General features: G+C 36.9%; 51 protein-coding genes, 1 rRNA gene, 1 pseudogene and 3 riboswitches (1 of these 56 running past the window's edge). Of the genes and pseudogenes, 39 read left to right on the top strand and 14 right to left on the bottom strand.

The annotated features are described in order from the left end of the window. The first annotated feature begins 114 nt into the window (after positions 1-114). Positions 115-230, top strand: a 5S ribosomal RNA gene (gene rrf, locus SB773_RS10435). Positions 231-273: 43 nt separating this feature from the next. On the opposite strand, the pseudogene SB773_RS10440 reads toward rrf, so the two are convergent. Then, a pseudogene (locus SB773_RS10440) lies at positions 274-527 on the bottom strand (hypothetical protein). A gap of 298 nt (positions 528-825) precedes the next feature. Further along, positions 826-927: riboswitch (purine riboswitch) on the top strand. A gap of 110 nt (positions 928-1,037) precedes the next feature. On the opposite strand from SB773_RS10440, the gene purE reads away from it, so the two are divergent. The 12 genes from purE to purD all read left to right on the top strand — a co-directional run bounded on the left by purE (position 1,038) and on the right by purD (position 14,248). Beyond that, positions 1,038-1,523: a 5-(carboxyamino)imidazole ribonucleotide mutase gene (purE, locus tag SB773_RS10445; RefSeq protein ID WP_410589800.1), complete on the top strand. Its 486-nt coding sequence runs from the start codon at positions 1,038-1,040 to the stop codon at positions 1,521-1,523. Continuing rightward, complete coding sequence (purK, locus tag SB773_RS10450) at positions 1,520-2,671, top strand: 5-(carboxyamino)imidazole ribonucleotide synthase (protein WP_410589802.1); 1,152 nt, start codon at positions 1,520-1,522, stop codon at positions 2,669-2,671. Before purE ends, purK begins: the two co-directional genes overlap by 4 nt. Beyond that, on the top strand, positions 2,668-3,975 hold the full coding sequence (gene purB / locus SB773_RS10455; RefSeq protein WP_002139387.1) for an adenylosuccinate lyase: 1,308 nt from the start codon (positions 2,668-2,670) through the stop codon (positions 3,973-3,975). The genes purK and purB overlap by 4 nt, the downstream gene beginning before the upstream one ends. A gap of 88 nt (positions 3,976-4,063) precedes the next feature. Next, on the top strand, positions 4,064-4,783 hold the full coding sequence (gene purC, locus SB773_RS10460; protein ID WP_002029482.1) for a phosphoribosylaminoimidazolesuccinocarboxamide synthase: 720 nt from the start codon (positions 4,064-4,066) through the stop codon (positions 4,781-4,783). Continuing rightward, positions 4,776-5,030 (top strand): phosphoribosylformylglycinamidine synthase subunit PurS, encoded by a 255-nt coding sequence (gene purS / locus SB773_RS10465; RefSeq protein WP_000278823.1) that lies wholly within the window; start codon positions 4,776-4,778, stop codon positions 5,028-5,030. Before purC ends, purS begins: the two co-directional genes overlap by 8 nt. Then, on the top strand, positions 5,027-5,710 hold the full coding sequence (purQ, locus tag SB773_RS10470) for a phosphoribosylformylglycinamidine synthase subunit PurQ (RefSeq protein WP_002140189.1): 684 nt from the start codon (positions 5,027-5,029) through the stop codon (positions 5,708-5,710). Before purS ends, purQ begins: the two co-directional genes overlap by 4 nt. Next, positions 5,694-7,913, top strand: a complete 2,220-nt coding sequence (purL, locus tag SB773_RS10475; RefSeq protein WP_410589807.1) for a phosphoribosylformylglycinamidine synthase II — start codon at positions 5,694-5,696, stop codon at positions 7,911-7,913. The genes purQ and purL overlap by 17 nt, the downstream gene beginning before the upstream one ends. After that, on the top strand, positions 7,898-9,313 hold the full coding sequence (gene purF, locus SB773_RS10480; RefSeq protein WP_070140642.1) for an amidophosphoribosyltransferase: 1,416 nt from the start codon (positions 7,898-7,900) through the stop codon (positions 9,311-9,313). Before purL ends, purF begins: the two co-directional genes overlap by 16 nt. 100 nt (positions 9,314-9,413) lie before the next feature. Continuing rightward, on the top strand, positions 9,414-10,454 hold the full coding sequence (gene purM, locus SB773_RS10485) for a phosphoribosylformylglycinamidine cyclo-ligase (protein WP_410589810.1): 1,041 nt from the start codon (positions 9,414-9,416) through the stop codon (positions 10,452-10,454). Beyond that, entirely contained in the window at positions 10,451-11,038 is a 588-nt protein-coding gene (gene purN / locus SB773_RS10490) for a phosphoribosylglycinamide formyltransferase (RefSeq protein ID WP_410589812.1), read from the top strand. Before purM ends, purN begins: the two co-directional genes overlap by 4 nt. A 24-nt stretch (positions 11,039-11,062) precedes the next feature. Continuing rightward, positions 11,063-12,598: a bifunctional phosphoribosylaminoimidazolecarboxamide formyltransferase/IMP cyclohydrolase gene (purH, locus tag SB773_RS10495; protein WP_410589814.1), complete on the top strand. Its 1,536-nt coding sequence runs from the start codon at positions 11,063-11,065 to the stop codon at positions 12,596-12,598. A gap of 378 nt (positions 12,599-12,976) precedes the next feature. Beyond that, on the top strand, positions 12,977-14,248 hold the full coding sequence (gene purD / locus SB773_RS10500) for a phosphoribosylamine--glycine ligase (RefSeq protein ID WP_044444269.1): 1,272 nt from the start codon (positions 12,977-12,979) through the stop codon (positions 14,246-14,248). 36 nt (positions 14,249-14,284) lie between these two features. On the opposite strand, the gene SB773_RS10505 is transcribed toward purD, so the two are convergent. From SB773_RS10505 to SB773_RS10515, 3 genes are all read right to left on the bottom strand, one after another. Then, positions 14,285-14,449 (bottom strand): type II toxin-antitoxin system antitoxin, encoded by a 165-nt coding sequence (locus tag SB773_RS10505; RefSeq protein WP_001085171.1) that lies wholly within the window; start codon positions 14,447-14,449, stop codon positions 14,285-14,287. A gap of 15 nt (positions 14,450-14,464) precedes the next feature. Next, a complete protein-coding gene (locus tag SB773_RS10510) occupies positions 14,465-15,310 on the bottom strand; it encodes an SPFH domain-containing protein (protein WP_060748964.1) in 846 nt (281 codons plus the stop codon). 220 nt (positions 15,311-15,530) lie between these two features. Continuing rightward, positions 15,531-15,914, bottom strand: a complete 384-nt coding sequence (locus SB773_RS10515; protein ID WP_002124877.1) for a YgaP family membrane protein — start codon at positions 15,912-15,914, stop codon at positions 15,531-15,533. A gap of 439 nt (positions 15,915-16,353) precedes the next feature. Between SB773_RS10515 and pcrB the strand changes: the two genes are divergently transcribed. The 6 genes from pcrB to pruA all read left to right on the top strand — a co-directional run bounded on the left by pcrB (position 16,354) and on the right by pruA (position 25,090). Beyond that, on the top strand, positions 16,354-17,043 hold the full coding sequence (gene pcrB / locus SB773_RS10520) for a heptaprenylglyceryl phosphate synthase (protein ID WP_002124878.1): 690 nt from the start codon (positions 16,354-16,356) through the stop codon (positions 17,041-17,043). A gap of 12 nt (positions 17,044-17,055) precedes the next feature. Next, positions 17,056-19,287: a DNA helicase PcrA gene (gene pcrA, locus SB773_RS10525; protein WP_002010031.1), complete on the top strand. Its 2,232-nt coding sequence runs from the start codon at positions 17,056-17,058 to the stop codon at positions 19,285-19,287. Positions 19,288-19,302: 15 nt separating this feature from the next. Beyond that, on the top strand, positions 19,303-21,312 hold the full coding sequence (ligA, locus tag SB773_RS10530; RefSeq protein ID WP_410589818.1) for an NAD-dependent DNA ligase LigA: 2,010 nt from the start codon (positions 19,303-19,305) through the stop codon (positions 21,310-21,312). Between the two features lie 16 nt (positions 21,313-21,328). Then, positions 21,329-22,525 (top strand): CamS family sex pheromone protein, encoded by a 1,197-nt coding sequence (locus SB773_RS10535; RefSeq protein WP_410589820.1) that lies wholly within the window; start codon positions 21,329-21,331, stop codon positions 22,523-22,525. Between the two features lie 94 nt (positions 22,526-22,619). After that, a complete protein-coding gene (locus SB773_RS10540; RefSeq protein WP_410589822.1) occupies positions 22,620-23,390 on the top strand; it encodes a TSUP family transporter in 771 nt (256 codons plus the stop codon). Between the two features lie 152 nt (positions 23,391-23,542). Continuing rightward, positions 23,543-25,090, top strand: a complete 1,548-nt coding sequence (gene pruA / locus SB773_RS10545; protein WP_002124887.1) for an L-glutamate gamma-semialdehyde dehydrogenase — start codon at positions 23,543-23,545, stop codon at positions 25,088-25,090. Between the two features lie 311 nt (positions 25,091-25,401). On the opposite strand, the gene SB773_RS10550 is transcribed toward pruA, so the two are convergent. Then, positions 25,402-25,947, bottom strand: a complete 546-nt coding sequence (locus SB773_RS10550; protein ID WP_002091344.1) for a cysteine hydrolase family protein — start codon at positions 25,945-25,947, stop codon at positions 25,402-25,404. A gap of 242 nt (positions 25,948-26,189) precedes the next feature. Continuing rightward, positions 26,190-26,294: riboswitch (SAM riboswitch) on the top strand. A gap of 126 nt (positions 26,295-26,420) precedes the next feature. Between SB773_RS10550 and SB773_RS10555 the strand changes: the two genes are divergently transcribed. Genes SB773_RS10555 through SB773_RS10565 form a run of 3 tightly spaced genes read left to right on the top strand, consistent with a single transcriptional unit; the run spans position 26,421 to position 28,971 of the window. Continuing rightward, positions 26,421-27,440, top strand: coding sequence for a methionine ABC transporter ATP-binding protein (locus SB773_RS10555; protein ID WP_002029486.1), 1,020 nt, complete (start codon positions 26,421-26,423; stop codon positions 27,438-27,440). Beyond that, positions 27,430-28,095, top strand: a complete 666-nt coding sequence (locus SB773_RS10560) for a methionine ABC transporter permease (protein ID WP_002091343.1) — start codon at positions 27,430-27,432, stop codon at positions 28,093-28,095. The genes SB773_RS10555 and SB773_RS10560 overlap by 11 nt, the downstream gene beginning before the upstream one ends. Before the next feature lie 21 nt (positions 28,096-28,116). Continuing rightward, positions 28,117-28,971, top strand: coding sequence for a MetQ/NlpA family ABC transporter substrate-binding protein (locus tag SB773_RS10565; protein WP_002029488.1), 855 nt, complete (start codon positions 28,117-28,119; stop codon positions 28,969-28,971). 167 nt (positions 28,972-29,138) lie between these two features. On the opposite strand, the gene SB773_RS10570 is transcribed toward SB773_RS10565, so the two are convergent. The 4 genes from SB773_RS10570 to SB773_RS10585 all read right to left on the bottom strand — a co-directional run bounded on the left by SB773_RS10570 (position 29,139) and on the right by SB773_RS10585 (position 31,760). Continuing rightward, on the bottom strand, positions 29,139-29,621 hold the full coding sequence (locus SB773_RS10570) for an HXXEE domain-containing protein (RefSeq protein WP_098636050.1): 483 nt from the start codon (positions 29,619-29,621) through the stop codon (positions 29,139-29,141). Between the two features lie 63 nt (positions 29,622-29,684). After that, positions 29,685-29,876 carry a DUF3926 domain-containing protein gene (locus SB773_RS10575; protein WP_002091335.1) on the bottom strand — a complete coding sequence of 64 codons (192 nt, stop codon included), beginning with the start codon at positions 29,874-29,876 and terminating at the stop codon, positions 29,685-29,687. Continuing rightward, a complete protein-coding gene (locus tag SB773_RS10580; protein WP_002124897.1) occupies positions 29,869-31,050 on the bottom strand; it encodes an ArsA family ATPase in 1,182 nt (393 codons plus the stop codon). The genes SB773_RS10575 and SB773_RS10580 overlap by 8 nt, the downstream gene beginning before the upstream one ends. 227 nt (positions 31,051-31,277) lie before the next feature. After that, complete coding sequence (locus SB773_RS10585; RefSeq protein WP_016103207.1) at positions 31,278-31,760, bottom strand: MarR family winged helix-turn-helix transcriptional regulator; 483 nt, start codon at positions 31,758-31,760, stop codon at positions 31,278-31,280. A 230-nt stretch (positions 31,761-31,990) separates the two neighbouring features. Between SB773_RS10585 and SB773_RS10590 the strand changes: the two genes are divergently transcribed. From SB773_RS10590 to SB773_RS10640, 11 genes are all read left to right on the top strand, one after another. Then, positions 31,991-32,227 (top strand): YiaA/YiaB family inner membrane protein, encoded by a 237-nt coding sequence (locus SB773_RS10590; protein WP_002029490.1) that lies wholly within the window; start codon positions 31,991-31,993, stop codon positions 32,225-32,227. 141 nt (positions 32,228-32,368) lie between these two features. After that, entirely contained in the window at positions 32,369-32,659 is a 291-nt protein-coding gene (gene gatC, locus SB773_RS10595; protein WP_000086999.1) for an Asp-tRNA(Asn)/Glu-tRNA(Gln) amidotransferase subunit GatC, read from the top strand. A 14-nt stretch (positions 32,660-32,673) separates the two neighbouring features. Beyond that, entirely contained in the window at positions 32,674-34,131 is a 1,458-nt protein-coding gene (gatA, locus tag SB773_RS10600) for an Asp-tRNA(Asn)/Glu-tRNA(Gln) amidotransferase subunit GatA (protein ID WP_002010048.1), read from the top strand. A gap of 14 nt (positions 34,132-34,145) precedes the next feature. After that, positions 34,146-35,573, top strand: a complete 1,428-nt coding sequence (gatB, locus tag SB773_RS10605) for an Asp-tRNA(Asn)/Glu-tRNA(Gln) amidotransferase subunit GatB (RefSeq protein WP_002010050.1) — start codon at positions 34,146-34,148, stop codon at positions 35,571-35,573. A gap of 521 nt (positions 35,574-36,094) precedes the next feature. Continuing rightward, on the top strand, positions 36,095-37,000 hold the full coding sequence (locus tag SB773_RS10610; protein ID WP_002010051.1) for a diacylglycerol kinase: 906 nt from the start codon (positions 36,095-36,097) through the stop codon (positions 36,998-37,000). A gap of 808 nt (positions 37,001-37,808) precedes the next feature. Further along, positions 37,809-38,939: an RNA-guided endonuclease InsQ/TnpB family protein gene (locus SB773_RS10615; protein WP_410589829.1), complete on the top strand. Its 1,131-nt coding sequence runs from the start codon at positions 37,809-37,811 to the stop codon at positions 38,937-38,939. Positions 38,940-39,086: 147 nt separating this feature from the next. Next, positions 39,087-39,833 (top strand): HAD family hydrolase, encoded by a 747-nt coding sequence (locus SB773_RS10620; protein ID WP_002091328.1) that lies wholly within the window; start codon positions 39,087-39,089, stop codon positions 39,831-39,833. A 155-nt stretch (positions 39,834-39,988) separates the two neighbouring features. Next, positions 39,989-41,353 carry a 4-aminobutyrate--2-oxoglutarate transaminase gene (gene gabT / locus SB773_RS10625; protein ID WP_328007649.1) on the top strand — a complete coding sequence of 455 codons (1,365 nt, stop codon included), beginning with the start codon at positions 39,989-39,991 and terminating at the stop codon, positions 41,351-41,353. A 307-nt stretch (positions 41,354-41,660) separates the two neighbouring features. After that, a complete protein-coding gene (locus SB773_RS10630; RefSeq protein ID WP_002029493.1) occupies positions 41,661-43,028 on the top strand; it encodes a sigma-54 interaction domain-containing protein in 1,368 nt (455 codons plus the stop codon). Beyond that, on the top strand, positions 43,021-44,472 hold the full coding sequence (gene gabD / locus SB773_RS10635; RefSeq protein ID WP_002139416.1) for an NADP-dependent succinate-semialdehyde dehydrogenase: 1,452 nt from the start codon (positions 43,021-43,023) through the stop codon (positions 44,470-44,472). The genes SB773_RS10630 and gabD overlap by 8 nt, the downstream gene beginning before the upstream one ends. A gap of 47 nt (positions 44,473-44,519) precedes the next feature. Next, a complete protein-coding gene (locus SB773_RS10640) occupies positions 44,520-44,843 on the top strand; it encodes a DMT family transporter (protein WP_000263259.1) in 324 nt (107 codons plus the stop codon). Positions 44,844-44,883: 40 nt separating this feature from the next. Here the strand turns inward: SB773_RS10640 and SB773_RS10645 are convergent, their stop codons facing one another. Next, positions 44,884-46,113: an aminopeptidase gene (locus SB773_RS10645; protein WP_002010058.1), complete on the bottom strand. Its 1,230-nt coding sequence runs from the start codon at positions 46,111-46,113 to the stop codon at positions 44,884-44,886. A 116-nt stretch (positions 46,114-46,229) separates the two neighbouring features. Then, positions 46,230-47,312: a polysaccharide deacetylase family protein gene (locus SB773_RS10650; protein ID WP_410589833.1), complete on the bottom strand. Its 1,083-nt coding sequence runs from the start codon at positions 47,310-47,312 to the stop codon at positions 46,230-46,232. Between the two features lie 505 nt (positions 47,313-47,817). On the opposite strand from SB773_RS10650, the gene SB773_RS10655 reads away from it, so the two are divergent. Then, complete coding sequence (locus tag SB773_RS10655) at positions 47,818-48,525, top strand: hypothetical protein (RefSeq protein ID WP_131246564.1); 708 nt, start codon at positions 47,818-47,820, stop codon at positions 48,523-48,525. 46 nt (positions 48,526-48,571) lie between these two features. Here SB773_RS10655 and SB773_RS10660 read toward each other — a convergent pair whose 3' ends face one another. After that, positions 48,572-49,768 (bottom strand): NupC/NupG family nucleoside CNT transporter, encoded by a 1,197-nt coding sequence (locus SB773_RS10660; protein WP_002010061.1) that lies wholly within the window; start codon positions 49,766-49,768, stop codon positions 48,572-48,574. Positions 49,769-49,964: 196 nt separating this feature from the next. Then, positions 49,965-50,066, bottom strand: a riboswitch (purine riboswitch). Positions 50,067-50,187: 121 nt separating this feature from the next. On the opposite strand from SB773_RS10660, the gene rlmD reads away from it, so the two are divergent. The 5 genes from rlmD (at position 50,188) to SB773_RS10685 (ending at position 56,685) form a co-directional block, all read left to right on the top strand. Continuing rightward, positions 50,188-51,564: a 23S rRNA (uracil(1939)-C(5))-methyltransferase RlmD gene (gene rlmD / locus SB773_RS10665; RefSeq protein ID WP_410589836.1), complete on the top strand. Its 1,377-nt coding sequence runs from the start codon at positions 50,188-50,190 to the stop codon at positions 51,562-51,564. A gap of 201 nt (positions 51,565-51,765) precedes the next feature. Then, positions 51,766-52,755, top strand: coding sequence for a tRNA dihydrouridine synthase (locus SB773_RS10670; RefSeq protein WP_002124914.1), 990 nt, complete (start codon positions 51,766-51,768; stop codon positions 52,753-52,755). A gap of 214 nt (positions 52,756-52,969) precedes the next feature. Next, positions 52,970-54,988 carry a GAF domain-containing sensor histidine kinase gene (locus SB773_RS10675; protein ID WP_410589839.1) on the top strand — a complete coding sequence of 673 codons (2,019 nt, stop codon included), beginning with the start codon at positions 52,970-52,972 and terminating at the stop codon, positions 54,986-54,988. A gap of 376 nt (positions 54,989-55,364) precedes the next feature. Further along, positions 55,365-55,883: a YehS family protein gene (locus tag SB773_RS10680; RefSeq protein ID WP_410589841.1), complete on the top strand. Its 519-nt coding sequence runs from the start codon at positions 55,365-55,367 to the stop codon at positions 55,881-55,883. A gap of 94 nt (positions 55,884-55,977) precedes the next feature. Continuing rightward, positions 55,978-56,685, top strand: coding sequence for a M48 family metallopeptidase (locus SB773_RS10685; protein WP_113735446.1), 708 nt, complete (start codon positions 55,978-55,980; stop codon positions 56,683-56,685). A 69-nt stretch (positions 56,686-56,754) separates the two neighbouring features. Here SB773_RS10685 and SB773_RS10690 read toward each other — a convergent pair whose 3' ends face one another. Together SB773_RS10690 and SB773_RS10695 are read right to left on the bottom strand one after the other, a co-directional pair. After that, entirely contained in the window at positions 56,755-57,450 is a 696-nt protein-coding gene (locus SB773_RS10690; RefSeq protein ID WP_410589843.1) for a GNAT family N-acetyltransferase, read from the bottom strand. Positions 57,451-57,464: 14 nt separating this feature from the next. Further along, positions 57,465-57,671, bottom strand: the end of a protein-coding gene (locus SB773_RS10695; protein WP_410589845.1) for a mandelate racemase/muconate lactonizing enzyme family protein. 903 nt of this gene lie beyond the right edge of the window; only the last 207 of its 1,110 coding nucleotides appear in the window; its start codon lies beyond the right edge, outside the window; its stop codon occupies positions 57,465-57,467.

The raw sequence follows: 57,671 nt of genomic DNA on the forward strand, positions 1-57,671 counted from the left end.
GTTCGAGGTGGAAGCATGGTGACATGTGGAGCTGACGAATACTAATAGATCGAGGACTTAACCATATAATATGAAGCAAATGTTATCTAGTTTTGAAGGAATATACCTTCATAGTTTGGTGATGATGGCAGAGAGGTCACACCCGTTCCCATACCGAACACGGAAGTTAAGCTCTCTAGCGCCGATGGTAGTTGGGACCTTGTCCCTGTGAGAGTAGGACGTCGCCAAGCAAAAACCTAAGTCGTTTCGACTTAGGTTTTTTTGTGTTTATTTTTATTTACCGAAGGTTAAAATCCATAAATTTAATAACCCTAAAGACGAAAAAATAATGAAATAGAGGCAGTTTAAAATAATGGTAATGATTTTTTGTGCTCCGGATTTTTCGAAAGCTCTTAAAATAATCCCTAAGAATAGGAAAGATTATTTCTATCATAATAATGAGAGTAGAAAAAATGGGATGATATAAATAACCATTCAATAATTACAGCAATTACTGCGATAGAGAAAAATAAATAGGATAATAGCACAGTTATTTTTTTTTACGGTTATTCCTCCTTTGAAATTAAATCGTTATAATATAGGTTCTATCGATGTATAGAACACAAGAGAGTATATATATTGATTAAAACATACTGAAGTATTATATAAATAGTTATACGTAAAATAGATCTCTAGAAATATATATTCTAATTCCCTTTCCTTCTTGCATATAGTTGCAATTCTTCTTTTGAATATAACTAAAACACGAACGTTATCGATGACTAATAAAAAAACATTCGATTATTTATTGACATTGTTTATGAAATATTGTTAATATAGCCATAGAAACAATAATATATAAGACCTCATATAATCGCGGGGATATGGCCTGCAAGTCTCTACCTAACGACCGTTATTCGTTAGACTATGAGGGAAAGTCACTCGGTATTTTTCTATTCACAAGGGATACGTATGCCTGAGTAGAGCACTTTCTCTCATAGTAAAAGAGAAACTGTTCTATTTCAGGCTTTTTTTATTTGAATCGGGGGGATTCTAATATGAAATCACTAGTTGGAGTCATAATGGGAAGCACGTCAGACTGGGAAACAATGAAATATGCTTGTGACATTTTAGATGAATTAAATATACCGTATGAGAAAAAAGTTGTATCCGCTCATCGGACTCCGGATTATATGTTTGAATATGCAGAAACAGCTCGTGAACGTGGAATAAAAGTTATTATTGCTGGAGCTGGTGGAGCAGCGCATTTACCAGGAATGGTTGCAGCGAAGACAAATCTTCCTGTAATTGGTGTTCCAGTTCAATCAAAGGCGTTAAACGGCCTAGATTCGTTATTATCCATTGTCCAAATGCCAGGAGGGGTTCCAGTTGCAACTGTTGCAATTGGTAAGGCTGGTTCAACGAATGCTGGATTACTTGCTGCACAAATACTTGGATCATTTCATGATGATATACATGATGCATTAGAGTTGAGACGAGAAGCTATTGAGAAAACTGTGCGTGAAGGTAGTGAGCTAGTATGACGAGAATCATTTTACCTGGAAAAACAATTGGCATTATTGGAGGCGGCCAGCTTGGAAGAATGATGGCGTTGGCAGCTAAGGAAATGGGTTATAAAATTGCTGTTTTAGATCCTACAAAGCATTCACCATGTGCACAAGTTGCTGATGTTGAAGTCGTTGCACCATATGACGATTTAAAAGCAATTCAGCATTTAGCAGAGATAAGCGACGTTGTCACATATGAATTTGAGAATATTGATTATAGATGTTTACAATGGCTTGAAAAACATGCTTACTTACCACAAGGTAGTCAGTTGTTAAATAAAACGCAAAATCGTTTTACAGAAAAGAATGCAATTGAAAAAGCTGGGTTACCAGTAGCATCGTATAGATTGGTTCAAAATCAAGATCAACTTACAGAAGCAATTAAAGAGTTATCTTTCCCTTCTGTCTTAAAAACAACGACAGGTGGATACGATGGTAAAGGGCAAGTGGTTTTAAAGAGTGAAGCTGATGTTGTGAGAGCAAAAGAACTTACTAATAAAGCAGAGTGCATTCTAGAAAAATGGGTGCCTTTTGAAAAAGAAGTATCAGTTATTGTAATTCGTAGTGTAAGTGGTGAAACGAAAGTATTTCCGGTAGCGGAAAATATTCATGTAAATAACATTTTGCATGAATCTATCGTTCCAGCCCGCATTACAGAAGAACTTTCTCAAAAAGCAATTGCTTACGCAAAGGTACTTGCGGATGAACTAGAACTTGTGGGAACACTAGCGGTAGAGATGTTTGCTACAGTTGACGGTGAGATTTACATTAATGAATTAGCACCAAGACCTCACAATTCAGGACACTATACACAGGATGCATGTGAAACGAGTCAATTTGGTCAACATATTCGAGCGATCTGTAATTTACCTCTTGGAGAAACAAATTTGTTAAAACCAGTTGTCATGGTTAACATTTTAGGCGAACATATAGAAGGGGTCCTAGGACAAGTGAATAGACTAACCGGGTGCTATTTACACTTGTATGGAAAAGAAGAAGCAAAAGCACAGCGAAAAATGGGGCATGTTAATATTTTAAATGATAATATTGAAGTCGCTCTAGAAAAAGCGAAGAGTTTGCATATTTGGGACCATCAAGAACAACTGTTGGAGGGAAAAAGATGATTAATCGTTATACACGCCCTGAAATGGGTGCGATTTGGACGGAAGAGAACAAATTTAAAGCGTGGTTAGAAGTTGAGATTTTAGCGTGTGAAGCATGGGCTGAGCTTGGCGATATTCCAAAAGAAGATGTGAAAAAAATTCGTGAACATGCATCATTTGATATTGATCGTATTTATGAAATTGAAAAAGAAACACGTCATGACGTAGTTGCTTTCACTCGTGCTGTATCAGAAACACCAACATTAGGCGAGGAACGTAAATGGGTTCATTACGGTTTAACATCTACAGACGTAGTAGATACAGCGTTATCTTATATCTTAAAACAAGCAAATGAAATCTTGTTAAAAGACTTAGAAAACTTTGTTAGTATTTTAGCTAATAAAGCGAAAGAGCATAAATACACGATCATGATGGGAAGAACACACGGTGTACATGCAGAGCCAACAACATTTGGTTTAAAACTTGGTCTTTGGTATGAAGAAATGAAACGTAACGTAGAGCGTTTCAAACAAGCTGCTGATACAGTTCGCGTTGGTAAATTATCTGGTGCGGTTGGTACATATGCAAATATTGATCCATTCGTAGAAAAGTATGTTTGTGAAAACTTAGGATTAGAAGCAGCACCAATTTCAACACAAACATTGCAACGTGATCGTCATGCACATTACATGTCAACACTTGCACTAATCGCAACATCTGTTGAAAAGATGGCAGTTGAGATTCGTGGTTTACAAAAGAGTGAAACACGTGAAGTTGAAGAGGCTTTCGCAAAAGGTCAAAAAGGTTCTTCTGCAATGCCGCATAAACGTAATCCAATTGGATCTGAAAATATGACTGGTTTAGCTCGTGTTATCCGCGGTTATATGATGACAGCTTACGAGAATGTTCCGTTATGGCATGAGCGTGATATCTCTCACTCTTCTGCAGAACGCGTAATTTTACCAGATGCTACAATCGCGTTAAATTACATGTTAAATCGCTTTGGTAATATCGTTAAAAACTTAACTGTATTCCCAGAGAATATGAAACGCAATATGACAAGAACATACGGCTTAATTTACTCTCAGCGCGTAATGCTTACACTAATTGACAAAGGTCTGGTACGTGAAGAAGCTTATGATATCGTACAGCCTAAAGCAATGGAAGCTTGGGAAACACAAGTACAATTTAAAGAGCTTGTAGAATCTGACGAGCGTATTACAAGTAAGTTAACGCAAGAAGAAATTAACGAGTGTTTCAATTATGAACATCATATGCAACACGTTGATACAATCTTTGAACGCCTTGGATTAAACGAAGCGTAAAATTTCATATGGCACAGAATAGAGTCATTCTGTGCCATTCTTTATAAAAATATTATTCACATTTTTCAAACTACAGGGGGCTTGCGAAATGCAAAAGCTAGAATTGCTGTATGAAGGTAAGGCAAAAAGAATTTATCGTACAGAAGCAGCAGATATGGTTTGGGTAGAGTACAAAGATAGTGCGACTGCTTTCAATGGGGAGAAAAAAGCGACAATTACAGGAAAAGGTCGTTTGAACAATGAGATTACAACTTTATTGTTCAGAAAGTTACAAGAAGTTGGAATTAAAACACACTTTGTGGAGAAGTTATCTGATACAGAACAACTTGTCAAAAAGGTGAGTATTATTCCATTAGAAGTTGTCACAAGAAACGTAATTGCAGGTAGTCTTTCAAAAAGACTAGGAATGGAAGAAGGAACTGCTCTTACAACACCAATCGTAGAATTTTACTACAAAGATGATGATTTAGGAGATCCACTTGTAACGGAAGATCATATTCGTTTGTTAAATGTTGCAACACCAGAGCAAGTAAGCGTATTACGAGATGCAGCTCTACAAATCAATCAAGTGATGATTGAGCATTTCGCAAGCTGTCGTGTAAGATTAGTAGATTTTAAATTAGAGTTTGGCGTAACAGAAGAAGGGGAAATCATATTAGCAGATGAAATTTCACCAGATACTTGCCGTTTATGGGATGAAACGAGCAATGAAAAATTTGATAAAGATGTATTCCGTCGTGATCTTGGGAATTTAACAGAAGCATATGAAGAAATTTTAAAACGTTTAGGGGGAGCTTCACATGTATAAAGTTAAGGTATATGTAACGTTAAGAGAAAGTGTATTAGATCCACAAGGAACTGCGGTAAAGGGAGCACTTCATAGTCTTTCATTTACAGAAGTACAAGACGTTCGAATCGGAAAATATATGGAATTAACAATTGATAAATCAGTATCTGATCTGGATAGCAAGGTAAAAGAAATGTGTGAAAAATTATTAGCAAACGTTGTAATGGAAGACTTCCGTTATGAAGTTGAGGAGGTTGTCGCACAGTGAAATTTGCAGTCATAGTATTCCCAGGTTCGAACTGTGATGTCGATATGTTCCATGCAATTAAAGATGAGCTTGGTGAAGAAGTAGATTACGTTTGGCACGATAGAGAGAATTTAGATGAATATGATGCAATTTTACTACCAGGTGGATTCTCTTACGGTGACTATTTACGTTGTGGTGCTATTTCTCGCTTTGCTAACGCAATGAAAGCAGTGCAAAAAGCTGCTGAGCAAGGAAAGCCAATTTTAGGAGTGTGTAATGGATTCCAGATTCTTGTTGAATCAGGATTACTACCAGGAGCATTAATGAGAAACGAAAACTTAAAGTTTATGTGCCGTACGGTTCAGTTACGTGTTGAAAATAATGAAACTATGTTTACATCACAATATGAAAAAAATGAAGTAATCAATATTCCAATTGCACATGGTGAGGGGAATTACTATTGTGATGAAGCAACTCTTAAACAATTGGAAGAGAATAATCAAATCGCATTCCGTTACGTAGAAAATCCGAATGGAAGCGTTTCAGATATTGCGGGTATTGTAAATGAAAAAGGAAATGTTCTTGGTATGATGCCACACCCAGAGCGTGCTGTAGATGAATTACTTGGCGGTGCTGAAGGTTTAAAAGTCTTTCAATCTATCTTAAAACAGTGGAGGGAAACATATGTCGTTAATGCTTGAGCCAAATCCAACACAAATTAAAGAAGAGCGTATATATGCGGAAATGGGGCTAACAGACGAAGAGTTTGCCATGGTTGAAAAGATTTTAGGCCGTTTGCCGAATTATACAGAAACGGGACTATTCTCTGTTATGTGGTCTGAACATTGTAGTTATAAAAATTCAAAGCCAGTTCTTCGTAAGTTTCCAACGACAGGTGAGCGTGTCTTACAAGGACCTGGAGAAGGCGCTGGAATTGTAGATATCGGTGATAATCAAGCGGTTGTATTTAAAATGGAAAGTCATAACCATCCTTCTGCAATTGAGCCATATCAAGGGGCAGCGACAGGTGTCGGTGGTATTATTCGCGATGTATTCTCTATGGGAGCACGTCCGGTAGCTCTATTAAACTCACTTCGCTTCGGTGAATTACAATCACCACGTGTGAAATATTTATTCGAAGAAGTAGTAGCAGGAATCGCAGGATACGGTAACTGCATTGGTATTCCTACTGTTGGCGGCGAAGTACAGTTTGATCCATGTTATGAAGGAAATCCACTTGTAAATGCAATGTGTGTAGGCCTAATTAATCATGAAGATATAAAAAAAGGGCAAGCACATGGTGCTGGTAATACAGTAATGTACGTAGGAGCATCAACTGGTCGTGATGGTATTCACGGTGCAACATTCGCATCTGAAGAGTTATCTGAAAGCTCAGAAGCGAAGCGTCCGGCAGTTCAAGTAGGGGATCCATTTATGGAGAAACTTCTTATTGAAGCATGTTTAGAACTTATTCAGTCTGATGCACTTGTTGGAATTCAAGATATGGGAGCTGCTGGTTTAACATCATCTTCTGCAGAAATGGCAAGTAAAGCAGGTATGGGTATTGAAATGTACTTAGATGATGTACCGCAGCGTGAAACTGGCATGACTCCATATGAAATGATGTTATCTGAATCACAAGAGCGTATGTTAATCGTTGTGAAAAAAGGTAGAGAGCAAGAAATAGTAGATTTATTTGAGAAGTATGGTCTTGCAGCAGTTACGATGGGGAAAGTAACTGAAGATAAAATGCTTCGCTTATTCCATAAAGATGAAATGGTAGCTGAAGTACCAGCGGATGCTCTTGCAGAAGAAGCACCAATTTATCATAAACCGTCAAAAGAAGCAGCATACTTTGCTGAGTTCCAGCAGATGAAAATGGAAACACCAAAAGTAGAAGATTATAAAGAAACGTTATTATCTTTATTACAACAACCAACGATTGCAAGTAAAGAGTGGGTATATGATCAATATGATTATCAAGTGCGCACTAGCACAATCGTTACACCTGGTTCAGATGCAGCGGTTATACGTGTACGCGGTACAGAAAAAGGATTAGCAATGACGACAGATTGTAACTCTCGCTACATTTATTTAGATCCAGAAGTGGGCGGTAAAATTGCAGTAGCAGAGGCAGCACGTAATATCGTATGTTCTGGCGGGGAGCCACTTGCAATTACAGATTGCTTAAACTTCGGTAACCCAGAAAAACCAGAGATTTTCTGGCAAATTGAGAAATCAGTAGACGGTATGAGTGAAGCTTGCCGCAAGTTACAAACGCCAGTTATCGGCGGGAATGTATCAATGTATAACGAGCGTAGTGGTGAAGCTGTATATCCAACACCAACTGTTGGGATGGTTGGACTTGTACACGATTTAAAACACGTAACAACACAAGAATTTAAACAAGCTGGCGATTTAGTTTATGTAATTGGAGAGACGAAAGCTGAGTTTGGTGGAAGTGAATTACAGAAAATGATCTACGGAAAAATTTTCGGTCAATCACCAAGCATCGATCTAGATGTAGAATTAAAACGCCAAAAACAAGTACTAGCAGCAATTCAAGCTGGCCTTGTTCAATCTGCACATGATGTTGCAGAAGGTGGTTTAGCAGTTGCAATTACTGAAAGTGCAATTGGTGCTAACGGTTTAGGTGCTACTGTGAAATTAGATGGAGAAGAAACGGCGGTATTATTTGCGGAATCACAATCTCGCTTCGTTATAACTGTAAAACGTGAAAATAAAGAAGCATTCGAGAAAGTGGTAGAAGCAATTCAAGTTGGAGAAGTAACAAATACAAATGAAGTAACAATTCATAATGAAGAAAATGAAGTATTACTTACAGCAAATGTAGATGAAATGAGAAAGGCTTGGAAAGGGGCAATCCCATGCTTGCTGAAATAAAGGGGTTAAATGAAGAATGTGGCGTTTTCGGAATTTGGGGGCATGAAAATGCAGCACAAGTTTCGTACTACGGATTGCACAGTTTGCAGCACCGTGGTCAAGAAGGCGCAGGCATCGTCGTAAATAATGGGGAAAAAATCGTCGGTCACAAGGGGTTAGGTTTAATATCAGAAGTGTTTTCAAGAGGTGAGCTAGAAGGATTAAACGGAAAATCAGCAATTGGACACGTACGATATGCAACAGCTGGTGGAAGTGAAGTTGCTAACGTTCAACCATTATTATTCCGTTTTTCCGATCATAGTATGGCATTAGCTCATAACGGAAATTTAATTAATGCAAAGATGCTTCGCCGTGAATTAGAGGCAGAGGGAAGTATTTTTCAAACAAGTTCAGATACAGAGGTACTTTTACATCTTATTAAACGTAGTTCAAAAGATTCTTTAATTGAAAGTGTAAAAGAGGCTCTAAATAAAGTGAAAGGTGCGTTTGCATATCTTTTACTAACTGGAAATGAAATGATCGTTGCGTTAGATCCGAATGGATTCCGTCCTCTTTCAATTGGAAAGATGGGGGATGCTTATGTTGTAGCATCAGAAACATGTGCTTTTGATGTAGTAGGTGCAACATACATTCGTGATGTAGAACCTGGTGAACTACTTATCATCAATGATGAAGGAATTCACGTAGATCGTTTTACAAATGAAGTAGATCATGCAATTTGTAGTATGGAATACATTTACTTTGCACGTCCAGATTCTAATATTGCAGGTATTAACGTTCATGCAGCACGTAAAAACATGGGGAAACGTTTAGCGGCGGAAGCACCTATTGAAGCTGATGTTGTTACTGGTGTACCAGACTCTAGTATTTCAGCAGCAATTGGTTATGCGGAGGCGACAGGCATTCCATATGAGTTAGGACTAATTAAAAATCGTTACGTTGGACGTACGTTTATTCAACCTTCTCAAGAACTGCGAGAGCAAGGGGTTAAGATGAAGCTTTCAGCAGTAAGAGGCGTAGTTGAAGGAAAACGAGTTGTTATGATTGACGATTCTATCGTAAGGGGAACGACAAGTAAACGAATTGTTCGTATGCTTCGCGAGGCTGGAGCGACAGAAGTCCATGTAAGAATTGCTTCACCACCTCTTAAGTATCCATGCTTCTATGGCATTGATATTCAAACGAGAAAAGAATTAATCGCAGCAAATAATTCAATAGAAGAAATCCGTCAAATCATCGGAGCAGATTCTTTAACATTTTTAAGTGAAGATGGATTAGTAGATGCAATTGGACGTCCATATGAAGGGAAATACGGCGGTCTATGTATGGCTTACTTCAATGGGGATTATCCAACAGCTCTTTATGATTATGAGCAAGAGCTTTTAGAAAGTATGAAATAAGAAGAAAAAAGCTTCTACTTCTTTTGATGTAGAAGCTAGCTTCTTTCTTAAAACGGCCGCCCTGGATGGGGAGAAATTAAAAGACGAGGTGTAAAAAACGATGGCGAATGCATATAAGCAAGCAGGAGTAGATATTGAAGCTGGATATGAAGCGGTATCTCGCATGAAAAAACACGTACAAACAACAATGAGAAAAGAAGTGCTAGGAGGTTTAGGCGGTTTTGGAGGTATGTTTGATCTATCAAAATTTGCATTAGAAGAACCTGTATTAGTATCTGGAACAGATGGCGTGGGAACGAAATTGATGCTCGCTTTTATGGCAGATAAACATGACACAATTGGTATTGATGCAGTAGCAATGTGTGTAAATGATATTGTTGTCCAAGGAGCAGAGCCGCTTTTCTTCCTTGATTATATTGCTTGTGGTAAAGCTGAACCTAGTAAAATTGAAAACATCGTCAAAGGTATATCAGAGGGCTGTCGCCAAGCTGGTTGTGCATTAATTGGTGGAGAAACAGCTGAAATGCCAGGAATGTATTCTACGGAAGAATACGATTTAGCTGGTTTTACAGTTGGAATTGTTGATAAAAAGAAAATTGTAACAGGTGAAAAAATTGAAGCTGGTCACGTATTAATTGGCTTAGCATCTAGCGGTATTCATAGTAACGGTTATTCTTTAGTGCGAAAAGTATTACTAGAAGATGGAGAATTATCTTTAAATCGTATTTATGGGCGCTTAGAACTACCTCTTGGTGAAGAATTATTAAAACCAACGAAAATTTATGTCAAACCTATTTTAGAACTATTGAAGAAACATGAAGTATACGGTATGGCGCATATTACAGGTGGCGGGTTCATTGAAAATATTCCACGTATGTTGCCAGAAGGAATCGGTGCGGAAATTGAACTAGGAGCTTGGGAAATTCAGCCGATCTTCAGTTTACTTCAAGAAGTTGGGAAACTAGAAGAGAAAGAAATGTTCAATATTTTTAACATGGGTATTGGTATGGTAGTAGCGGTGAAGGAAGAAGATGCAAAAGATATTGTTAGTCTTCTTGAAGAGCAAGGAGAAACAGCTCGTATTATTGGACGTACTGTACAAGGAGCTGGCGTTACCTTTAATGGGGGCGCAGCACTATGAGTAGATTAGCAGTTTTCGCTTCTGGGAGCGGCTCTAACTTTCAATCTCTCATTAATGCGGTAGAAGAAAAAAGATTGGATGCAGATATTAGTTTATTAGTATGTGATAAACCAGAGGCACGCGCTATTGGACGGGCACATTATCACCATATTCCGTGTTTTGCCTTTTCAGCGAAAGCATATGATTCAAAAGAAGCATTTGAAAAAGAGATATTAAAAAAGCTAGAAGAGTATGAAATTGATTATGTTATTTTAGCTGGATATATGCGTTTAATTGGATCGACTTTACTAGAAGCGTACAGCGGGAAAATTATTAATATTCATCCATCACTACTACCGAGTTTTCCAGGGAAAGATGCTGTTGGTCAAGCGTTAGAAGCGGGTGTGAAAGTAACTGGAGTAACGATTCATTATGTAGATGCAGGTATGGATACAGGCCCAATTATTGCGCAAGAAGCAGTAGTTGTTTCTGAAGGGGATACAAGAGAAAGCTTACAAAAGAAAATTCAACAAGTTGAACATAAATTATACGTAAATACAGTGAATCAAATTGTTCATTCTGTGAAAAAACCAACTGTTAACTAACATACAACCAGGGGTGAAGGATAAATGAAAAAGCGTGCATTAGTAAGTGTTTCAGATAAAACAGGAGTAGTAGAATTTGTTAAAGGTTTACTTGAACAAGGGATTGAAGTTATTTCAACAGGTGGTACGAAAAAATTACTAGAAGAAAACGGCTTACAAGTAATTGGTATTTCTGAAGTAACTGGTTTCCCAGAAATTATGGATGGCCGTGTAAAAACATTACATCCAAATATTCATGGTGGTCTATTAGCAGTTCGTGATAATGAAACGCATGTAGCGCAAATGAATGAATTAGGTATTCAACCAATTGACTTTGTTGTTGTTAACTTGTACCCATTTAAAGAAACAATCGCTAAGCCTGATGTAACATTTGCTGATGCAATTGAAAATATTGATATCGGTGGCCCAACAATGATTCGCTCTGCTGCGAAAAATCATAAATTTGTATCGGTAATTGTAGATCCAGTAGATTATGATGTTGTATTAGCAGAACTAAAAGAGAACGGTGAAGTAGCAGAGGAAACGAAACGTAAATTAGCAGCGAAAGTATTCCGTCATACAGCAGCGTATGATGCGTTAATTTCTAACTACTTAACAAAGCAAATGGGCGAAGAAAGCCCAGAAACGTTAACGGTGACATTTGAGAGAAAACAAGATTTACGCTATGGCGAAAATCCACATCAAAAAGCAACGTTCTATAAAGCGCCATTCGCAGCAACTTCTTCTGTTGCATATGCAGAAAAATTACACGGTAAAGAATTATCTTACAACAATATCAATGATACGGATGCAGCGCTTAGCATCGTAAAAGAATTTACAGAACCGGCAGTAGTAGCGGTAAAACATATGAATCCATGTGGCGTTGGCGTAGGAACTGATATTCATGAAGCATACACACGTGCTTATGAAGCGGATCCAGTATCAATCTTCGGCGGTATTATTGCAGCAAATCGTGAAATTGATAAAGCTACAGCTGAAAAGTTACATGAAATTTTCTTAGAAATTGTTATCGCTCCTTCGTTCTCACAAGAAGCTTTAGAAGTGTTGCAAAGTAAGAAGAACTTACGCTTACTAACTGTAAATATTGAAAAAGAGACAAGTGCAAGTAAAAAGCTAACTTCTGTACAAGGTGGTCTTCTTGTTCAAGAAGAAGATACGTTATCATTAGATGAGGACGCAATTTCAATTCCAACGAAACGTGAACCATCAGAGCAAGAATGGAAAGATTTAAAACTAGCTTGGAAAGTTGTAAAACATGTGAAATCAAATGCAATTGTTTTAGCGAATGATAACATGACAGTTGGTGTAGGCGCGGGACAGATGAACCGTGTAGGTTCTGCAAAAATCGCAATTACACAAGCTGGCGAAAAAGCACAAGGTAGCGCACTTGCATCTGATGCTTTCTTCCCAATGCCAGATACAGTAGAAGAAGCAGCAAAAGCTGGAATTACAGCAATCATCCAACCAGGCGGATCGATTCGTGATGAAGATTCTATTAAAATGGCAGATGCGTATGGGATTACTATGGTGTTCACTGGCGTACGTCATTTCAAACACTAATAGAGGATGTTAAAAAAGTCCGGTCAAGATAACTGTCGCATGTCGTCGTTGCAATGCCAGTGCGGTACTCATGTAGGAAAGCTACACTCCGTGTCCTCCTGGCAAATGCGCCTCGACCTGCTCGGTTCTCTTGATCCTCCTTTTTAACTTTCTATTGATACGGTTGTTAAAAAAGTCCGGTCAAGATAACTGTCGCATGTCGTCGTTGCAATGCCAGTGCGGTACTCATGTAGGAAAGCTACACTCCGTGTCCTCCTGGCAAATGCGCCTCGACCTGCTCGGTTCTCTTGATCCTCCTTTTTAAACTTTTATTGATATGAAAACAAACTAGGAGCATAGCTTCTAGTTTGTACTTATTTAATTATTGGGGGATGGAATATGAATGTTTTAGTAATTGGCCGTGGTGGACGTGAGCATGCTTTAGCTTGGAAATTTGCACAATCTGAAAAGGTAGAAAAAGTATATGTAGCGCCAGGTAATGAAGGTATGCGAGATGTTGCAACACCAGTTGATATTGATGAGAATGATTTCGATGCATTAGTCTTATTTGCAAAAGAGAAGAATGTTGAATTAACTTTCGTTGGACCAGAGATTCCACTTATGAACGGAATCGTGGATCGTTTTAAGGAAGAGGGCCTTCGTGTATTTGGTCCTAATAAAGCAGCTGCTGTTATTGAAGGTAGTAAAGCTTTTACAAAAGAGCTTATGGAAAAGTATGATATTCCAACTGCGGCATATGAAACTTTTACAGACTATGAAGAAGCAGTAAAGTATATTCAAAAAGTTGGTGCACCGATTGTAATTAAGGCAGATGGTTTAGCTGCTGGTAAAGGTGTAACAGTAGCAATGACGCTTGAAGATGCATTGCAAGCTGTGAAAGAAATGCTGAAAGATGTGAAATTCGGTGAAGCAAGCAAGAAGGTCGTTATTGAGGAGTTTCTAGATGGACAAGAATTTTCATTAATGGCATTCGTAAATGGAACAACCGTACATCCGATGGTAATTGCTCAAGATCATAAACGCGCTTTTGATGGGGATAAAGGTCCAAATACAGGCGGAATGGGTGCATATTCTCCAGTACCACAAATTCCAGAGTCAGCAGTTCAAGAAGCGATTCAAACAGTATTACACCCAACTGCCAAGGCGATGATTGCAGAAAACCGTTCGTTTACAGGTATTTTATACGCAGGTCTTATTTTAACAAATGATGGTCCAAAGGTAATTGAATTTAATGCACGCTTTGGTGATCCTGAAACAGAAGTTGTATTACCTCGCTTAGAAAATGATTTAGTTGATGTATGCAACTCTGTGTTAGATGAAAGTGAACTAACTTTACAATGGTCAGAAGATGCTGTTATCGGTGTTGTACTTGCTTCTAAAGGATATCCAGAAGCGTATAAAAAAGGTGAAATTATTAACGGATTAGATGCACTGCAAGATGTGATTGTTTTCCATGCGGGGACAGTAATGAAACACGGTGATTTTGTAACAAACGGTGGCCGTGTATTATTTGTTGCTTGCAAGGCGAATAGTTTACAAGAAGCGAAAGATAAAGTATATAAAGAAATCGGTAAAATTGAGAGTGATGGTCTATTTTACCGAAGTGATATAGGATATCGTGCAATTGGGCATGAGATGATGAAAAGCTAATGTATAAAAAATCCCGCTGATTTCTCAGCGGGATTTTTATGCATCTTTATCTTTTTTTAATTTCCCTTTTTGCTTTGCCATTTCTCGAAGTAAATACTCGATGTGTGCATTGACGCTACGAAACTCATCATTCGCCCATTTTTCGATGACTGCGTGTAATTCAGGATCAATACGTAATGGAAAGCTTTTCTTTTTGGCCATAATCACTTACAACCTTTAGTATAGGCTTCCTGTATTAATAACTGGTTGCGCACCTTTATCTGAAACGATGGCAACTAATAAATTGTTCACCATATTTGCTTTACGCTCGTCATCGAGTTCCAGTACGCCTTCTTCATCTAACATATGGATTGAATCTTTCGCCATCTTCACAGCACCTTCAACAATCTCTTTTCTAGCAGCTAATACTGCTTTTGCTTGTTGACGCTGGAGCATTGCATGGGCAATTTCTGTTGCGTAAGCTAAATGTGTTAAACGAGTTTCTAATACTTCTACGCCAGCGATTTCAAGTCGTGCTTCTAACTCACGCTTTAATTCTTCAGAGATCTCTTCAGTATTTCCTCGTAACGTGATGCAAGTTTCATCTTGGAAATTATCATAAGGATATTTTGTAGCAACGTGGCGGATTGCTGTTTCACTTTGAATTTCTACGAATCGATCGTAATGCTCAACACCAAACATTGCTTTTGCGGAATCAACAACTTTATATACGATAACGGCTGCAATTTCAATTGGATTGCCCTCAACATCGTTTACTTTTAATTTCTTACTGTTAAAGTTTTCAACACGTAAAGATACAGTTTGACGAAACGCGAATGGAATTGTTAAAAATAAACCATTTTGACGAATTGTTCCTAAATAACTACCGAAGAACGTAATAACTTTCGCTTGATTCGGTTGAACGATACCGATACCTGTAGCTAAAACAGATGCTAATATGAGAGCTAAAATAGCTATTACAAACATTTCTTGTACAAGGAAAAATACACCGACAGCGGCTAAAACTAAAATTCCAATAACGCCGAGAAATCCATTAACATAAAATACTTGTTTTTCTTTCATATGATCGCCTCCTTGATATAAAAATGATATCACTTTTATATCATTACATGCAAGAGGGTTACACCTAATTTTCTGAATTTTATTGTTTGATATCTTTTATGTACATTTTAAGGGCGAAAACAAGAATGTACGTTCTGTTTCATGGTAAAATAAAGAAGACTTAGCTGCCCACTGCAGCAGCTAAGTCCCTTTGAGAGCATCTTGCATCGTGACAAATGATTCAAAGCGGTTTTGCCAGGATTAATTCTTCAATCGCTGACTCAATCTCTTTGTCAGAAGTGTCATAACTTCCATCTGACTTTGACTTTGGCTTGTCATGACTGGAAGCTGAATTAACTTCTTCTTTATTATGTCCTTTTTCAGTGAAATTCATGCTAGGCATTTTAAATGCGCTCATATTCATATATTTTCCAAACTTACAGGCTTCAACAATAGGGCAGAAACGAACGATTCCCTCCGCAATTTTCATGGCACCAATCCATAGCAAAACTTTAGACCAAGTGCACCAAGGTTTACGTACGAGTTTAGCTGTACTACAACCGAAGAGGATGAGTCCGAGTGTGATTCGAATTAGAGCACTAATTGTGCCGATGTTTTGCTTCATTAGAAAAACACTCCTTTTTAATTAACTTCGAAATAGAAAATACTATTTCATTTGTTAGTATTCCGTATAAGTTTTTTGATATGTAATCCAACATTTGACGTTGAAAAAGATGTTGGATTGGGCGTGTGTGTAGGTAGCTTTTTTTGTTATAATGAAAGAATGCGTAAAAGGAAGTTCAAAAAGTCTGGTAAAGATAGCTGTCGCATTTCATCGTTGTATACGCCAGTCCGGTACTCATGTAGGGAAAACTACATTCCGTTCCTCCTGGCGAATGCGCCTCGACCTGCTCGGCTCTCTATATCCTCCTTTTTGAACAAATATAGTAGGGAAGTTCAAAAAGTCCGGTAAAGATATAGCAAGGAATGTAAAAAATCTTGATAAAAATTAACTGTTATTTTGAACAGAAATTATATAACTAGAGAAAAGAAAGGGTGTTTTCATGTACGATATTTCCAAATGGAAACATGTATTTAAGCTTGATCCAAATAAGGAGTTAAGTGACGAACATTTAGAAATGATTTGTGAATCTGGAACGGATGCTGTTATTGTAGGCGGAAGTGATGGAGTGACAATTGATAACGTATTACACATGCTAGTTAGCATTCGTAGATATGCAGTGCCTTGTGTGTTAGAGGTTTCTGATGTGGAGGCAATTACACCAGGATTTGATTTTTATTACATCCCAAGTGTTTTAAATAGCCGAAAAGTAGAATGGGTAACAGGTGTTCATCATGAGGCATTGAAAGAATTTGGGGATATTATGGACTGGGACGAAATTTACATGGAAGGGTATTGTGTTTTAAACCCAGAAGCGAAAGTAGCCCAGCTTACAGATGCAAAATGTGATTTAACAGAAGATGATGTTATTGCATATGCGCGTTTAGCAGACAAGCTATTACATTTACCGATATTCTATTTAGAATATAGCGGGACGTATGGAGACATTGAGCTTGTTAAAAATGTAAAAGCAGAATTGAAACAAGCTAAGCTATATTATGGCGGTGGTATTTCTAATGCAGAACAAGCGAAAGAAATGGCACAGTATGCTGATACAGTAGTTGTTGGAAATATTATTTATGATGATATAAAATCGGCATTAAAAACAGTTAAAGCAGTAAAAGGAGAGTAGGTGCAGGCACATATGAGTACGACAGATAAGTTATTAAATGGTTTAAATCCGCAGCAACAAAAAGCAGTACAAACAACAAATGGAGCACTTCTATTAATGGCAGGCGCAGGTAGTGGGAAAACACGTGTGTTAACACACCGTATTGCATATTTACTTGGTGAAAAAGGTGTGGCGCCATGGAATGTACTAGCAATTACCTTTACAAATAAAGCTGCTCGTGAAATGCGTGAGCGTATTGATAAACTTGTTGGACCAGAAGCAGAAGATATTTGGATTTCTACGTTCCACTCTATGTGCGTACGTATTTTACGACGTGATATTGACCGCATTGGTATTAATCGTAACTTTACAATCTTAGATTCAGGTGATCAGTTAACTGTAGTAAAAAAAATTATGAAGGAGCGCAATATTGACCCGAAGAAGTTTGAGCCGCGCTCTATTTTAGCGGGTATTAGCAATGCGAAAAATGAACTGTTATCTGCAGATAAATATGCAAAAAAAATTACAACCGCTGATCCATATGAAAAATTAACGAGCGATGTATATACAGAATATCAAAAACGTCTTTTGAAAAATAACTCATTAGACTTTGATGATTTAATTATGACGACGATTCAGCTATTTGAACGTGTTCCAGAAGTACTAGAGTTTTATCAGCGTAAATTCCAATATATTCACGTTGATGAGTATCAAGATACGAACAAAGCTCAGTACCTTCTTGTTAAACATTTGGCATCACGTTTTAAAAACCTTTGTGTTGTTGGTGATTCGGATCAGTCTATTTACCGCTGGCGCGGGGCTGACATTTCTAACATTTTGTCATTCGAAAAAGACTATGAGAATGCACAAGTTATTCTGTTAGAACAAAACTATCGTTCATCACAAAATATTTTAAATGCAGCTAATGCTGTAATTGAAAAAAATTCAAACCGTAAACCGAAGAAATTATGGACAGAAAATCAAATTGGAAGCAAAATCTCGTATTATCGTGCTGCAACCGAAAAGGACGAAGCGTATTTTGTTGCGAAAAAAATTCGTGATGATATTCAAATGGGGAACCGAAAATATACTGATTTTGCAGTGTTATATCGTACAAATGCCCAGTCTCGTATGATTGAGGAGATTTTCCTAAAATCTAATATCCCTTACAAAATTGTCGGAGGTACTAAGTTCTACGACCGTAAAGAGATTAAAGACATTTTGGCGTACTTACGTTTAATTGGGAATCCAGATGATGAGATTAGTTTTGGACGTATTATAAACATGCCAAAGCGCGGGATTGGTGCGACTTCTATCGATAAAATTATTAATTATGGTGTGCAAAACGGAATCTCATTAACTGCTGTATTTGATGAGATTGAGCATGTTGGTGTAAGTGCAAAAATAACAAAAGCAGTAAAAGAATTCGCAAGTTTATTACACAACTGGGTAAATATGCAAGAGTATTTATCTGTTACAGAATTAGTAGAAGAAGTTATTGAGAAGACAGGCTATCGCGATATGTTGAAAAATGAGCGTTCTTTAGAAGCAGAAGGTCGTTTAGAAAACTTAGACGAGTTTTTATCTGTTACACAAACATTTGAATCCCAAAGCGAAGATAAGAGCCTTGTTGCATTCTTAACAGACTTAGCTCTTGTTGCGGATATTGATCGTGTAGATGAAGATCCAACTGCTGGTGAAGAAGTTATTTTAATGACGATGCACTCAGCAAAAGGATTAGAGTTCCCAGTTGTCTTTATTGTTGGCTTAGAGGAAGGGATATTCCCGCATACTCGTTCTCTTATGGAAGAGGATGAAATGCAAGAAGAGCGTCGTCTTGCCTATGTAGGTATTACTCGTGCAGAAGAAGAGCTATACTTATCCAATGCTCAAATGCGTACTTTATTTGGTAGAACAAGTATGAATGCAGCATCTCGATTTATTACAGAAATTCCGGCAGAATTAGTAGAACCATTAAACGAAACAGCACCGAAGCGTGAAACTTCGTTTGGTGCAAAAGGAAGAACGACAAGCGCAACTACAACACGTTCTCGTTCAGCTTTCGCGCGTCCGGCTGTTAAGACGACAGGTGGCGAGCAAATTGGCTGGGGAATAGGCGATAAAGCTGCTCACCAGAAGTGGGGAGTCGGTACAGTTGTAAGTGTAAAGGGTGAAGGAGATTCAAAAGAATTAGATATTGCGTTCCCAAGCCCAATTGGTATTAAACGTTTATTAGCAAAATTTGCACCTGTGACGAAACAATAGGAAAGGACTGAGGATATGTCAAAAGAGATAGCCAAAAAACGTATAGAAGAACTGCGTGATTTGTTAAATACATTTAACTATCAATATCACGTATTAGACAATCCTTCTGTTTCTGATGCGGAATATGACCGTGATATGCAGGAGCTTATAAAATTAGAAGCAGAGAACCCAGAGTTTATGAGTGAAGACTCTCCCTCCATTCGCGTTGGGGGGACTGTTCTTGATATATTTGAAAAGGTAACGCATAAATCACCAATGTTAAGTTTAGGAAACGCGTTTAATGAAGGCGATTTGCGTGATTTTGATCGAAGAGTACATCAGGGAATTGATGATGCGAATGTAAGATATATATGCGAATTAAAAATTGACGGACTTGCTGTTTCACTTCATTATGAAAAAGGACGCTTCATTCAAGGAGCAACACGTGGTGATGGTATAACGGGTGAAGATATTACCCAAAACTTAAAAACGATTAAAGCTATCCCGCTGCGTTTAAATGAAGAAGTAACGTTAGAAGCACGAGGCGAGGCTTATATGCCGAAGCGTTCATTCGTTAAATTAAATGAGGAAAAAGAGCAAAATGGTGAAGATGTATTTGCGAATCCACGTAATGCGGCAGCAGGATCGATACGCCAACTTGATCCGAAAATTGCAGCGAAGCGTAACTTATCTATGTTTGTGTATGGTCTTGCTAATGTAGAAGAAAAAACAATTCCATCCCACAGTGAATCACTGGATTTCTTAGGTGAGCTTGGATTTAAGACGAATCCAAATCGTCGTACATGTGAAACAATTGAAGACGTAATAGCCTATGTAGAAGAGTGGCAAGAAAAACGCCCGCATCTTGATTATGAGATTGACGGAATCGTTATAAAAGTAGACGATGTTGCTATTCAAGAAAGCTTAGGAACTACAGCAAAGAGTCCAAGATGGGCAATAGCTTATAAATTCCCAGCTGAAGAAGTTGTGACGAGATTAACAGGGATTGAATTAAGTGTCGGCCGTACAGGAGTTGTAACACCAACTGCAGAGCTGGAGCCAGTGCGAGTAGCCGGAACTATTGTCCGTCGTGCTTCTTTACATAACGAAGATTTAATTCGTGAAAAGGATATTCGAATTGGTGACTACGTTGTTGTGAAAAAGGCTGGAGATATTATTCCTGAAGTTGTGAACGTTATTTTTGATAAGCGTACTGGTGAGGAAGAAGAATATCATATGCCAACGCATTGTCCAGCGTGTGAGAGTGAACTTGTTCGTTTAGAAGAAGAAGTAGCACTTCGATGTATAAATCCGACTTGTCCCGCTCAAATTCGTGAAGGATTAATCCATTTCGTTTCAAGAAATGCAATGAATATTGACGGACTTGGAGAACGTGTAATTACACAACTCTTTGATGCGGATTATATTCGTACGTTTGCTGATTTATATTCATTGACGAAAGAGCAATTATTACAACTAGAACGTTTCGGTGAAAAATCAGCAACAAATTTAGTACAAGCAATTGAGAATTCTAAGGAAAACTCATTAGAGCGATTATTATTCGGTCTTGGTATTCGCCACGTCGGTGCGAAAGCCGCACGTACATTTGCTGAGTATTTCGAAACGATGGATGAGCTTGTGAAAGCAACGGAAGAAGAACTAAAAACAATTAACGAGATTGGTGAAAAAATGGCTCAATCCGTTGTAACGTATTTCGATAATGAAGACGTATTAGAGCTATTACAACAATTTAAAGAGTATGGCGTGAACATGGCATACAAAGGTATGAAAATTGCTGATTTACAAAATGTTGAATCGTACTTTGCAGGAAAAACTGTCGTCTTAACAGGGAAATTAGAAGTTATGGGACGCAGTGAAGCAAAGAAGAATATTGAGGCATTAGGTGGAAAAGTAACAGGAAGTGTTAGTAAAAGTACGGATTTAGTTGTTGCTGGTGAAGCTGCTGGTTCGAAATTAGCGCAAGCAGAGAAGCACAATGTTGAAGTTTGGAATGAAGAGAGGTTCTTACAAGAGCTGAATAAGTAAGAGGTGCAAACTTACGATGAAAAAAATAGCGTTAGCGGTATTAAGTCTTAGCCTACTTGTAAGTGGGTGTAGTATGGGTTCCAATAAAGATGAAAAAGCAGTTGAGAAATCGGGGAAAGCGAAAGAACAAGCAGTTATCCCGAAATACTCCATTTCGGATGAATATTATAAGACAACGGTTCAATTTGATCCAGGTAAGGCACGTGGTTTAGTTGTACAAGGTTTAAATAGTCGCCTTGATATAGATGAATTTGAAACAGGATTAATGCGCATTGCCAAAGAATCATTTAGTACGAAAGATTATTTCTTTAAAGGCGGAAAGGTTCTAGAGGCTCAAAATATACAAATGCTTGTAAAAAGGAAGCGTACAGATGCTGAACAAAAAGAGCTAGAGGATAAGTTGAAAAAAGATGCAGTTAAATTTCCGAATATCGGACTGAATCCAGCCTTAAGTGAAGGTTCGGAGTCACTAGAAGTGAAAAATAAAAAACATCCAATGTATATCTCAAATATTTTAGAGCATGATTACTACGTACAAAAAGGTGGGAACGATGCTGAACCTGATGGCATTGTAATTGGATTAGCGATGAATTCTGTTCAATATTATGAGGAAGAGCATGGGTATCCACGTGAGGCTGCAATCCCAAATGAAAAAATGTTAGCTGAAGGGAAAAAAATGGCCCAAGAAATCTTGAAATTCATGCATCAAAAAGACGCTGCGACAAAAAATGTTCCGATAACATTTGCAATTTATCGTCAAAGTCCAAAGTCTTCACTTGTGCCAGGGAATTTTGTTTCTTATGCTAAGGTAGAAAAAGGTAGTGAAACGGTTGAGGATTGGAAACCAATCAATGAGAAATATTATTTGTTCCCGTCTGAACAAGCAAAAGCGGATAATAAACGTGAAGACCTTGCAAGGGTGTCAAACTTTAAAGCGAAGTTAAGTGAGTATTTCCAAGGCGATTATACAGCTGTTATCGGTACTGGAATGTATAGAGATGATGAATTAAAAGAAATGAAGCTCGATATTCCTGTCCAATTCAATGGGAAAGCTGAAGTAATTGGTTTTACACAATATGTAGCTGGACTTGTTATGGAATACTTCCCGAATTATATGAAAGTACAAGTAACAATTAAATCTGTAGAACGTCCAGAAGCAATTATTATACGTGAAGCGAAGCAAGATGAACCGTTTGTGAAAATTTTAGATTAAAGATGAGAGCTGTTCCATAAAGGAACAGCTTTTTTTCTTGAAAAATTTTGTTATAATTTTAAATGTTACAAATAAAGGGGTAAGGGGCAAAGTCATGGAAGAACTAAGCTTTCAAGTCATTATTTTATTAATTGCATTCGGGTTTTTAGCTGCTTTTATTGATTCGGTTGTTGGAGGAGGAGGGTTAATTTCGCTTCCTGCACTTATGTTTGTTGGTTTATCACCAGCTTCGGCAATCGCAACGAATAAATTAGCTGCAACGATGGGGACGCTTACGAGTACAATTTATTTTATTCGATCAGGCAAGGTGGATTTTCGGATTGTAGGAAAGTTAATCCCGTTAACTATTATTGGAGCAGTCGCAGGGGCTTTAGTAGTAAAGTTTATTCCGCCTGATATTTTGCGTCCACTAGTGCTCGTAATGTTGGTTTTTATTTCCATTTATATTATTGTGAAAAAAGATTGGGGAAGTGCATCTACCTATAAAAAGATGACAAAAGGAAAAACATTAATGTTTTTCTTTGTTATTTTAATGATAGGATTTTATGATGGATTTTTTGGACCAGGGACAGGATCCTTTTTAATTTTTGCATTTTTATTAATTGGTCTGGATTTTATTCAAGCGGCAGCATCTGGAAAACTTTTGAACTTCGTTAGTAATATCGTATCTTTAATTACTTTTTTATTTTTAGATGTGATTCATTTTGAATACGGTATAATTATGGGATTATCAATGATTTTAGGTGCTTATTTTGGATCGAAGTTTGCAGTTCAAAAAGGTATTGGATATGTAAGGACTTTATTTTTATTAGTTACTATTTTATTAATCGGGAAAAATGTTTTGGAATATACTCATATTTTGTAGATTCATACGTATGTATGAATCTCTTTTTTTATTATATTTTAAAAATTTATTAATTTTTAAAATATAAGTCTAGGAATATTTGAATAAATCTAAATTATCGTGTAGAATAATGTTGTAAAATGTAAACGTTTTTCTAAGGGGAGGCTAAAAAGATGGTAGTAGCATACAAACATGAGCCATTTACAGATTTTTCAGTAGAGGCTAACAAATTAGCGTTTGAAGAGGGTTTAAAGAAAGTAGAATCTTATCTTGGACAAGACTATCCATTAATTATCGGGGGAGAAAAAATCACTACAGAAGACAAAATTGTTTCTGTAAACCCTGCAAATAAAGAGGAACTTGTTGGTCGCGTTTCAAAAGCAAGCCGTGAATTAGCTGAAAAAGCAATGCAAGTAGCGGATGCAACATTCCAAACTTGGAGAAAGTCAAAACCAGAAATGCGTGCAGATATTTTATTCCGTGCTGCAGCAATCGTTCGTCGTAGAAAACATGAGTTCTCTGCTATTCTTGTAAAAGAAGCAGGTAAACCATGGAATGAGGCAGATGCTGATACAGCAGAAGCAATCGACTTTATGGAATATTATGCTCGTCAAATGTTGAAATTAAAAGACGGTATTCCAGTAGAAAGCCGTCCAATTGAATATAATCGTTTCTCTTACATTCCATTAGGAGTAGGTGTTATCATTTCTCCTTGGAATTTCCCATTCGCAATTATGGCAGGTATGACAACAGCTGCTGTAGTTTCTGGTAACACAGTATTACTAAAACCAGCTAGTACAACTCCTGTAGTAGCAGCGAAATTTATGGAAGTATTAGAAGAAGCTGGTTTACCAGCTGGCGTAGTAAACTTCGTTCCAGGTAATGGCTCTGAAGTTGGTGACTACTTAGTAGATCACCCTCGTACACGTTTCGTTAGCTTTACTGGATCTCGCGATGTAGGTATTCGTATTTACGAACGTGCAGCAAAAGTAAACCCGGGACAAATTTGGTTAAAACGTGTTATCGCTGAAATGGGCGGTAAAGATACAATCGTTGTTGATAAAGAGGCAGATCTTGAATTAGCAGCTAAATCTATCGTTGCATCAGCATTCGGATTCTCAGGACAAAAATGTTCTGCATGTTCTCGTGCAGTAATCCATGAAGATGTATACGATCATGTATTAAATCGTGCTGTTGAATTAACAAAAGAATTAACAGTAGGTAACCCGGATGCAAAAGATATTAACATGGGACCTGTTAATGACCAAGCTGCATTCGATAAAGTAATGAGCTATGTTGCAATTGGTAAAGAAGAAGGTAAAATCGTATCAGGTGGCGAAGGAGACGATTCTAAAGGCTGGTTCATCCAACCAACAATCGTTGCTGACGTTGCAGAAGATGCTCGCTTAATGAAAGAAGAAATCTTCGGACCAGTAGTAGCATTCTGTAAAGCAAAAGACTTTGATCATGCACTTGCAATTGCAAACAATACAGAATACGGTTTAACAGGAGCAGTTGTTACTAACAACCGTGACCATATTGAAAAAGCACGTGAAGACTTCCACGTTGGTAACTTATACTTCAACCGTGGATGTACTGGTGCAATCGTAGGTTACCAACCATTCGGTGGCTTTAACATGTCTGGTACAGACTCTAAAGCTGGTGGTCCTGACTACTTAGCACTTCACATGCAAGCAAAAACTACTTCTGAAACTTTATAAGAAATAGTAGAAAAGATCTTCACAGACTGTGAAGATCTTTTCTTTTTGAGAAGCTCTCTAATAGAAGCTAGTTAATTTCAATCAAGAAAAAGTTTCCAAATATTACTATTTGTTCTTTTGAATTAGTTAAACCCTATTAATATCGGGATAAACATGAAAATAGAAACAAAACAGCGAGAAAAATTGACTTATTAGTCATATTTTTTAGTATTCATTTTGAGGATTTCCTGTATAATACAATTTGAAAGAAAATCTATGGTTAGACAAGAGAACACTCCTTTCGGCTTTGCTAACTGAAAGGAGTGTTTTTTTTAGGTCGCTAAAAACTCTTCTGTACTCATTATATTTGCGTATACTCCATTTAAACTCGCCAAAATTGTATTATGAATATAAACAGCTGGTATAGTAGCATTCTTAAATGAAAGATCTTTTGTAGCACAAGCATCGTGTATTACGGTACAGTGAAGGCCAAAATCAAAAGCAGCTCTTACTGTAGCATCAATACACATATGGGTCATCATCCCGCATATTACGACGTGCTCAATTCCTGAACGTTGTAATTGTTCTAGAAGATCAGTTTCTCGGAAGCTATTTGGATAATGTTTAAGGATAACGGTTTCCTCTCTAAGTGGACGGACATTTTCGTGAATATGGACACCTTCTGTATTGGGTAGGAAAAAAGTAGCGCTATCTTTTATAGCTACATGTTGGATATGAAAAATAGGTTCGTTTCTTATTCTAAAATGTTGTAGTAGCTGACTAGCATATTCACTTGCTTCTACTGGATTACGTAATTCCATCATTCCGCTTGGAAAATAATCATTTTGAATGTCGACGAGCAAAAGAGCTGTTTTCATATATCTATCTTCCTCCGATTTCATATTCAAATAATGTTATTCAATGAGTAGAGAAGATTCTCCTTTTTAAAAGTATGAGTGAGAAGGATTTTACATAACTTTAAAAATCACTATTGTATTGTTACTTCTTATTTTAAAATCCAAATAGAGAAATAATTAATATTTTTTCTAAAAATTGTATTGACTCTCATTATTCTGAGTTCTATAATAAGACTTAATTAAACGACAATTAAATCGATACACTCTTATCCAGAGAGGTGGAGGGACTGGCCCTACGATACCTCAGCAACGGGTTTTTTAATACCGTGCTAACTCCAGCAAGCCTATAAAGGCTTGGAAGATGAGAAGATGTGAATGAGTACATATAAAAGTGCTCTCCTTCTTATCTTTTATTACTGATAAGAAGGAGAGCACTTTTTATTTTACCTCGAAAGCTCTACTTCAAGTTTTTACAGCATATAGGAGGGAAGAAAATGATTTCTTTTAACAATGTAAGTAAAGTATATGAATCAGGTGGGCAATCTGTTCATGCGGTTGAGGATGTAACGCTGTCAGTTGAAAAGGGCGAAATTTTTGGCATTATCGGATTTAGTGGTGCTGGAAAGAGTACGTTATTACGTTTAGTAAATATGTTAGAAAGACCAACTGCAGGAACAATTTCAATAGATGATAAAGATATTACATCATTATCGGCGAAAGAATTACGGAAACTGAGACAAAGAATTGGGATGATTTTCCAAAGCTTTAATCTATTTAATTCAAGAACGGTGTTTGGGAACATTGCTTATCCATTAAGGTTAGCGAAATTGCCGAAGAATGAGATAAAAGAAAGAGTGAATGAACTACTAAAATTTGTTGGTTTAGAAGATAAAGCGAACTATTATCCAGAACAGTTATCAGGTGGACAAAAGCAGCGTGTTGGGATTGCAAGAGCACTTGCGACATCACCGGATATTCTCATATGTGATGAGGCAACATCAGCTTTAGATCCGGAAACAACAACAGAAATCTTAAATTTATTAAAGAAAGTAAATAGAGAGTACAATTTAACGATCCTACTTATTACACATGAAATGCACGTTGTGAAAGAAATTTGTCACCGTGTAGCCGTTATGGAAAAAGGAAAAGTAATTGAAGAAGGAAAACTGTTTGACGTTTTCACACAACCAAAAACAAAGACAACTCAAAATTTTGTACGCTCTGTTATTAATGATCACTTACCAGAAAGTGTTCTAGCGAAAATTCAAAACGGAGGTCAAATTTATCGCCTGACTTTTACTGGGGAAGAGACAGGGCAGCCTGTACTATCATATATTGCGAAAAACTATAACGTCGATGTAAATGTTCTTTATGGAAATATTATTGAACTCCAAAATGTGCTATTTGGAAATCTTCTTGTAGAACTACAAGGTGAACAGAAAGAAATTCAAAAAGCATTACAACATCTAAGACTGCAAGTGCAGCTGAAGGAGGTAGAAGCTCATGCGAGTTGATTGGAGTATATTTTGGCCTCGCATATTAGATGCGACGGGGGATACCCTCTTAATGGTAATTGTAACCCTTATATTCGCTACAATTCTCGGTATACCTCTAGGTTTACTGTTGTATGTAACGAGAAAAGGAAATTTTTTAGAAAATAAATGGGTCTTTTCTATTCTTAATATCATAATTAATACAATTCGTCCGGTTCCATTCATTATCTTTTTAGTAGCTTTAAGCCCACTAACAAGAAGTGTTATTGGAACGACGATTGGAACGGCTGCAGCAATCTTCCCAATGACGTTAGTTGCATCAATTGGTATTGCTAGAATGGTTGAAACAAATCTTGTTTCTGTTCCGAAAGGAGTAATTGAAGCAGCACAAGCAATGGGCGCTTCACCACTTAGAATTGTTTTTGAAATCCTTGTACCAGAAGCTTTAGCACCATTGATCCTAGGTGTCACGTTTATGACGGTCGGTTTAATTGAATTTTCTGCAGTCGCAGGACTTGTCGGTGGTGGCGGTCTTGGTGACTTAGCAATGACATATGGTTATCAACGCTTTGATACGTCAGTTATGTTTGTAACGGTCGTTTTACTTATTATTCTTGTACAGGTAGCTCAAAATTTAGGGAACTACTTTGCGAAAGTCTTTTTACGCAGATCATAAAAAGGAAGAGGGGAAAAGAAAATGAAGAAAATTTTAGCCTTTGCATTATCAGCGATCGTAGGAATTACAGCGTTAAGCGGCTGCTCAGGTGGAGATACAGGTGCAGGAGCGAAAGAGAAAGTAGTTCGCGTCGGTGTAACTGGAACAGATGGAGACGTTTGGGAAATTTTAAAGAAAAAAGCTGAAAAAGAAGGAATTAAAATTAAACTGGTTGAGTTCTCTGATTACACAACACCCAACAAAGCGTTAGCTGATGGAGATATTGAACTAAACTCATTCCAGCACATTGCTTTCTTAGAGCAATTTAAAAAGGAGCATAAGTTAGATATTACAGCTGTTGGTACAACGCAAATTGCACCGATGGGCTTATACTCTGAAAAATATAAGAAAGCAAATGAAATCCCAGATGGTTCGGAAATTGCTATTCCGAATGATCCAACGAACCAAGCACGTGCATTAAAACTTCTCGATGCAGCTGGATTATTAAAGCTTAAGAAAGATTTTGGTCTATTTGGGGATCCAAGCGGTATCGCTGAAAATCCGAAGAAGCTAAAAGTTACACCGGTTATCGCACAGCAAACACCTCGTGTGTTAAAAGATGTAGCGGCTTCAGTTATTAATAACGGTGTTGCTGGTCAAGCTGGATTAGACCCAGCGAAGGATCCAATTTTCTTAGAAGATCCAAATAATGAAAATGCAAAGGCCTATATTAATATTTTCGCAGCTCGTACGAAAGATAAAAATGATCCAACACTGAAAAAAGTAATTGAGTTATACCATTCAAAAGAAGTAACAGATGCAATTAAGAAAGAAACAAATGATGGTTCAATTTCAGTAGATCTTTCACTTGATGAGCTTGAAAAAATCGTAAAATAATTATTGAGTTTAACGACTAACAGTAGGAACCCCTCCGCTGTTAGCTCGTTCAACATATAATCTACTTAACAAACAAAACCCTAATTCTGTACCTTCTAATTTTGTATAACATAGAATCCAATGTTTGTTAAGTAGAGTGATGGACCAGGAGTTTTCCTGGTCTTTTTTTAATTAAAGCAGCTGGCTAATAATAAGGAAATCCAAATTATGATTGGGTAAGAGATTAAACTAAAAATGAGTGTACTTGCTAATTTCTTTTTAGGGATTAATAGTTTCTTTGATGAAAATAAGAAAAGAGAAAATAGGATAATGATAGATGCTGAGATTACTCCTGGATTATAAGAACGATAAATGAAATACAAGATAATATGCTGAACGGCGTTAAAGAAGATACAGCCCTGTATAAAAATGATCAAATAAATAGAAGATATGATGCTTAATTGATATAGAATGACTATGAGTAAGACGAGGGTTGTTAATATGGAAATTGCAATGAAAAATTGTTTGTTAGTTATAAAATGGATCGAAAATCGATTAGCGATATATTGTGGCATTTGGAAAGCTTCTTCAAGGTTATGAAAAAAGAATAGAAGGGGGATTAGCCAGATTGTATTAGTGGTGAAATGTCTTGTTGAAGATGTTTTAATCAACTTATATCAGCTCCAATAAAGGGATAGAAAGCCTATAAGAAAAGGCTTTCTACAAGGGTATGGTTATTCAATTATGATGCTTTTTAAATTACTCTCAGGTTGCGGTTGTTCTTCAGCATAAGAGGAGAGCTCCTCTTGCAAAATATTTAGTGCGTGCTTAGCTGATTGCTGAATCGGATTCGGTAGCTCTTCTAATATACGCATACCGATTTTTATTTTTGTACGAATTACCTTTCTTAGTAATTCATCATGCATGTACTACACCTCCAAACCGAATGTTTAGTACATCATCTTCAAACTTAGCTCCTTGAATAGAAAGGTGTGTTAATGTTTTTGGTAAGGTGATATTTCGCTTCATAGAGCCGGCTCGAATAATAAGTTCATCACCTTTTTGATTTAATGAAAGTTCACTTTTGTTTGAGAAGGGAATGGACAGAACGAAAATATACTCATCGCCATCTTTTTTTACATATTGTGTGCGGCCATTAAATTTCACTTCAGTAGGAGAAGGGTCTGATTTAAATAAAGCATTTCCTACACGCTCTAACATAGGTAAACCAACAACTTCTTGTTCAAACATGGGAGCTTCGTAAATAGGAAGTGGCTGAAAACTATCTTTAATTAACGCCTTATATTTCTTTTGTGTATCTTTCCATGCCTGAAAGTAAGGGTCGGTAACAGTGTTAGGGATGACGCGGTTAATCATAATGGCATCTACGTTATAATCGTATAAGTTTAAATAAGTAAAACTACGCTGAGCTTCTTTAATGACCATTTTTTCAGGATTTACAACAACGCGAATACTCGTTACTTCTCGGTTTGATAAAATATCTCTCATTTCTCCAAGTTGTTCAAGCGTATTCGTTAATTCGTCCATAATATCATCAGTTGGAAGGGGGACACCAAGAAGTGGTTGAGCTACAGGACGAACAACTTTTAAAATCTTCCTTTTAATAGGAAAGAGTTTTTCCATCCACCAGCCGAGCATGTCTGGAAAGCTAAGCATTGCTAAAGTTTCTCCAGTCGGTGCGCAATCAATAATGATGACGTCGTAAGTGTTGTGTTTATAGTAATCGAGTACTCGAAGTAAGCTAATTAAATCTTCCATACCAGGGAACATCGTTAATTCTTCTGTTGTAATATCATCAGCTGCTTTGGAAGTGAAGAGTAGTGTAATATATTTCTGCAATTTCCCCCAGCCTTTTTCCATTTCATAAATAGTGTTAATTTCTTGTGCCCACAAGTTTTCGCGAATTTCTAGTGGCTCAGAAGATAGTTTTATGCCAAATGAATCCCCTAAACTATGAGCAGGATCTGTACTCATTACTAATGTTTTTAATCCTTGTTTTGCACTTTGGATTGCTGTTGCTGCTGAAATGCTAGTTTTTCCAACGCCGCCTTTACCTGTATACAAAATAATTCTCATTATTCTATCCCCTTTGTTTCGAGTATCGAATATTACGAGTGTCGAAATATTTAATTGAATAAAAACCCAACTAGGGTCTTATCCCGCATTAACGGGCAGTAAGACTCCCGCCCAAAAATTCGACTGGAGCAAAGAAATTAGGTGGGAGGTCAACTGTCCGTAAATGCCCGATTGGTTCAACTAATAATCAGTGAGGGATGAGAAAAACCCCCACTGATTAAAGTTTCACTTTATTCAATCGGAATGTTTTTCATTTTAGGTGTAGAAACCTTTTCTTCTGTTTTTTGCTGTGACGTAGCAATGTGATTCATGATCTTTTGGAATATTTGTAGTAAGAATGCTTTTTCTTCTTCTGACAATGCATCTGTCACTAGGCTAAAGTAATGGGCCGCATTTTGTTTTACTTCTTGAACGAGCATTATGCCGTTTTCTGTTAAACGAATTAATACAATGCGTCGATCGCTTTCATTCCGGTAGCGTTCAATATATCCCTTTTTTACAAGGCGATTTACAACGCCCGTTGTTGTACTCATCGGTATATCAAGAAGATCAGCGATTTTTGTCATTGTAATATCCGTATTTCGCTCCATCCAAAGTAAACAAAATACTTCTGTCTTGGAAAGTGTTAAATCAAGGCTTACCCATTCTTCAGGATAGAAAAGTTTCTTGGCGTTATCTAGCAGTAAGTCTAAAAAATGTTCATATTGCAACAATTATTTCCACTCCCGTATATTTCGAGGTTCGTAATATTTGTTTTTATTTTATGTGGAATTGAAATAAATGTCAATGTTTTTAACTGTTTTTTCAGATTAGAAAGAAAATTATCTTCAAAATAGAAATTTTTTGTGATAGATTAATAAATAGAAAAATGATTTTACATAAAAACCCATTGTGATAAATATATTTATCTATAATAGGTGTACAGCTAACGAGGGGGAGAACGATGAGAAGACGAAATACGCAAGCGTTCACGTTTTTAGCATGGACTTCATTTGTTTGTGCGCTTTCAGGAATGCTAATTGGGATTTACACGTTAGATGAAACGCTTAGTGTAAAAGGGTACTATTTAATCGGAACATTATTTTTAACGATGTCTTGTTTTGTATTACAAAAAACAATTCGTGATAATGAGGAAGATAATGAAAGATTTCCGAAAAATAAATCGTTAGATAAAGAGTAAATTGTAAAGAAAGGCACTTGCCTTTCTTTTTTTATGTAAAAATGCCGTAAGTGCCGTGTGTTGACTTGCTTGAAGTACTGAAAATTTGGTATCATCAATAGTATTGTAGATTGAACGATATATTATGGAGGTGGCCTAGCCGTGTCAAGAATTTCCGTTGAGAATGTAAAGCACGTAGCACATTTAGCACGTCTTGCAATTACTGATCAAGAAGCAGAAAAATTTCAAAAACAACTAGATGCAATTGTTACATTTGCAGAACAGTTAAATGAATTAGATACAACTGATGTAAAACCAACAACTCATGTATTAACTATGAAAAATGTTATGCGTGAAGATGTGCCAGAAAAAGGTTTACCAGTAGAAGAAGTATTAAAAAATGCACCGGATCACAAAGATAATCAAATCCGTGTTCCAGCAGTATTAGAATAGAGGAGGGAATTTCGATGTCATTATTTGATCATTCTGTATCAGAGTTACATAAGAAGTTAAACAACAAAGAAATTTCCGTTACGGATTTAGTAGAAGAATCTTACAAACGTATTTCGGATGTTGAAGATAACGTAAAAGCTTTTCTTACATTAGATGAAGAAAATGCACGCGCGAAAGCGAAAGAATTAGATGCAAAGATTGGTGCTGAGGATAATGGTTTATTATTCGGTATGCCAATTGGTGTAAAAGATAACATTGTAACTAACGGTCTTCGTACAACTTGTGCGAGCAAAATATTAGCAAACTTCGATCCAATTTACGATGCGACAGTTGTACAAAAGCTAAAAGCTGCTGACACAGTTACAATCGGTAAATTAAATATGGACGAGTTCGCAATGGGTTCTTCAAATGAAAACTCAGGCTTCTACGCTACAAAAAATCCATGGAACTTAGATTACGTTCCAGGCGGATCTAGTGGTGGTTCTGCAGCAGCAGTAGCAGCAGGAGAAGTATTATTCTCTCTAGGTTCTGATACGGGTGGTTCTATCCGTCAGCCAGCTGCATATTGTGGCGTTGTAGGTTTAAAACCAACTTACGGACGCGTATCTCGTTACGGATTAGTAGCATTCGCATCTTCACTTGACCAAATCGGACCGATTACACGTACAGTAGAAGACAATGCATACTTATTACAAGCTATTTCAGGTATTGACCGTATGGATGCAACTTCTGCAAACGTTGAAGTAGGAAACTACTTAGCTGGTTTAACAGGTGATGTTAAAGGTTTACGTATTGCTGTACCAAAAGAATACTTAGGCGAAGGTGTTGGCGAAGAAGCTCGTGAGTCAGTACTAGCTGCTTTAAAAGTATTAGAAGGTATGGGCGCAACTTGGGAGGAAGTATCTCTTCCGCACTCTAAATACGCTCTAGCAACGTATTACTTATTATCTTCTTCTGAAGCATCCGCGAACCTTTCACGCTTTGATGGCGTACGTTACGGTGTTCGTTCTGATAATGTAAATAACTTATTAGATCTTTACAAAAACACACGTAGCGAAGGTTTCGGTGATGAAGTAAAACGTCGTATTATGCTTGGTACATTTGCTCTTAGCTCTGGTTACTATGATGCATATTACAAAAAAGCACAACAAGTACGTACATTAATTAAAAATGACTTTGAAAATGTATTTGCTAACTACGATGTTATTATTGGACCAACAACACCAACTCCAGCATTTAAAGTGGGCGAAAAAGTGGACGATCCAATGACAATGTATGCAAATGACATTTTAACAATTCCAGTAAACTTAGCGGGTGTTCCAGCGATTTCTGTTCCATGTGGATTCGGTGCTAACAACATGCCACTTGGTCTACAAATCATTGGTAAACACTTCGATGAAACGACGATTTACCGCGTTGCACATGCGTTTGAGCAAGCAACAGACTATCATACAAAAAAAGCAAGTCTGTAAGGAGGCGAGCATAGATGAATTTAGAAACAATTATTGGTTTAGAGGTTCACGTTGAGTTAAAAACAAATTCGAAAATTTTCTCTGCGAGTCCAACAGAATTCGGAGCGGAGCCAAATACACAAACAAGTGTAATTGACTTAGGATACCCAGGGGTACTTCCTACTTTAAATAAGGAAGCAGTTAACTTTGCAATGAAAGCCGCAATGGCATTAAACTGTGAAATCGCAACGGAAACGAAGTTCGACCGTAAAAACTATTTCTACCCAGATAATCCGAAAGCTTACCAAATCTCTCAATTTGATAAGCCAATTGGTGAAAATGGTTGGATTGAAATCGAAGTAGACGGTAAAAAGAAACGTATCGGTATTACACGTCTTCATTTAGAAGAAGATGCTGGTAAATCAACGCATGCAGCTGACGGTTCATTAGTAGACTACAACCGTCAAGGTATGCCTTTAATCGAGATCGTATCTGAGCCAGATATGCGTACTCCAGAAGAAGCATATGCGTACTTAGAGAAGTTAAAATCAATCATTCAATATACAGGTGTATCTGATTGTAAGATGGAAGAAGGTTCTCTTCGTTGTGATGCGAATATTTCACTTCGTCCAGTTGGACAAGAGAAGTTCGGTACAAAAGCAGAACTGAAAAACTTAAACTCTTTCACTTACGTGCAAAAAGGTCTTGAGCATGAGCAAGTGCGCCAAGAAAAAGAATTATTATCTGGTGGTATCATCCAACAAGAAACACGTCGTTATGATGAAGCAACGAAGAAAACAATCTTAATGCGTATAAAAGAAGGATCTGACGATTACCGTTACTTCCCAGAGCCAGACTTAGTTGAACTTTACATCGACGATGAGTGGAAAGAAGAAATTCGTGCTTCTATTCCAGAACTTCCAGATGCACGTAAAGCTCGCTATGTTGAAGAAGTTGGCTTACCAGCTTATGATGCGCATGTATTGACATTAACGAAAGAGATGTCTGATTTCTTTGAAGCAACAGTTGCAGACGGTGCTGATGCGAAATTAACATCAAACTGGTTAATGGGTGAAGTACTTGCATACTTAAACAAACAACAAAAAGAATTAAAAGACGTTGCATTAACACCAGCTGGCTTAGCTAAAATGGTTCAATTAATTGAAAAAGGTACAATTTCTTCTAAAATCGCGAAGAAAGTATTTAATGAATTAATTGAAAAAGGTGGAGACCCAGAAGAAATCGTTAAAGCGAAAGGTCTGGTTCAAATTTCTGACGAAGGAACACTTCGTAAGGTTGTAACAGAAATTCTTGATAATAATGAGCAATCTATTGAAGACTTTAAAAACGGTAAAGACCGTGCAATTGGCTTCTTAGTTGGTCAAATTATGAAAGCTACAAAAGGACAAGCAAATCCACCGCTTGTTAATAAAATCTTACTTGAAGAGATTAATAAGCGCTAAAAAAAGAGAAGAATTCTTATTTTTGAACGCTAAAATAGTATAGATTCTTAAAGATTAAACAGAAAAAACACCCGTATTTGGGTGTTTTTTCTGAGTTAATCAAACGTTTGTTTAAATGGTGAAAAATAATTTAAACAAACGTTTGATTAACTGTCAAAAGTGAAAAAATGTTTGTATAGCAACTATGGTATGATAGTTGCAAAAAGGTGGGAATAATGATAAATCTAGACATAGAGAGTTTTTTCATCTCATGAAATAATAGATAATTATTATTCATTATATGTAAATTGATGTGAGAGTTTTACTGCCCGCAAATAGCGGGATAAATTTCTTGGTTAAATAAAGCAAAACTATCAGGAGTGAATAGTTACTTTTGATGGGCTACACGAATCGGGTTCTTACTGCCTGTTTGAGCGGAATTAAAGAAGGATAGGAAGATGAGAGGAGGTAAGCATAGGGATACTGAATAAGGGTTCGGTGTATTCGTTTTTCAATGAATAAGGAATTTCCTGTGCTAATAAATGATGAAGCGAGCAAGAATTATTTATAATCCTACTTCTGGGCGCGAGCTATTTAAGAAGAGCTTACCAGAAGTATTACAAAAATTAGAACAAGCTGGATATGAAGCGTCTTGTCATGCGACAACTGGTCCTGGAGATGCGACTGTGGCAGCGAGGCAAGCTGCGGATCGTAAGTTTGATGTTGTTATCGCAGCTGGTGGTGATGGTACGTTAAATGAAGTAGTGAACGGTTTAGTAGGACATGAGCATCGTCCAAAGTTTGGAATTATTCCAGTTGGAACGACAAATGATTTTGCGCGTGCGATCGGTGTACCTCGTGTTATTGAAGAGGCTGCGGATATTATTTGTGAAGGAACAACGGTACCGTTAGATCTTGGTAGAGCAAATGATACATATTTCATTAATATCGCTGGTGGCGGCCGTATTACAGAATTAACATATGAAGTACCAAGCAAGCTAAAAACGGTATTAGGCCAACTCGCTTACTATTTAAAAGGAATCGAAATGTTACCATCATTACATCCAACATATGTTGAAATTGAGTATGATGGGAAGTTGCTACAAGAAGAAATTACGATGTTTTTAATTACGAATACTCGTTCAGTTGGTGGATTCGAAAAAGTAGCACCATATGCATCTATTAACGATGGATTATTTGATTTATTAGTACTGAAAAAAGGTTCTATCGCTGATTTAATTAAAGCAGCAACACAAGCGCAGCGTGGGGAACATATTAACAATCCGAAAGTACTATATACACAAGCGAATCGTATTAAAGTGCATTCACCTGATAAATTAATGATCAACTTAGATGGTGAATATGGCGGAGATGCACCAATGGAATTTGAAAATATATATCATTGTCTGGAACTATTTGTTCCTGAACATCAAGAGGATGCCCTGTAAAGGCATCCTTTTTATTATATCGAGGAATTGTAAATTGGAAGTTAGTTTGATTTTTATGGTATTTTTACAATTCGTTTATTTTATATCCATACTTTATTGATACACTAGAAGAGATAAGAAAAGAGAGGTAGGGTAACTAACTGTTACGATTTATTTAACTAATTATAACTAAAGTTAATTAAATATATCAGTAAGCCCTGCTAGTCAAGTGATTGGCTAGTAGTGAGGGTTAACTGCGGGCAATCCCTAAAGCTGATTGAACTACAACGTGGCTAGAAATAGCGAGCGTGAATGTCGCGAAAGCAGAAAAAATCAATCAGATCGTGCAAGGTTAAATCCTAAACACTAGAATAATGGGCCTTCCGCCTCGAATCGTCTAAGTCAAAATTGATAAGATGAACGTTCAACGACTATCTCGTATAACTGACGAGAGTACATCACAAGCCTATGGTGATGGAAAAATCCTCTATCTCTAAAGAGATAAACATATAGTCTGCGCTCATGTGAAAACATGAGAAGTTCATAAGAGAACTGGCTAAGGAATTGCGCCCTTAGTTGAACGAGATAAATTTCATTAAATCTATCAAACTTTAATGAATCTATCGAACCTATGCATTATGGTAAATTCAATGAGGTGAGAATAATAATGAAATTTTCACGAGTTAGTCAAGTATCGGAATTAACAGGTTTGTATCCTAGTAGTCTTAGGAGAATGCTGGTGGAACACGCTACTATTCAGAAGAACAAATCTTTCATTATCTGAAAGGTGAGTGCCCGAATAATCGCACAGTAAAGGAGTTAAATTCTGATGATATTGGCGAAGAAAGTCAGACTGATTCCAACGCCTGAACAAGAAAAAGTGCTTAGAAACCATGCTGGTGCTGCAAGATTCGCTTATAACTATTGTAAAAGAATGAGTGATAGATACTATAAGCTATTTGGAAAATCTGTTTCACAGTTAGCTTTACAGAAACGATTTACAAAGATCAAGAAGCGAAAGCGATATGAGTGGTTAAAAGACATCAATGCACAAGTTCCCAAACAGGCTTCAAAAGATTTTGACAAGGCGAGGAAACATTCGTTCGAAAAGTACAACAATGGTTATCACACTTCTTATAAATCCAAAAAAGATTTAATTCAAGGATTTTATGCCAATTATGAAAGACTGATTATAGGAAAGAAAGTAGTTGATATTCAGTCTATTGGAGAAGTGAAAACAAGCCAACAACTACCAAGAAACAAAAAAACATCCAATCCAAGAGTTACATTTGATGGTTGTCACTGGTGGATTAGTGTAGGGTTCCAAGAAGATTTTGAATCCCAAGAACTAACCAATGAGTCGATTGGTGTGGATGTTGGTTTAAAAGAGCTGTTTGTAGCTTCTAATGGTACGAAAGAACGAAATATAAACAAAGATGCTAAGGTTAAAAAACTTTTGAAAAGGAAAAAGTCAGCGCAAAGAGATATGTCTAGGAGATTTAAAAAAGGTGTAAAAATTCAATCTGCCGGATATGAAAAAGCTAAAACTGAGCACCTGCGGTTATCTAGGAAAATTACGAATATCCGAAATAACCATATCCATCAAGCAACAGCTAAATTGGTGAAAACCAAACCAATGAGAATTGTTGTGGAAGACTTACATATCTCTAACCTGTTAAAAAACAAAAAACTATCGAAAGCATTTTCATTTCAAAAATTAAACTTCTTCTTTCAATGTTTGTCATACAAGTGCGAGAAGTATGGCATTGAGTATGTAAAAGCTGATAAATGGTTCGCCTCAAGCAAGATTTGCTCATGTTGCGGAGTAAAATACGACCATTCAGTTCAACCAGAAGGACAGTGGAGTTTAAAAATACGTGAGTGGCGTTGTGTTGGGTGCAATAGCCATCACGATAGAGATTTAAATGCTTCGATAAATTTATCAAGATGGGTAAAATAAAAGCTTGATAATATGAGGTAACGATACTGCCTCGTGCGGAGTGTTATACCCCTCGTCCCTTCGGGGTTGCGAGAACATGATGAAGCACTAACTTGTGTAAATTTGATTGAATTGTATAGATTTAGTTAAGTTTATCGTATCGGTGCTATGGAGAAGGTAAAAGCAATACTATTTGATAAAGATGGGACATTAATGGATTTTCATTCAATTTGGATAAAAGTAGCTGAAGAGCTTGTTGCAGAATGTATAAATTTATATCAATTACCAGAATCAATGCAGCAGGCTTTATTAAAAGAGATTGGCGTAGATGGAGCATTTGTTCATCCGCGTAGTGCGCTCGCTGCTGGAACGAGTCTTGATGTGGCCAAGGGGCTTTGTAAGTATATTGCATCATCTAGAGAAGAAGAGATGCATCAATGGGTGAGTGAAAAGTTGTTTGCTCTTATGTACGAGCATCGTTCACATATGAGAATGACGGCAGATTTACCGAAAGTTTTACAAGCGTTAAAGGATAGAGGGTTTATTCTAGGTGTCGTTACAGCTGATGATTTCGCGCCGACAGAATTATTTTTAAAGCAATATCAATTGGAAGCTTTTTTTGATTGTGTTATAGCTTCAGATACATTTCCAGCACAGAAGCCAGATAAAAAAATTGTAGAATCGTTTTGTGAGAGATTTAATTTAGAGACATGTGAAGTAGCAGTCATCGGGGATACACCGACGGATTTATATTTAGCGAAAAATGGTGGCGACTGTTATGCGATTGGCGTACTATCTGGTACGGGTGATCGTCAAACGCTAGAACCACTTGCAGATTTAGTATTACAATCTGTTGAAGATTTAATTTCTCATTCAGGTGAGTTTATTTGGGAACAAGGAAAGTCTAATGTATAAATGAATAAGTCTATAAGGACTCTATATGAGTCTTTATAGACTTATTTTTTTATGCCGAGATAGTAAGAGAATGGGATGAATACTAGAAAGAGGAAGTTGGCATACATCTTGCAATATAAAGAGAAAACATTGTATAGAAAAGGATGGGGTACACAATGAACACAAAAAAATTTGCTAAAATAAATGAACAAATTCCAGGACCGAAAGCAGCGTCTTTATTAGAACGCCGCCAAAATATAGTACCAAAAGGAGTAAGTAATGGTATTCCAACATTTGTACAGTCTGCAAATGGTGCACTCGTAACAGATGTGGATGGAAATCAGTACATTGATTTCGCAGGAGCAATTGGGACAATTAATGTAGGACACTGTCATCCAGCTGTTAAAGAAGCGCTTCATAAACAAGTAGATCAATATATTCATACTGGATTTAATGTGATGATGTATGAGCCGTATATTGAATTGGCAGAAAAGCTGGCCGCATTAGCGCCAGGTAATTTCGATAAACAAGTGCTGTTTTTAAATAGTGGGGCAGAAGCGGTTGAAAATGCAGTGAAGATTGCTCGTAAATATACGAAGAGACCTGGAATTATCGCATTTTCTAAAGGGTTTCATGGGCGTACATTAATGACAATGACGATGACAAGTAAAGTAAAACCATATAAATTTGGATTTGGCCCATTTGCTCCAGAAGTATATAAAGCGCCATTCCCATATGAATACCGTCGCCCAGAAGGTTTAACAGAAGAGCAGTATGATGACTTTATCATTGAAGAGTTCAAGAACTTCTTCATATCAGAAGTAGCACCAGAAACAATTGCAGCAGTTGTAATGGAACCTGTTCAAGGGGAAGGCGGATTTATCGTTCCAAGTAAGAAATTCGTTCAAGAAGTACGCAGCATTTGTTCAGAGCACGGTATTTTATTTGTAGCTGATGAAATTCAAACAGGCTTTAGTCGTACTGGAAAATACTTTGCAATTGATCATTATGATGTCGTTCCAGACTTAATTACGGTATCTAAATCATTAGGTGCTGGTGTACCGATAAGTGGTGTCATTGGACGTAAAGAAATTATGAATGAGTCTGCACCGGGAGAACTGGGCGGAACATATGCAGGAAGCCCACTAGGATGTGCGGCTGCATTAGCTGTGCTTGATGTAATAGAAAAAGAGAAATTAAATGATAGAGCGATAGAAGTAGGGAAAGTCGTAATGAACCGATTCCAAGAGATGAAAAACAAATATAATTGCATCGGTGATGTGCGCGGCTTAGGGGCAATGTGTGCATTCGAGCTCGTTCAAGATCGCAAGACGAAAGCGCCTGATAAAACATTAGCGTCTAATTTATGTGCAGAGGCAAATAAGCATGGATTACTTCTACTATCAGCAGGAACATATGGAAATGTTATTCGTGTTTTAATGCCATTAGTGATTACAGATGAGCAACTTGAGGAAGGTTTAACAATAATTGAAGAATCATTGCAAGCTTGTTATGAGCAAGCAAATATCGCTCGTGTATAAAGAATTGGGATAACTTAAAAAAGGGCATAAAGCTTTTCTTTTTAGGCGAAAGAGAGCATCTGGCCATGCATAGAATCGGTCAGCCCCTTTTCCTGCCCCATGCCAAGCTAAAACAAAGTGAGGGTGTGGTTGCGATGGCATTCTGTATTTTTCAAGGCAGCGAATTATGTGTTGAAAAAATATAAATAGATTTGTATAAATAACAAATTGAAAACATTCTAGCTTACTCTATATAAAATGCAGAAAATTCACTTTATAATAAAGGTAGTGAAGTGAATCGATGGATTTAAAGTAAGGGGTGGCTAGGATGGTTGCAGAAAAGGAACGAGTGTTGATGGATTTACAAGATGTATTTGAATATGCATTTGACGAAATTTTTGTTACGGATGATAAAGGAATCGTTGTACGTGTAAATAGCATGTGTGAAAGACATTACCAGCTCTCTGCTAAGGAATTAGTAGGAAAGCATGTAAAAGAACTACAAAAAGAAGGGATTTTTTATCCGTCTGCAACGTTAGAAGTAATTGAAAAGAAAAGGCCAGTTGAACTTGTTCAAACAACGAAATCAGGAGAGTATTTGCATGTTCGTACAAGGCCTGTTTTTGATGATGAGGGAAATTTAAGAAGAGTGATTAGTTATTCTCGTGATCTTACAGAACTCTATCAATTACGTCAAAAGGTAGAGGAAATGGATAATCAGTTAAAAACATATAAAAAAGAATTAAGAGAAACATATGAACACGAAGGACTTATTTTTAAAAGTATCGCTATGCAAAAAATAATCGAAACAATAAAAAAAGTATCAGTAGTAGATAGTACTGTTCTCGTATTAGGTGAGACTGGAGTGGGGAAAAGCCGATTAGTACGCCATTTGCATGAAGTGAGTCACCGGAAGAATGAAAGTTTCTATGAAATTAATTGTGCGGCATTGCCGACGAATTTAATCGAATCTGAGCTTTTTGGATATTCAGGTGGGTCTTTTACAGGTGCAAATCGTGAAGGGAAAAAGGGGCTATTAGAATCAGCGCATAAAGGAACTCTTTTCTTAGATGAAATTGGTGAAATGCCGCTTGAAATTCAAGCGAAGCTTTTGCAAGTATTGCAAGAAAAAACGTTTCGTCCTATAGGCGGAAGAGAATTAAAAAAGGTGGACGTTAGAATTGTAGCGGCAACAAATCGAGATTTAAGTACGATGGTGAAACAAGGAACATTCCGGAAAGATTTATACTATCGTCTGAATGTCATTCCAATTTCAATTCCACCACTTCGGGAGAGAACAGAAGACATTTTGCCGCTCATCTATCATTATTTACAGCATTTTAATAAAAAGTACGGACGGGATGTAAAGTTAGCTCCTAGTACGTTACAAATGTTTGTAGGGTACCCTTGGGAAGGAAATAATAGAGAGATTGAAAATGTAATTGAACGAATTGTTATCACTGCAGATGATTTTGTAACGGTAGAAGATTTGCCACTATCTATGCAAGAGGCCACAGTTGAACAATCCGGACAAAGTCTTTATAGAATGCTGGAAGAGGTAGAGAGAAATATTATTCTTAAAGCGTATAAAACGTATGGATCAAGTTATAAAGTGGCTGAGTTTTTGCAAATAAGTCAATCTGCTGCTACTAGGAAAATTAAGAAGTTTATAGAGGAGGAAGAAAACATTGGATAAAAAAGCGACGTTCGTAAACTTAGATAAAAAAGCGATGTATATAAATGGTGAGTGGATTACACTGCAAGAACAAATCGAAGTGAATAATCCAGCGACAAAGGAAGTATTTGCAACGGTACCAAAGGGCGGGATTACAGAGGCAAAGCAAGCAGTTGATGCTGCACATGAGGCTTTTAAATTATGGTCAAAATTAACGGCAGCGGATCGCGCAGTAAAGTTAAAAAAATGGTTCACGCTCATTGATGAAAATAAAGAAGAAATTGCAGCAATCATGACGAGAGAGCAAGGGAAGCCGTTTGCAGAAGCACTTGGTGAAGTGAATTATGCAAATAGTTTTGTTGAATGGTACGCAGAAGAAGGAAAGCGAATATACGGTGAAATGATTCCTGCTTCTCATCCGAATAAGCGTATTTTAGTTATGAAGCAACCAGTTGGGGTTATGGCAGCTATTACGCCTTGGAATTTCCCGGCTGCTATGATTACGAGAAAGGTAGCTCCAGCACTTGCAGCAGGCTGTACGGCAGTTGTGAAACCAGCGAGTCAAACGCCATTAACTGCATTGAAGTTAGTTGAATTAGCACATGAAGCAGATATTCCAAAAGGTGTAATAAATATTGTAACAGGTAGTGCAAAAGCAATTGCTGATACGTGGATGGAAGATGAGCGCGTTCGAAAAGTTTCCTTTACAGGATCAACTGAAATTGGAAAAGAATTAATGGCTAGCGCTGCGCAAACGATGAAAAAGGTTTCGCTTGAATTAGGTGGTCACGCTCCATTTATTGTTATGAATGATGCTGATTTAGATAAGGCGGTAGAAGCGGTAATTGGTTCGAAATTCCGTAACGCAGGACAAACGTGTATATGTACAAACCGCATCTTTGTTCAAGAAGAAGTGTATGAAGAATTTGCAGGGAAGTTCACAACAGCTGTAGAGCAGCTGAAAGTCGGAGATGGATTCGGCGAAGGAACAACTGTAGGTCCACTTATTGATGCGAATGCAGTTTCGAAAGTACAAGAACATATTGAAGATGCAATTCAAAAGGGCGGAGAAGTTTTATACGGTGGCCATAAATTTGCAGAGTTAGATGGTTATTTCATTCAGCCAACGGTAATTGGATTGGCAAATGACACGATGCTTTGTATGAATGAAGAAACATTTGGACCGGTTGCACCAGTTGCTAAATTTAAAACAGTTGAAGAAGTAATCGAACGAGCAAATAATACACCATATGGCTTGGCTGCTTATATTTTCACAAAAGATATTAGCCAAGCATTCCAAATTAGTGAAGCGTTAGAGTACGGAATTATCGGCTTAAACGATGGCCTTCCATCAGTTGCACAAGCACCATTTGGAGGCTTTAAAGAAAGTGGTATCGGCCGTGAAGGAGGCCATTTCGGTATCGAGGAATATTTAGAAATTAAATATATTTCGTTAGGACTATAAGTAGTATACTAGAATCTCTATAAGGTAACAGAGAAGGAGATTCTAGTATGGTATATTGGCTATTATTACTCGTAACAATTATTTTTGAAGTAGCTGGAACGATTGCGATGAAGTTATCGAATGGTTTAACAAAGCTTGTTCCAAGTGTACTTATTTTCGTATTCTATGGAATTTGTTTCAGCGTGTTTGCTATCGTTGTTAAAAAGATTCATTTAAGCATTGCTTATGCAATTTGGTCTGGTGTGGGAACGCTACTTATTACAATCATTAGTGTGTACTTTTTTAAAGAGCATATTAATTTATTCCAAGCATTTTGTATTCTCTTTATTGTTTTAGGAGTAATTGGACTGAAAGTGTCATCGGCATCATAAAAGGCTATCTTCCGGCGTGGAAGATAGCCTTTTATTTTTATTAAAACGCCCAGTTACCTTTACGGAAGATCGGCTCATGTCTTCCATCAGCTGTAATGCCGTCGATATCAAGCTCAGCTGATCCAATCATGAAGTCTTCGTGTGTAATACTAGCGTTTGCGCCATTTTCAGCAAGTTCTTCTTTAGACATTGTTTTTCCGCCAACTAAGTTAAATGCATAAGCATTTCCGATTGCAAGGTGGCAAGATGCATTTTCATCAAATAGCGTATTGTAGAATAAAATATTTGTGTTTGAAATTGGTGAATCATGAGGTACTAAAGCTACTTCGCCTAAGAAGTGAGAACCTTCATCTGTTTCTACTAAATGTTTTAAAGCCTCTTCACCAGATTCAGCTTTATAGTCTACGATACGTCCGTTTTCGAATGTTAATGTAAAGTTATCGATAATATTACCTGCAAATGCTAACGGTTTTGTGCTAGATACTTGGCCGTTCACACCTGTTTTAAGAGGCATTGTAAATACCTCTTCAGTTGGAATGTTAGCCATAAATGCTACGTTCTTTTCATTTAAGCTACCAGCACCAGCCCATACATGCTTCTCTGGAAGTTCGATTGTTAAGTCTGTTCCAGGGCCTGTATAGTGAAGAGCTTTATAATGTTTTTCGTTTAAGTAATCTACTTTTGTATGTAGTGTTTCATCATGTTCTTTCCATGCTTCCACAGGATTTTCTAAATCAGCACGAGTAGCTTTGAAGATAGCATCCCATAGTTTTGTTTCTTGTTCTTCTGGCGCTACGTCAGGGAATACTTTTGCAGCCCATTCTTTCGTAGGAACAGAAATTACGCACCAGCTTACTTTATCTGCTTGTACATAATCACGGTATACTTTCATCGCTTCTCCAGCTACTTTATGAGCTGTTGCAATTTTCTTTGGTTCTACACCTTTTAATAGATCAGGATTCTCTGCATAGATGGACATAAATGCAGCGCCTTCTTTTGCTAATTCTTCACGAGCATGTGCTTTCCAAGAAGGGAATTCAGAGAAAGCTTCTTCAGGAGCTAGATCGAACTTTAAGCGTGTTAACGTCTCATCATTCCAATCAACATATACGTGTTTTGCACCAGATTTATATGCTTTTTCTGTAACGAGGCGTACAAACTGTACAGCCTCAAGAGGTGCACTGATTGATAAAGTTTGTCCGGGTTGAATATTAACACCAACATTGACTGCAAGGGCAGCATATTTCTCTAACGTTTGTTCAAATGACATATGTATAATCTCCTTTAGTTTAAAAGATTTCTTACTATATATAATACAAGAAAATTCTAAAAATATATATAAATATAACGTAAAAAGAGAGCTCAAAATGTATTGAGCTCTAATAGTTATTTAATCGAAGAAGCAAATTGTTCTACAGTCGTTGTATGGTGTATGCGAACACGCTTCATTTTTAACAACTCATCAGGTTCACCTTTCGTAATGAATTGTCCAGGCTTCGTTGTTGTTGCAAATTGATAGTGTTTCTTTGTTTCTGCGACAACTTTATCATCTACATGACCGAATGGATAAGCAATTGCGATAACGGGCTTACCTGTTATTTTCTCTAGCTTTTCTTTTGATCCTTTTAACTCTTCATCATAGTTTGTAATTTTCGGCAAGTCTGCGTGTGTTGCTGTGTGAGATTGTACAGAAAAAATACCTGAATCAACCATTTCTTTTATTTCAGATGTAGAAAGAGCTCCTTCTACATCAACGTTATCAACAATCATATATTCTGTTGCCGCTGGTTTAAATGTATCGTCTTTTAGTTTTTGTAAAACATGAAATGCATTCATATTATTTTTCATACCGTCATCAAATGTAACGAAAATCGGCTTGTTTACTTTATTTATATCGCTCCAGCGTTCAAATGTTAATAATGTATAACCATTGTCTTTTAAATACTTCATTTGTGCTTCAAAGTTAGCAGGCGATACGAATAAATCTTTAATACCTTGTCCATGATAATCATCAATTGCGTGGTACATAAGAACAGGAACTTTTTGCTCGAAAGTAATAGTAGATTTCGTAAGTGGAATAGTTTTTCCGCCCTCTGTTGTTCCTGTAGCTTCAATTTGATATTCACCGCGTTTTCCTTCAAATTCTTTTATATCAAAGGGAAGTGTAAATTGTTGATTTTTCTCTTTAGAAGAAAAGGATTTAGCACTTTCCTTTCCATCAGCAGTGCGCCAAATTTTATATTGTACTTCGGTTAAAGAATCTTTTATGTCTGTAATATGAATATTTGCGTTTGTAGATTCGTGCGTAATTGGATTATAAGAAATTTTACCTTGTTCCCGCACCGTCTCTTCTTGTTTTTTGACCTCTTGTACCTTTTTCTCTTTTTTAGGTTCTTGGCTTATATTGCTAGTATTACAACCTACTAGAATAGCAGATGTACATAAAGCAATCGCTGCGTATTTTCTCATAAAATCACCTTCTATTGTGTATTATGTTGCATACTTACATTAAAATCCCCACCGCTATAAGAGAGGTGGGGATATACCCTTGTTCATCATATCACTTTTAGGTGAATGGTAGGTTAGTGACTTTGAATAGAGGTATTCTTGCGTTTCTTATTTGATTTGATAATGATATAACCTACTACAAAAATAAGAGGGATAATGAATACATAGATTGGCATTCCCCATACATAATAGCTTTTCATGCTTAAAACTAGTAAGTGTAAGAAGTCGAAAAGGGCGTGAGCTTTCATAATATCCTCCAATATATTTTTTACAAATTATAACATTGTTCATTTGAAATTTGTATATTTTGGTAAATAATTTAAGTTGATTTTAAAGTAAGAGAAAGGTTTATTAATATGCAATTTTGCATATGTAGAGTAGTTTCTATTAAAATATCAGGATCTTGGACTATAATAAGAACCGCTATAAATGTAAGTAAGAATGATGTACGGAGTGGAGAACAGAAATGAAATATAAAAAACTAGTATATATCCTTTTCATATCGCTATTCATAGTCGGTTGTCAAAGTGAAACGAGTAAAGCGAATAGTGTGGAGGAGTATATTCCACCGCACCTTATGAATGCGGAAGTAACGGCGGATATTATGACGATTGAAATGGATCGTGATACCTTAAAAAAAGTAGAGGTTATTACTAAAAAAATGAGTGATCATGTGAAAAATGATAAAGAGTGGTATGTAAACTACATATCGGGGCATATAGATAAACAGGTGAAGCCATATCATCCTAATTTTGGTATTACAGAAGAAGAATATAACTTTTTTAGGAACGCCGTTGAGAATAGTAGTTTATCTAATACAAGTGATGGAAAACTGCAATTTAAACAAAAAAGTAACCATGAGATAGAAATTGTTTCAAGTAAAAACTTAGAGCTATTTCGAAATATAGTAATTGATACGGAGAAAAATATAGTAAAAACTTCGTTTGGAGAATGTCAGTATGTTGGAGAAGAAAAAACATCTTTGGAACAAAAGATAACGGGGCCCTGGCATGGCAAGCAATGGATGCTAAAAGAAGAAAATTTAATTTATATATTTTCTTTGGGTAAGCTTGAAGGAGAGGATAAAACCATTATTGATATTTCAGTAAAAGGTATACACGAAGGAAAACTTATTAGTAAAGAGGAAGTAATTGAATTCCGTTCTATTTCATAAGGAATCAAAAAAATCACCTTACTTAAAAGAGTAAGGTGATTTTTTATTAAATAAACAATCCAGCGATTGTTGCAGATAAAATAGAAGCAAGTGTTGATGCAAATAGCATTTTCCAACCGAATTTTGATACGATGCTTCCTTGTTTTTCAGAAAGGGCACGGATTGTACCAACAATCGCACCAATTTGGCTAATACTTGCGAAGCTAATTAAGAATACTGTAACGATTCCAACTGTACGTGGAGCTAATGTTGCAGTAGCGCCTTTTAAATCAAGGATTGCTACAAACTCGTTTAATACAATCTTCGTACCCATAATACCACCAGCTGGGATAATATCTTGAGTTGGAATACCCATTAAGAATGCGAATGGAGAAAGTATATAACCGAAGATTTGTTGTAAAGTAACAGCATATCCCATTGCACCTGAAGCAGCGCTAATTACGTAGTTTACAACTTCCATAACACCAATGAAGGCAATCATTAACGCAGCAACGATACCAGCTACTTTTAAACCATCAAGCGCACCGTTAATCATAGCGCCGATAAGGCTATCTCCGAATAGGTTTCTATCAAATTTTTGAACCACTTCGTCTTCTTTTTTCGTATCAACTGGTGTTAATAATGAACAAACGATTAAGCTTGAGAATAAGTTTAGCGGAAGAGCCGCTAATACATATTTCGCATCTAACATCATAACGTATGATGCTGTTACAGAGGCAGAAACTGAGCTCATTGCAGAACAACAAATGATAAACATACGGTTTTTATTAAAATGTTGTAAATCATTTTTAATAACGATTAACGCTTCACTAGAACCAAAGAATACAGAATTTACTGCGTGGAATGATTCAACGCGTGGTAAACCAGTAATTTTTGAAAGTGCACCGCCGACAATACGAACGATGAATGGTAAAACACCTAAATAACTAAAGATAGAAAGTAGTGCTGAGAAAAATACGATAATTAGTAATACGTTTAAGAAAAAGACAAAATCTCTTTGAATTCCATTAAAGAGAAAATCGACACCTGTCGTACCAAGTTTAATTAGTTTGTTGAAAACTTTACTAATGAAGATGATAATTTGCTGTCCGATCTTTGTGCCAAACATAAACCAACCGATTAAAATTTGGAAACTAATCATAATAGCAATTGCACGGAAGTTGATTTTACTTCTATTGTTTGACAAAGCAAAGCATAAACCTAAAACGACAAGAATACCGATAATGCTCATTACATATTGCATGTAGTTGCCCCTTTCAGAAGTTCGTATAAAGTTTTTACATAAAACGCTCGTTATATTACTAAAAATAAAGTAATGGAAGTTTCATGTCATACGTAAGATGTCTGACCTTTTTGAAAAATAAAAAAAAGACCCTATGGATTCACTTTCATCTATGAGAGAAAGCTAATCAATAGGAGTCTTTTTTATACATAGGCTAATATTCATTAGTTTTCCCCATAGTCCAGCAATTTAAGGTTGCCGGGTAGAAACTCTCGATCCATATTATCGACTATATATGAGGTAACATCGTCCGTATTAAATTAGTAGTAGCGTAACATTACTAGAGAACTATCGTCAATAGCTTTTTTTCTTCCAATAGAAATAGACCATATAAGTATGATAAAATGTAACGCAGTGTTATGAAAAAGAGAGGTCGGAAAATGAGTATAAAAATGATGCCACCAGTTGAAAAAAACGAGTTTATAGATGTAGTGTTTGAAGATTTAACACATGATGGTGCCGGTGTTGCGAAAGTGAAGGGATATCCTATTTTCGTAAAAAACGGATTACCAAGTGAGGAAGCGCAAATTAAAATTATTAAAGTGAAGAAAAACTTCGCGTTTGGTCGTTTAATGAAACTTCATCAAGAAAGTCCATATCGTAAAGATGCAGAATGCCCCGTGTACAACGAGTGCGGAGGTTGTCAACTTCAGCACTTAACATATGAAGGACAATTAAAAGCGAAAGAAAAACAAGTACGTGACGTTATGCAGCGCATCGGTGGATTAAGTGATGTTCCTGTTCATCCTGTACTTGGCATGAAAAACCCGTGGGTATACCGCAATAAAGCACAAGTGCCAATTGGAGAACGTGAAGGTGGACTTGTAGCTGGTTTCTATCGTCAAGGAACGCATGACATCATTAATATGGAATCATGCTTAATTCAGGCGGAAGAAAACAATACATTAATTCAAGAAGTAAAACGTATTTGTGAAAAGCACGGTATTTCGGCTTACAATGAAGAGCGTAACAAAGGAACACTTCGCCACGTAATGGCTCGCTACGGACAAGTAACAGGGGAAATTATGCTTGTCTTTATTACACGTACAGCTGAATTGCCAAATAAAGAAGCAATCATTGAAGAAATCGCAGCGAAATTCCCAGAAGTAAAATCAATCGTTCAAAACGTAAACACGAAACGTACAAACGTTATTTTCGGAGACAAAACGACAGTACTGTACGGATCAGAATATATTTATGACTTTATCGGTGACATTAAATTTGCGATTTCAGCACGTTCATTCTATCAAGTAAACCCAGAACAAACGAAAGTGCTATACGATAAAACGTTAGAATACGCAAAATTAAATGGTAACGAAACAGTAATTGATGCCTATTGCGGAATTGGATCAATCTCCTTATTCCTAGCACAAAAAGCGAAAAAAGTGTACGGCGTTGAAATCGTCCCAGAAGCAATCGAAGACGCAAACCGAAACGCAGCACTAAACAACATGACAAACGCTGAATTTGGCGTAGGAGAAGCAGAAGTAGTCATTCCAAAATGGTACAAAGAAGGCGTAATCGCCGACACAATGGTCGTAGACCCACCGCGTAAAGGCTGTGACGAAGCACTACTAAACACAATCATCGACATGAAGCCAAAGCGCGTCGTATACGTATCATGTAACCCAGCAACATTAGCACGTGACTTAAAAGTACTAGAAGAAGGCGGATATAAAACACAGGAAGTACAGCCTGTTGATATGTTCCCGCATACGACTCATGTAGAGTGTGTGGCTTGGCTCAAGTTGGTATAATAAAAAAGCAGTTGATATAGAAAAATCTATACCATCTGCTTTTTGGTTTATAAAAATACCATTCAGCAACGATTTTAGTTAAAATGAATATTGCTGATTTTCACAAAATATAAATGTCCAAATGTACTTTTGCTATTTGGCTTTATATTTTTAAATTGAGAGTTTGAAATTGTATTCATATTGAGAGGATTTGAATTTGAAATGATAGATAATTTTTGGAATGATTTACCACGACCGTTTTTCGTACTTGCACCAATGGAAGATGTGACAGATGTTGTTTTTCGTCACGTAGTAAGTGAAGCTGGTTGCCCAGATGTATTTTTCACAGAGTTTACAAACTCGGATAGCTATTGTCATCCGGAAGGTATGAAAAGTGTACGTGGCCGTTTAATTTTTACAGAAGATGAACAGCCGATAGTCGCGCATATTTGGGGAGATACTCCTGAATATTTCCGCCAAATGAGTATTGGTATGGCAGAGCTAGGATTTAAAGGTATCGATATTAATATGGGCTGCCCTGTACCGAATGTAGCATCAAGAGGAAAAGGTAGTGGCCTTATTCTACGTCCAGACGTTGCGGCAGAACTTATTCAAGCAGCAAAAGCGGGCGGACTACCTGTCAGCGTAAAAACACGACTTGGCTTTAAAGAGTTAAGTGAGTGGGAGGATTGGTTAACGCACATTTTCAAACAAGATATTGCGAACCTTTCTATTCACTTACGTACAAGAGAAGAAATGAGCCAAGTAGATGCGCACTGGGAACTAATTCCGGAAATTAAAAAATTACGTGACCGTATCGCACCAAATACGCTAATAACAATCAATGGAGACATTCCTGACCGTCAAACTGGAATGGAACTTGCTGAAAAATACGGTATTGATGGCGTTATGATTGGACGAGGAATCTTTAAAAATCCGTTTGCCTTTGAAAAAGAACCGAGAGAGCATAGCAGTCAAGAACACCTTGACCTTTTAAGACTGCAGCTTGACCTTCAAGATCAATATGCAGAAGTACTACCACGTTCAATCACAGGGCTTCATCGCTTCTTCAAAATTTATGTAAAAGGATTCCCTGGAGCTGCTGAATTAAGAAATCAATTGATGAACACGAAATCAACTGATGAAGTGCGTGCGTTGCTTGATAAGTTTGAGGCGAGTGTTGATAAGGATGGAGATAGTGAAACAGTGTAACTTTTGAAAGTTAGAGGGGATAGGGTGTAGCGATTTTATGAGTGTTTGTTTCATTTTAATTAAGGTGAACCATATCATAAGTAAGTGAGATATTCTATGTAAAACAAGGGTAAGAAAAGAATACAGGAGAAAATTGAAAATGGCAGGTTGGTCTTGATTTTCACTGATATTATCATGTTTATTTTATTATGCCTATAACTTGGAGGCTATGTGAATGGTAAGTGATCAGACGAGATATTCTAGGCTCGCGAATATAACAAAAATAATAAATACAAAATTAGAACTACGTGAAGTATTACAGCGTGTAACAATGGCGATATCAGAGGAGATTGTTAGGTGCAACGCTGTTGGAATTTATTTACCCCAGGAAGATGGAACATTTAGAGGGTTTGCAGGGAAACCAGAGACCATAAATGGCGTAACGCTCGATACTCAGGTAGTTGATCCTGAAATAGACTTACTGGCAAAAGAAGTTATTGAAACCAAAAAAACCATCTATATCCCTGATACCTCAAAGGATCATCGGCCGGATCCGAGACCAGTTGATGCGTTCAAAATTAAGTCCTTATTAGCCCTGCCTATCTCATTTGGGCAAGAGTTATTTGGTCTGGTTTTTTTATTTGATTATGGAGCTCCAATGAACTTAACAGATTCAGAAATTCAAAGTGTTGAAGCTTATGTAAATATGGCTGCGGTCGCAATTCAAAACGCAAATAATTTAACACAAAAGGAAAACCTTATTGCCGAGAAGCAGCTGTTACTAGATGTTACCCGTGATTTATCAATGTGTTCCTCGATACAGGAGAGTTTTGATAAATGTTTTTTTTACTTAGGACAGATTTTAGAGAGTAAAAACATGGCTGCCCACCTTTTAGACCCGATAGACAAAACAACGATTAAAACAACGAAGTTAAGCAAGGACTGTGATTGGACAGAAGCGGATTGGATGGAGAAAAGCTATGAAGCCAAGATCCAGGAGGTTATTCAAGCAAAAAATATAGATAGTAAAGGTCTACTGATGATTCCATTGGTTTCAATGGGAGAAGTATTAGGGGTAATCGTCGTGGGCAAAGAGGGAAAAGCCCACAATTACGATAATTCCCAAATTCAACTGGCAAAATCTATCGTTGATGCCACAGCTCCTACGTTTTCAAACTTGTTATATATGGATCAACTTGAAAGCATGGTGGAAGAGCGAACGAGAGAACTAGCTGCTGCTAATGAAAAAGTTACAAGTGTGATTGAAATTATTACGGATGGATTCTTTACTTTGAATAATAAATGGGAATTCACGTACGTAAATAAGCATCAATATTTTCCACAAAGAAAAACAGCAAAAGATGTATTAGGTAAGAATATATGGGAGGTCTTTCCGAGTAGCGTCGACGCAGTTATGTATAAGGAATTTCATCGTGCAATGTCAGAGCGAATTACAGTTCATTTCGAATTTTTTTCTATCTCTGATGAATATTGGCACGAAGTTATTGCATATCCGTATGATGATGGTATTTGTTGTATTTTTAAAAACATAACGGAAAAAAAGCAATATGAGCAGGAATTGAAAAGGTTATCCAACATAGATTTAATAGGGCAAATGGCAGCAGGTATCAGCCATGAGATTAGAAATCCAATGACAACAGTAAGAGGATTTTTGCAGTTATTAAAAGAAGAGCGCACCTATGAGAAACATAATAAGTACTTTAATTTAATGATTGAAGAACTTGATCGTGCCAATTCTATTATTACTGAATTTCTCTCAATCGGTAATACAAGGAAATCGGATTTGCAGATGTTAGATTTAAATTCAATTATCCACGATATTATTCCTTTAATAAAGATTGATACGTATAATCAAAATAAATCTATTCAAGTCGATACAAATGACATTCCGGAATTATTTTTAAATCGTAATGAGATACGACAATTATTAATAAACCTATACCGTAATGGCTTAGAAGCGATGAGCACAGGGAAAGTTCTAACCATTAGCACCTACAAGGAATGTCAAAATTGTGTGGTGCTTGCAGTGCGGGATCAAGGAAAAGGTATCAGGCCTGAAGTATTAGAGAAACTGGGTACTCCATTTTACACGACCAAAGATAATGGAACTGGATTGGGATTAGGCATATGTTATGCCATTGCTGCCCGGCATAATGCGAAAATAGAAATTCAAACAGGCTCGGAAGGCACTACCTTTTTTGTTAAATTTAATTATGAAAATAATGAACAATAACCTCATTTAGATTAGTTACGGTGTACCGTACCACAAATAAAAAGGAAACCCTAAGTAAACACAATCAATATATTTTACCTGAATTTTGCGTAACATTCATGTTTGAGTTGCCCACTAAATTAGAGTTGCATAAAAAGAAATGGACTAACCTATATCAGGTTAGTCCATTTTTAAGTGTGTTAATTAATAGTAAATCCCCATCCGTAATTTTGCGCGATTATCCCATCCTTTTTTGCCGTTTTAAAATCATCCCCAAAAGCATTAATCCACCTAAGACTACAAAACCTACCTCTAAAATGTTAAAGTAGTAACTTAACGATATTAATTTATACATGCTAAAAGCATTACTATAATCAACATTTCAGGAGGAAATACAATGGCAATGAGCAACAACGATATATTAAAAAGAGTAAGGTACGCTTTAGATATAAGAGATATGGATATGGTAGAAATCTTTGAACTTGGCGGGATGGAAGTAACGAAAGAGGACGTACTTGATATGCTTACAAAAGTAAAGAGAAGTCCACAACATGAAGCGGAAGATGATGATGTAATCGAAGATGAGTACGTATTAACATGCGACATGATGATGCTAGAGGCATTTTTAAATGGATTTATTACTTTAAAAAGAGGGAAGCAAGATCCGAAACCAGGGCAACCGGCACCTATACAGAGCAAGGAGAGTGCCAATAACCTTCTTTTAAAGAAAATGAAAATAGCACTATCTTTAACGAGTGAAGATGTGCTTGATATATTAGACAGCGTAGGCGTCATCGTAACAAAAGGAGAGTTAGGCGCTTTATTAAGAAAGAAAGGCCATAAGCATTACAAAGAGTGCGGAGATAGATACGCAAGGAATTTCATTAAGGGATTAGGTGTAAAGTACAGAGGATAATAAGTTCGGTGAAACAGTAAATGATATAATAGATAGAGTAGGGCGTTTGTGTCCTATTCTTTTTTATTTGTAAAATAATACACTAGGTGATGAAATGGTACATACATATTTAGGTGAGACAATTAATTTTCATATAACTTATAAGAAGAAAAAGTCGGTGCGTCTTTTTGTAGATTCGTACGGAAATGTGGAAGTGCAAGCTCCAAAAGGAACGCCTGTTGAATACTTAGTCCAATTGTTAGAGGAGAAATGGGATTGGATTCAGAAAACACGTAAGGAAATGCAGGAGCGAGCGCTTGGACCACAGGAAAAGGGTTATGATCAAGGCGAGGGCTTTCTGTATTTAGGGAATACGTATCCGATACAGATTTCTCAAGATGCAAGTATTACGCAAGATAATGCAGTTTTTGAAGGGGATAAGCTACACATTTATGTGAATGAGCTTAAGGATGAGAAAATCCAGCAGGCTTTAAAACGATTTTACTATAAGCAGTGCAAGGCATTAGTAGAGAAGAGTATTAAAGCGCATCAAAGTAACTTTAAAACAAAACCGCGTTCTATTCGTATTACAGATAGTAGTCGTACGTGGGGAACTTGTGATTCAAATCTACAGCTAACGTTTAATTGGAAGCTAGCAATGGCACCTCAGAGGGTAATTGATTATGTAGTTGTTCATGAAATGTGTCATATGGTTCATTTAAATCATGATCGATCTTTTTGGCGTCTTGTCGGGAAGATAATGCCTGATTATAAGGAAATGGAAAACTGGTTAGCGTTATCTAGTTGGAAGATGACGGTTTAGTTATTACTTTAGATTGTGGAATGAAATAAAGTAGAACCCTAATGAATTAGGGTTCTCTTTGTACATAGATTATCGTCCAAACTTCACAGTGAAAGTATCGTCTATTCTCTCCATCGCATACCCACGATACCCCTCCGAAAGCAACGCCTGCTGTCCACCAGCATCACTCATCGGAACGCTCTTAACATCGGACCAATCTCTTTCCTTAACCCCACGCAACTCCTTCACAAAAACATACCGCATACTCCCGCCATACTTCTCCTTCAGCGCAGCAATTTCCATACCTTGCGCAAACTTATCTTTTAAACTAGGAATGTTAAAAGGTGCAACAGTGCAACAAACATAGTCGTACTGGCTGTCTTCTTTTTGTAATTCATCCATGATGACTGTGGCTAATATTTTTTGCATGCCATTTCCTCGGCAGTTTGGATGAACGTTTGAGATTTCTTGATAGATGACGCGGTGTAGCTGACTTTCTGGTAGACCAATATCAAGCCCTAAATGTTCATCGTCGATAGGAGGGACTAGTAGGGCACGAAATGCGATGAGCTCGTTTTGTATAAACGCACCGATCATCATGCCATTTCCTTCTAGAATGTATTGAAATTCTTCTAGCGAGAGTGGTTGTAAACGACCTTTATCTTCTAGCGCTTCAACTACAACGTTTTGTAATGATAAAATTTGTTCCATATGTTCTAAAGATAGTAATGTAACGTGAAATGAATCGTTGTTTTGTTTTAATTTTCCTTCGTAAAGAACCGTCATGGGTTAGTCCTCCTTTAGCGTACAACGTCTTGAAAGACGGTTAGTTCTTGTAATATATTTTCGTTTATTTCAATGCCAAGTCCCGGCTTTTCGTTTAAGCGAATAAATGGTACGTCGTAATGTAAGTTTCCGATGTCTTTCGTGAATTTTAATGGTCCTGTTAGCTCGACGCTAGTAATGATTTTTTTTGAGAAAGCGACATGGAATCCTGCGGAAGAGGC

This window comes from Bacillus sp. SIMBA_074 (assembly GCF_046534555.1).
Lineage (GTDB): Bacteria > Bacillota > Bacilli > Bacillales > Bacillaceae_G > Bacillus_A > Bacillus_A mycoides.

What these genes read in the sequence shown, in the direction of transcription:
- SB773_RS10685 (WP_113735446.1), top strand. Translation starts at nt 55,978, where the DNA reads ATGGTACATACATATTTAGGTGAGACAATTAATTTTCATATAACTTAT.
- purF (WP_070140642.1), top strand. Translation starts at nt 7,898, where the DNA reads ATGCTTGCTGAAATAAAGGGGTTAAATGAAGAATGTGGCGTTTTCGGA.
- pcrA (WP_002010031.1), top strand. Translation starts at nt 17,056, where the DNA reads ATGAGTACGACAGATAAGTTATTAAATGGTTTAAATCCGCAGCAACAA.
- purB (WP_002139387.1), top strand. Translation starts at nt 2,668, where the DNA reads ATGATTAATCGTTATACACGCCCTGAAATGGGTGCGATTTGGACGGAA.
- SB773_RS10510 (WP_060748964.1), bottom strand. Translation starts at nt 15,310, where the DNA reads ATGAAAGAAAAACAAGTATTTTATGTTAATGGATTTCTCGGCGTTATT.
- SB773_RS10565 (WP_002029488.1), top strand. Translation starts at nt 28,117, where the DNA reads ATGAAGAAAATTTTAGCCTTTGCATTATCAGCGATCGTAGGAATTACA.
- gatB (WP_002010050.1), top strand. Translation starts at nt 34,146, where the DNA reads ATGAATTTAGAAACAATTATTGGTTTAGAGGTTCACGTTGAGTTAAAA.
- SB773_RS10680 (WP_410589841.1), top strand. Translation starts at nt 55,365, where the DNA reads ATGGCAATGAGCAACAACGATATATTAAAAAGAGTAAGGTACGCTTTA.
- gabT (WP_328007649.1), top strand. Translation starts at nt 39,989, where the DNA reads ATGAACACAAAAAAATTTGCTAAAATAAATGAACAAATTCCAGGACCG.
- SB773_RS10540 (WP_410589822.1), top strand. Translation starts at nt 22,620, where the DNA reads ATGGAAGAACTAAGCTTTCAAGTCATTATTTTATTAATTGCATTCGGG.
- SB773_RS10690 (WP_410589843.1), bottom strand. Translation starts at nt 57,450, where the DNA reads ATGACGGTTCTTTACGAAGGAAAATTAAAACAAAACAACGATTCATTT.
- SB773_RS10645 (WP_002010058.1), bottom strand. Translation starts at nt 46,113, where the DNA reads ATGTCATTTGAACAAACGTTAGAGAAATATGCTGCCCTTGCAGTCAAT.
- SB773_RS10655 (WP_131246564.1), top strand. Translation starts at nt 47,818, where the DNA reads ATGAAATATAAAAAACTAGTATATATCCTTTTCATATCGCTATTCATA.
- purS (WP_000278823.1), top strand. Translation starts at nt 4,776, where the DNA reads ATGTATAAAGTTAAGGTATATGTAACGTTAAGAGAAAGTGTATTAGAT.
- purL (WP_410589807.1), top strand. Translation starts at nt 5,694, where the DNA reads ATGTCGTTAATGCTTGAGCCAAATCCAACACAAATTAAAGAAGAGCGT.
- SB773_RS10550 (WP_002091344.1), bottom strand. Translation starts at nt 25,947, where the DNA reads ATGAAAACAGCTCTTTTGCTCGTCGACATTCAAAATGATTATTTTCCA.
- purN (WP_410589812.1), top strand. Translation starts at nt 10,451, where the DNA reads ATGAGTAGATTAGCAGTTTTCGCTTCTGGGAGCGGCTCTAACTTTCAA.
- SB773_RS10660 (WP_002010061.1), bottom strand. Translation starts at nt 49,768, where the DNA reads ATGCAATATGTAATGAGCATTATCGGTATTCTTGTCGTTTTAGGTTTA.
- SB773_RS10640 (WP_000263259.1), top strand. Translation starts at nt 44,520, where the DNA reads ATGGTATATTGGCTATTATTACTCGTAACAATTATTTTTGAAGTAGCT.
- SB773_RS10630 (WP_002029493.1), top strand. Translation starts at nt 41,661, where the DNA reads ATGGTTGCAGAAAAGGAACGAGTGTTGATGGATTTACAAGATGTATTT.
- SB773_RS10535 (WP_410589820.1), top strand. Translation starts at nt 21,329, where the DNA reads ATGAAAAAAATAGCGTTAGCGGTATTAAGTCTTAGCCTACTTGTAAGT.
- SB773_RS10650 (WP_410589833.1), bottom strand. Translation starts at nt 47,312, where the DNA reads ATGAGAAAATACGCAGCGATTGCTTTATGTACATCTGCTATTCTAGTA.
- SB773_RS10575 (WP_002091335.1), bottom strand. Translation starts at nt 29,876, where the DNA reads ATGCATGATGAATTACTAAGAAAGGTAATTCGTACAAAAATAAAAATC.
- purD (WP_044444269.1), top strand. Translation starts at nt 12,977, where the DNA reads ATGAATGTTTTAGTAATTGGCCGTGGTGGACGTGAGCATGCTTTAGCT.
- pcrB (WP_002124878.1), top strand. Translation starts at nt 16,354, where the DNA reads ATGTACGATATTTCCAAATGGAAACATGTATTTAAGCTTGATCCAAAT.
- purK (WP_410589802.1), top strand. Translation starts at nt 1,520, where the DNA reads ATGACGAGAATCATTTTACCTGGAAAAACAATTGGCATTATTGGAGGC.
- SB773_RS10610 (WP_002010051.1), top strand. Translation starts at nt 36,095, where the DNA reads ATGATGAAGCGAGCAAGAATTATTTATAATCCTACTTCTGGGCGCGAG.
- SB773_RS10675 (WP_410589839.1), top strand. Translation starts at nt 52,970, where the DNA reads ATGGTAAGTGATCAGACGAGATATTCTAGGCTCGCGAATATAACAAAA.
- purC (WP_002029482.1), top strand. Translation starts at nt 4,064, where the DNA reads ATGCAAAAGCTAGAATTGCTGTATGAAGGTAAGGCAAAAAGAATTTAT.
- purE (WP_410589800.1), top strand. Translation starts at nt 1,038, where the DNA reads ATGAAATCACTAGTTGGAGTCATAATGGGAAGCACGTCAGACTGGGAA.
- SB773_RS10620 (WP_002091328.1), top strand. Translation starts at nt 39,087, where the DNA reads ATGGAGAAGGTAAAAGCAATACTATTTGATAAAGATGGGACATTAATG.
- SB773_RS10615 (WP_410589829.1), top strand. Translation starts at nt 37,809, where the DNA reads ATGATATTGGCGAAGAAAGTCAGACTGATTCCAACGCCTGAACAAGAA.
- SB773_RS10590 (WP_002029490.1), top strand. Translation starts at nt 31,991, where the DNA reads ATGAGAAGACGAAATACGCAAGCGTTCACGTTTTTAGCATGGACTTCA.
- rlmD (WP_410589836.1), top strand. Translation starts at nt 50,188, where the DNA reads ATGAGTATAAAAATGATGCCACCAGTTGAAAAAAACGAGTTTATAGAT.
- SB773_RS10515 (WP_002124877.1), bottom strand. Translation starts at nt 15,914, where the DNA reads ATGAAGCAAAACATCGGCACAATTAGTGCTCTAATTCGAATCACACTC.
- SB773_RS10560 (WP_002091343.1), top strand. Translation starts at nt 27,430, where the DNA reads ATGCGAGTTGATTGGAGTATATTTTGGCCTCGCATATTAGATGCGACG.
- SB773_RS10670 (WP_002124914.1), top strand. Translation starts at nt 51,766, where the DNA reads ATGATAGATAATTTTTGGAATGATTTACCACGACCGTTTTTCGTACTT.
- SB773_RS10505 (WP_001085171.1), bottom strand. Translation starts at nt 14,449, where the DNA reads ATGGCCAAAAAGAAAAGCTTTCCATTACGTATTGATCCTGAATTACAC.
- gatA (WP_002010048.1), top strand. Translation starts at nt 32,674, where the DNA reads ATGTCATTATTTGATCATTCTGTATCAGAGTTACATAAGAAGTTAAAC.
- purH (WP_410589814.1), top strand. Translation starts at nt 11,063, where the DNA reads ATGAAAAAGCGTGCATTAGTAAGTGTTTCAGATAAAACAGGAGTAGTA.
- purM (WP_410589810.1), top strand. Translation starts at nt 9,414, where the DNA reads ATGGCGAATGCATATAAGCAAGCAGGAGTAGATATTGAAGCTGGATAT.
- ligA (WP_410589818.1), top strand. Translation starts at nt 19,303, where the DNA reads ATGTCAAAAGAGATAGCCAAAAAACGTATAGAAGAACTGCGTGATTTG.
- SB773_RS10555 (WP_002029486.1), top strand. Translation starts at nt 26,421, where the DNA reads ATGATTTCTTTTAACAATGTAAGTAAAGTATATGAATCAGGTGGGCAA.
- pruA (WP_002124887.1), top strand. Translation starts at nt 23,543, where the DNA reads ATGGTAGTAGCATACAAACATGAGCCATTTACAGATTTTTCAGTAGAG.